This window comes from Mycobacterium ostraviense (genome assembly GCF_002705925.1).
GTDB lineage: Bacteria > Actinomycetota > Actinomycetes > Mycobacteriales > Mycobacteriaceae > Mycobacterium > Mycobacterium ostraviense.
On the sequence record NZ_NKRE01000001.1, the window covers coordinates 3,984,783 to 4,042,453 of the forward strand.

General features: G+C 65.7%; 48 protein-coding genes, 1 tRNA gene and 5 pseudogenes (1 of these 54 only partly in view). 23 read left to right on the forward strand and 31 right to left on the reverse strand.

The features are described from left to right. The 6 genes and pseudogenes from CDN38_RS18690 to CDN38_RS18715 all read left to right on the forward strand — a co-directional run. Positions 1-2,911 (forward strand): annotated as a pseudogene (locus CDN38_RS18690) (PPE family protein); the annotation flags it as partial. A 104-nt stretch (positions 2,912-3,015) separates the two neighbouring features. Next, on the forward strand, positions 3,016-3,195 hold the full coding sequence (locus CDN38_RS18695; protein WP_036409222.1) for an antitoxin: 180 nt from the start codon (positions 3,016-3,018) through the stop codon (positions 3,193-3,195). 4 nt (positions 3,196-3,199) lie between these two features. Next, positions 3,200-3,637: a type II toxin-antitoxin system Rv0910 family toxin gene (locus tag CDN38_RS18700; protein WP_075510782.1), complete on the forward strand. Its 438-nt coding sequence runs from the start codon at positions 3,200-3,202 to the stop codon at positions 3,635-3,637. A gap of 107 nt (positions 3,638-3,744) precedes the next feature. After that, positions 3,745-4,524, forward strand: a complete 780-nt coding sequence (locus CDN38_RS18705; protein WP_075510787.1) for a VOC family protein — start codon at positions 3,745-3,747, stop codon at positions 4,522-4,524. A 36-nt stretch (positions 4,525-4,560) separates the two neighbouring features. Continuing rightward, positions 4,561-4,980, forward strand: coding sequence for a hypothetical protein (locus tag CDN38_RS18710; RefSeq protein ID WP_075510781.1), 420 nt, complete (start codon positions 4,561-4,563; stop codon positions 4,978-4,980). 41 nt (positions 4,981-5,021) lie between these two features. After that, the gene (locus CDN38_RS18715) at positions 5,022-5,759 is read left to right on the forward strand and encodes a trimeric intracellular cation channel family protein (protein WP_075510780.1); all 738 of its coding nucleotides are present in this window, start codon (positions 5,022-5,024) and stop codon (positions 5,757-5,759) included. 5 nt (positions 5,760-5,764) lie between these two features. Here the strand turns inward: CDN38_RS18715 and CDN38_RS18720 are convergent, their stop codons facing one another. The 16 genes and pseudogenes from CDN38_RS18720 to CDN38_RS18795 form a co-directional block, all read right to left on the reverse strand. Beyond that, positions 5,765-6,247, reverse strand: coding sequence for a VOC family protein (locus tag CDN38_RS18720; protein ID WP_075510779.1), 483 nt, complete (start codon positions 6,245-6,247; stop codon positions 5,765-5,767). Between the two features lie 79 nt (positions 6,248-6,326). After that, on the reverse strand, positions 6,327-7,841 hold the full coding sequence (locus tag CDN38_RS18725) for a carotenoid oxygenase family protein (protein ID WP_075510778.1): 1,515 nt from the start codon (positions 7,839-7,841) through the stop codon (positions 6,327-6,329). A gap of 2 nt (positions 7,842-7,843) precedes the next feature. Further along, positions 7,844-9,073, reverse strand: coding sequence for an acetyl-CoA acetyltransferase (locus CDN38_RS18730; protein ID WP_075510777.1), 1,230 nt, complete (start codon positions 9,071-9,073; stop codon positions 7,844-7,846). A 273-nt stretch (positions 9,074-9,346) separates the two neighbouring features. Continuing rightward, a complete protein-coding gene (locus CDN38_RS18735; protein WP_082277129.1) occupies positions 9,347-10,597 on the reverse strand; it encodes a PPE family protein in 1,251 nt (416 codons plus the stop codon). 24 nt (positions 10,598-10,621) lie between these two features. After that, positions 10,622-10,921 (reverse strand): PE family protein, encoded by a 300-nt coding sequence (locus CDN38_RS18740; RefSeq protein WP_075510775.1) that lies wholly within the window; start codon positions 10,919-10,921, stop codon positions 10,622-10,624. 187 nt (positions 10,922-11,108) lie between these two features. Continuing rightward, positions 11,109-12,532, reverse strand: a pseudogene (locus CDN38_RS18745) (MFS transporter). A 482-nt stretch (positions 12,533-13,014) separates the two neighbouring features. Continuing rightward, a tRNA-Arg gene (locus CDN38_RS18750) sits at positions 13,015-13,090 on the reverse strand. 567 nt (positions 13,091-13,657) lie between these two features. Continuing rightward, positions 13,658-14,095: a type II toxin-antitoxin system VapC family toxin gene (locus CDN38_RS18755; protein ID WP_075510774.1), complete on the reverse strand. Its 438-nt coding sequence runs from the start codon at positions 14,093-14,095 to the stop codon at positions 13,658-13,660. Positions 14,096-14,103: 8 nt separating this feature from the next. Next, positions 14,104-14,337, reverse strand: a complete 234-nt coding sequence (locus CDN38_RS18760; protein WP_075510773.1) for an antitoxin — start codon at positions 14,335-14,337, stop codon at positions 14,104-14,106. A 386-nt stretch (positions 14,338-14,723) separates the two neighbouring features. Next, positions 14,724-15,119, reverse strand: a complete 396-nt coding sequence (locus CDN38_RS18765) for a type II toxin-antitoxin system VapC family toxin (protein WP_075510772.1) — start codon at positions 15,117-15,119, stop codon at positions 14,724-14,726. A 1-nt stretch (position 15,120) separates the two neighbouring features. Next, positions 15,121-15,369: a type II toxin-antitoxin system Phd/YefM family antitoxin gene (locus CDN38_RS18770; protein ID WP_075510771.1), complete on the reverse strand. Its 249-nt coding sequence runs from the start codon at positions 15,367-15,369 to the stop codon at positions 15,121-15,123. Positions 15,370-15,455: 86 nt separating this feature from the next. Next, a complete protein-coding gene (locus CDN38_RS18775) occupies positions 15,456-16,280 on the reverse strand; it encodes an LLM class F420-dependent oxidoreductase (RefSeq protein ID WP_082277128.1) in 825 nt (274 codons plus the stop codon). 26 nt (positions 16,281-16,306) lie between these two features. After that, entirely contained in the window at positions 16,307-17,368 is a 1,062-nt protein-coding gene (locus tag CDN38_RS18780) for a poly-gamma-glutamate hydrolase family protein (protein WP_075510770.1), read from the reverse strand. 129 nt (positions 17,369-17,497) lie between these two features. After that, on the reverse strand, positions 17,498-18,748 hold the full coding sequence (locus CDN38_RS18785; protein WP_099319109.1) for an Nramp family divalent metal transporter: 1,251 nt from the start codon (positions 18,746-18,748) through the stop codon (positions 17,498-17,500). Positions 18,749-18,804: 56 nt separating this feature from the next. Further along, a complete protein-coding gene (locus CDN38_RS18790) occupies positions 18,805-19,884 on the reverse strand; it encodes an NAD(P)H-dependent amine dehydrogenase family protein (protein WP_075510769.1) in 1,080 nt (359 codons plus the stop codon). Between the two features lie 10 nt (positions 19,885-19,894). Continuing rightward, entirely contained in the window at positions 19,895-20,686 is a 792-nt protein-coding gene (locus CDN38_RS18795) for an SDR family oxidoreductase (RefSeq protein ID WP_075510768.1), read from the reverse strand. Positions 20,687-20,987: 301 nt separating this feature from the next. Between CDN38_RS18795 and pstS (CDN38_RS18805) the strand changes: the two genes are divergently transcribed. The 3 genes and pseudogenes from pstS (CDN38_RS18805) (at position 20,988) to pstA (ending at position 23,999) form a co-directional block, all read left to right on the forward strand. Then, on the forward strand, positions 20,988-22,103 hold the full coding sequence (gene pstS / locus CDN38_RS18805) for a phosphate ABC transporter substrate-binding protein PstS (RefSeq protein ID WP_075510766.1): 1,116 nt from the start codon (positions 20,988-20,990) through the stop codon (positions 22,101-22,103). 12 nt (positions 22,104-22,115) lie between these two features. After that, complete coding sequence (gene pstC / locus CDN38_RS18810) at positions 22,116-23,090, forward strand: phosphate ABC transporter permease subunit PstC (protein ID WP_075510765.1); 975 nt, start codon at positions 22,116-22,118, stop codon at positions 23,088-23,090. Then, positions 23,087-23,999 (forward strand): annotated as a pseudogene (pstA, locus tag CDN38_RS18815) (phosphate ABC transporter permease PstA). The gene pstC and the pseudogene pstA overlap by 4 nt, the downstream one beginning before the upstream one ends. 58 nt (positions 24,000-24,057) lie before the next feature. Here the strand turns inward: pstA and CDN38_RS18820 are convergent. The 3 genes from CDN38_RS18820 to ku form a co-directional block, all read right to left on the reverse strand. Further along, on the reverse strand, positions 24,058-26,151 hold the full coding sequence (locus CDN38_RS18820; RefSeq protein ID WP_075510763.1) for a serine/threonine-protein kinase PknD: 2,094 nt from the start codon (positions 26,149-26,151) through the stop codon (positions 24,058-24,060). Between the two features lie 268 nt (positions 26,152-26,419). Next, positions 26,420-27,547, reverse strand: coding sequence for a phosphate ABC transporter substrate-binding protein PstS (pstS, locus tag CDN38_RS18825; RefSeq protein WP_075510762.1), 1,128 nt, complete (start codon positions 27,545-27,547; stop codon positions 26,420-26,422). 53 nt (positions 27,548-27,600) lie between these two features. Next, entirely contained in the window at positions 27,601-28,491 is an 891-nt protein-coding gene (ku, locus tag CDN38_RS18830) for a non-homologous end joining protein Ku (RefSeq protein ID WP_075510761.1), read from the reverse strand. A gap of 342 nt (positions 28,492-28,833) precedes the next feature. Here ku and CDN38_RS18835 point away from each other — a divergent pair, with 342 nt between their 5' ends. Beyond that, positions 28,834-31,125, forward strand: coding sequence for an ATP-dependent DNA ligase (locus CDN38_RS18835; protein WP_075510760.1), 2,292 nt, complete (start codon positions 28,834-28,836; stop codon positions 31,123-31,125). Continuing rightward, the gene (locus CDN38_RS18840; protein WP_075510759.1) at positions 31,122-33,053 is read left to right on the forward strand and encodes a fumarylacetoacetate hydrolase family protein; all 1,932 of its coding nucleotides are present in this window, start codon (positions 31,122-31,124) and stop codon (positions 33,051-33,053) included. The genes CDN38_RS18835 and CDN38_RS18840 overlap by 4 nt, the downstream gene beginning before the upstream one ends. On the opposite strand, the gene CDN38_RS31915 is transcribed toward CDN38_RS18840, so the two are convergent. Then, complete coding sequence (locus tag CDN38_RS31915) at positions 32,950-33,378, reverse strand: DUF222 domain-containing protein (protein WP_082277127.1); 429 nt, start codon at positions 33,376-33,378, stop codon at positions 32,950-32,952. The genes CDN38_RS18840 and CDN38_RS31915 overlap by 104 nt on opposite strands. 665 nt (positions 33,379-34,043) lie before the next feature. Between CDN38_RS31915 and CDN38_RS18850 the strand changes: the two genes are divergently transcribed. Next, complete coding sequence (locus tag CDN38_RS18850) at positions 34,044-34,850, forward strand: enoyl-CoA hydratase/isomerase family protein (protein WP_075510757.1); 807 nt, start codon at positions 34,044-34,046, stop codon at positions 34,848-34,850. A gap of 3 nt (positions 34,851-34,853) precedes the next feature. Here CDN38_RS18850 and CDN38_RS18855 read toward each other — a convergent pair whose 3' ends face one another. The 4 genes from CDN38_RS18855 to CDN38_RS18870 form a co-directional block, all read right to left on the reverse strand. Next, positions 34,854-35,723, reverse strand: a complete 870-nt coding sequence (locus tag CDN38_RS18855) for an LLM class flavin-dependent oxidoreductase (RefSeq protein WP_075510756.1) — start codon at positions 35,721-35,723, stop codon at positions 34,854-34,856. A 194-nt stretch (positions 35,724-35,917) separates the two neighbouring features. Then, a complete protein-coding gene (locus CDN38_RS18860; protein ID WP_075510755.1) occupies positions 35,918-36,679 on the reverse strand; it encodes an STAS domain-containing protein in 762 nt (253 codons plus the stop codon). Positions 36,680-37,180: 501 nt separating this feature from the next. Continuing rightward, positions 37,181-38,167 carry a DUF4873 domain-containing protein gene (locus tag CDN38_RS18865; RefSeq protein ID WP_233027209.1) on the reverse strand — a complete coding sequence of 329 codons (987 nt, stop codon included), beginning with the start codon at positions 38,165-38,167 and terminating at the stop codon, positions 37,181-37,183. 251 nt (positions 38,168-38,418) lie between these two features. Next, entirely contained in the window at positions 38,419-39,339 is a 921-nt protein-coding gene (locus tag CDN38_RS18870; protein WP_075510754.1) for an AurF N-oxygenase family protein, read from the reverse strand. Between the two features lie 134 nt (positions 39,340-39,473). Between CDN38_RS18870 and cobF the strand changes: the two genes are divergently transcribed. From cobF to CDN38_RS18890, 5 genes and pseudogenes are all read left to right on the forward strand, one after another. Next, a complete protein-coding gene (gene cobF / locus CDN38_RS18875) occupies positions 39,474-40,217 on the forward strand; it encodes a precorrin-6A synthase (deacetylating) (protein WP_075510753.1) in 744 nt (247 codons plus the stop codon). 138 nt (positions 40,218-40,355) lie between these two features. Further along, entirely contained in the window at positions 40,356-42,071 is a 1,716-nt protein-coding gene (locus CDN38_RS18880; protein ID WP_099319110.1) for a PE family protein, read from the forward strand. 57 nt (positions 42,072-42,128) lie between these two features. Beyond that, a pseudogene (locus CDN38_RS31040) lies at positions 42,129-42,371 on the forward strand (DNA-formamidopyrimidine glycosylase family protein); the annotation flags it as partial. A gap of 132 nt (positions 42,372-42,503) precedes the next feature. Then, positions 42,504-42,992, forward strand: a complete 489-nt coding sequence (locus tag CDN38_RS31045; protein ID WP_408633032.1) for a zinc finger domain-containing protein — start codon at positions 42,504-42,506, stop codon at positions 42,990-42,992. Between the two features lie 16 nt (positions 42,993-43,008). After that, complete coding sequence (locus CDN38_RS18890) at positions 43,009-43,758, forward strand: SDR family oxidoreductase (RefSeq protein WP_075510750.1); 750 nt, start codon at positions 43,009-43,011, stop codon at positions 43,756-43,758. Positions 43,759-43,803: 45 nt separating this feature from the next. On the opposite strand, the gene pgi is transcribed toward CDN38_RS18890, so the two are convergent. The 3 genes from pgi to CDN38_RS18905 are packed head-to-tail and all read right to left on the reverse strand — an operon-like array spanning position 43,804 to position 46,854. Further along, a complete protein-coding gene (pgi, locus tag CDN38_RS18895) occupies positions 43,804-45,468 on the reverse strand; it encodes a glucose-6-phosphate isomerase (protein WP_075510749.1) in 1,665 nt (554 codons plus the stop codon). A gap of 45 nt (positions 45,469-45,513) precedes the next feature. Beyond that, positions 45,514-46,485: an esterase family protein gene (locus tag CDN38_RS18900; protein ID WP_075510748.1), complete on the reverse strand. Its 972-nt coding sequence runs from the start codon at positions 46,483-46,485 to the stop codon at positions 45,514-45,516. A gap of 57 nt (positions 46,486-46,542) precedes the next feature. After that, on the reverse strand, positions 46,543-46,854 hold the full coding sequence (locus tag CDN38_RS18905) for a chorismate mutase (RefSeq protein WP_051508234.1): 312 nt from the start codon (positions 46,852-46,854) through the stop codon (positions 46,543-46,545). Positions 46,855-47,133: 279 nt separating this feature from the next. Between CDN38_RS18905 and CDN38_RS31050 the strand changes: the two are divergent. Further along, a pseudogene (locus CDN38_RS31050) lies at positions 47,134-48,172 on the forward strand (PPE domain-containing protein); the annotation flags it as partial. Between the two features lie 279 nt (positions 48,173-48,451). Here the strand turns inward: CDN38_RS31050 and CDN38_RS29600 are convergent. After that, complete coding sequence (locus CDN38_RS29600; RefSeq protein WP_180276270.1) at positions 48,452-48,619, reverse strand: hypothetical protein; 168 nt, start codon at positions 48,617-48,619, stop codon at positions 48,452-48,454. Between the two features lie 70 nt (positions 48,620-48,689). Between CDN38_RS29600 and pcrA the strand changes: the two genes are divergently transcribed. After that, the gene (gene pcrA, locus CDN38_RS18915; protein WP_075510745.1) at positions 48,690-51,017 is read left to right on the forward strand and encodes a DNA helicase PcrA; all 2,328 of its coding nucleotides are present in this window, start codon (positions 48,690-48,692) and stop codon (positions 51,015-51,017) included. Between the two features lie 76 nt (positions 51,018-51,093). Here the strand turns inward: pcrA and CDN38_RS29605 are convergent, their stop codons facing one another. Together CDN38_RS29605 and CDN38_RS18925 are read right to left on the reverse strand one after the other, a co-directional pair. Then, positions 51,094-51,678, reverse strand: coding sequence for a hypothetical protein (locus CDN38_RS29605; RefSeq protein ID WP_180276350.1), 585 nt, complete (start codon positions 51,676-51,678; stop codon positions 51,094-51,096). Positions 51,679-51,681: 3 nt separating this feature from the next. Further along, complete coding sequence (locus CDN38_RS18925; protein ID WP_099319111.1) at positions 51,682-52,749, reverse strand: M23 family metallopeptidase; 1,068 nt, start codon at positions 52,747-52,749, stop codon at positions 51,682-51,684. 253 nt (positions 52,750-53,002) lie between these two features. Between CDN38_RS18925 and sucC the strand changes: the two genes are divergently transcribed. Both sucC and sucD read left to right on the forward strand, forming a co-directional pair. Beyond that, a complete protein-coding gene (gene sucC / locus CDN38_RS18930) occupies positions 53,003-54,166 on the forward strand; it encodes an ADP-forming succinate--CoA ligase subunit beta (protein ID WP_075510744.1) in 1,164 nt (387 codons plus the stop codon). Positions 54,167-54,189: 23 nt separating this feature from the next. Beyond that, complete coding sequence (gene sucD, locus CDN38_RS18935) at positions 54,190-55,092, forward strand: succinate--CoA ligase subunit alpha (protein WP_075510743.1); 903 nt, start codon at positions 54,190-54,192, stop codon at positions 55,090-55,092. 63 nt (positions 55,093-55,155) lie between these two features. On the opposite strand, the gene CDN38_RS18940 is transcribed toward sucD, so the two are convergent. Further along, complete coding sequence (locus CDN38_RS18940; protein WP_075510783.1) at positions 55,156-56,004, reverse strand: LLM class F420-dependent oxidoreductase; 849 nt, start codon at positions 56,002-56,004, stop codon at positions 55,156-55,158. A gap of 209 nt (positions 56,005-56,213) precedes the next feature. Between CDN38_RS18940 and CDN38_RS18950 the strand changes: the two genes are divergently transcribed. Further along, positions 56,214-57,128: a DUF5336 domain-containing protein gene (locus CDN38_RS18950; RefSeq protein WP_075510742.1), complete on the forward strand. Its 915-nt coding sequence runs from the start codon at positions 56,214-56,216 to the stop codon at positions 57,126-57,128. A gap of 38 nt (positions 57,129-57,166) precedes the next feature. Beyond that, positions 57,167-57,671, forward strand: the 5' end (the start) of a protein-coding gene (locus tag CDN38_RS18955) for a cell division protein PerM (RefSeq protein WP_075510741.1). It continues 836 nt past the right edge of the window; 505 of the gene's 1,341 nt are visible here — the first part of the coding sequence; its start codon is at positions 57,167-57,169; its stop codon lies off the right edge, out of view.

Below are 57,671 nucleotides of genomic sequence, written 5' to 3' on the forward strand. Positions count from 1 at the left end.
CGCCGACCGGGTGAGTGTTTTTAATGCGGGGTTGGCGGATGTGGGGGTGGGTAATGTTGGTTTTGGGAGTGTGGGTGATGGGAATGTGGGTGGGGGCAATGTTGGTGGTAGTAATGTGGGGTTCGGGAATCTGGGTGGTTGGAATTTGGGGTCGGGGAATCTGGGGAGTTTCAATCTGGGTTCGGGGAATATCGGGTTGTATAACTTCGGGCCGGGGAATCTGGGGTCGTACAATGTCGGGTTCGGGAATGCCGGGGATTACAACTTCGGTTTCGGGAATTCCGGGGTCGGCAATATCGGGTTCGGGAACACCGGCAGCAACAATATCGGGATCGGGTTGAGCGGTGCTGGTCAGGTCGGGTTCGGGGGGTGGAATTCCGGCGCCGGGAATGTGGGGTTGTTCAACTCGGGCGCCGGGAATGTGGGGTTGTTCAACTCCGGGACCGGGAACTGGGGGGTGGGCAACTCCGGTGAGTTGAATACGGGGTTGTTCAACCCGGGTCGGTTGAACACCGGGGTGTTCAATACCGGGTTGCTCAACACCGGGGTGGGCAATGCGGGTTCCTACAACTCGGGCAGTTTCAACGTGGGGGCCTCCAACACGGGCTCGTGGAATGCCGGGGATACCAACACCGGTTGGTTTAACCCCGGTGATCTGAACACCGGGATCGCCAACACCGGTGATGTCAACACCGGCGGGTTCAACCAGGGCAACCTCAACAACGGCTTCTTCTGGCGCGGTGACGGGCAAGGCCACGCCGGCTTCGACTACACCCTGACCATCCCCGCGATCTCACTGGACCTGAGCGTCAACGTCCCCATCAACATCCCGGTCACCGGCCACCTCGGCGACATCGTCGTGGGCAGCTTCACGATTCCGACATTGAATCTAAACGGTGATAACTTGACCGGCACTATTGGGCCGATTGTGGTGGATCCGATCACGATTACGGGTCCGTCATTGAATTTGGTGGTGGGGGGTCCGGGTCAGTCGTTGCAGTTGGGGATTTCGGGTCCGGGGGTGGGTCCGGTGGTGATTCCGGTGTTGCAGGTGTCGGCGGGTCCGGGGGTGGGCAATTCGACGGGTGCTCCGTCGTCGGGGTTCTTCAATAGTGGTGCGGGTGGTGCGTCGGGGTTTGGGAATGTTGGTGGGGGTTCGGGGTGGTGGAATGTTGGTGGGTCTTCGGGTGCGGGGAATGTGGGGGTGTTGGGTTCGGGGGTGTTGAACCTTGGTGATGGGGTGTCGGGGTGGTTTAACACGATTCCGAGTATGGGTTCGGGTGTGGGCAATGTGGGGGATCAGCTGGCGGGGTTGTTCTCCTCGGGTCCGGGTCGGCCGAGTGTGTTCAATGTTGGTTTTGGTGATCAGGGTGGGTGGAACCTGGGTCATGCCAATGTGGGTGATTACAACTTGGGTGGCGGCAATGTGGGTGGCGCCAATGTGGGTGGGGCCAATGTGGGGGATGCCAATGTGGGGGTGGGCAATGTTGGTGATCAGAATGTGGGTGGCGGCAATGTCGGGAATGCAAATGTGGGGAGCGGCAATGTCGGTGATTTCAACCGGGGTTGGGGTAATAGCGGCAGTTTCAACGTCGGTTTCGGTAACACCGGTTTCGGGAATTTCGGGTTGGCGAACCAGGGGAACAATAATATCGGGATCGGGCTGAGCGGGGATAATCAGATCGGGTTCGGGGCCTTCAACAGCGGTGCCGGTAATGTGGGGCTGTTCAACTCCGGAACCAACAATATCGGGTTCTTCAACTCCGGCACCGGTAACTTCGGTGTCGGTAACTCGGGCAGCTTTAACACCGGGATCGCCAACACCGGTAGCACCAACACCGGGGTGTTCAACGCCGGGCTGGGCAATACCGGCTGGGCCAACCCGGGCAGCTTCAACTCCGGTGGCTTTAACGCCGGTGCGTTTAACACCGGCTCGTTTAACCCCGGCGACACCAACACCGGCTGGTTCAACATCGGTGACACCAACACCGGAGCGTTCAACACCGGCGACCTCAACACCGGCGCGTTCATCTCCGGTGACGGCAACAACGGATTCTTCTGGCGCGGCACCGGCCAGGGCCTTATCGGCGCCGACTACACCATCACCATCCCCCACACCGGCGCGTTCATCTCCGGTGACGGCAACAACGGATTCTTCTGGCGCGGCACCGGCCAGGGCCTTATCGGCGCCGACTACACCATCACCATCCCCCAGATCCCGCTTACCCTCGGCGGCGGCGGCACCCTCAAACTCCCCATCACCGGCGACATCACCGGCCTCACCATCAACCCCTTCTCCCTGCACGGTCAAAACAGCCCCGGCATCCCGGTGAATCTGGCGCTGACCGTCGACGGGGATTCCGGGGGAACCACTATCCGCATCAACATCCCCGACACCGATATCGGCTTCGACATACCTATCGACGGTCTCCCAATTACATTGACCATCCCCTTGAACTCCGAGCTGAGCCCGATCATGATTCCGGAAATCAATCTCGGCCAAATCCCGCTCGACCTCACATTGGGCAGCGACACCACACAGCTCAGCACGGCCCTGGGCGCCGGTATCGGCCCCATTGCCGTCACCCTCTTCCATGTGTCGCCCGTTCCGGGCTTCGCAAACTCCACGAGCGTCCCGTCATCGGGCTTCTTCAACTCCGGTGCCGGTGGCTCGTCAGGCTTCGGCAATACCGGCGATACCCTCTCGGGCTTCTGGAACGTCGGTTCGCAGATCTCGGGGTTCGAGAACTACGGCGGCAGCCTCCTATCGGGCATCACCAACCTGGGCGGCGCGTTGTCCGGCATCGACAACACCAGCAGTCTCGGCCTGGCGCTGGCCGGCATCGTCTCGGGTGTCGGCAACGTCGGCAGCCAGCTCTCGGGCCTCTTCCTCAGCGGCTCGGTGCCGTAACTGCCAGCGGCCAGTCGGCGAAGGCTGGTTAGCGGGCCGTTGGCGCCGGCAAGTAGGGTTCGTCCGAGATGTTAAGGGTCCCCCGGCGAAGGGATGGTTTGCGCATGGGAATCATGGACAAGGCGAAAGACCTGCTGTCACAAAACGCCGACAAGGTCGAGACGGCGATCGACAAAGCCGGCAAATTCGTCGACGACAAGACGCAGGGCAAGTACTCCGACACCATCCACAAGGTGCAGGAGCAGGCCAGGAAAGTAGTCGACACGGGCGACCAGCAGAGCTGAGGCCATGGCGAAACTCTCCGGATCCATCGATGTCCCGTTGCCGCCGGAGGAGGCGTGGCTGCACGCCTCGAATCTGTCCCGCTACCGCGAGTGGCTGACGATCCACCGGGTCTGGCGCAGCAAGTTGCCCGAAACGCTGGAGAGGGGCGCGGTCGTCGAGTCGATCGTCGAGGTCAAGGGGATGCCCAACCGGATCAGATGGACGATCGTGCGCTACAAGCCGCCGGAAGGCATGACGCTCAACGGCGCCGGAGTCGGCGGTGTCAAAGTCAAGCTCATGGCCAAGGTCGCGCCCAAAGAGGAGGGCTCCGTCGTGAGCTTCGATGTCCACCTCGGCGGGCCCGCCCTGTTCGGGCCGATCGGCATGATCGTCGCCGCCGCGCTCAGAAGCGACATCAGCGAATCCCTGCAGAACTTCGTCGAGGTTTTCGCACAGGCCTGATGTCGACCGGCACCGGCGCCCGTCGCGGACCAGCTGACCTATCAGCCGATGAGTTTCCGGGCCGACCGCGGTCCATAACTGTGAAACCACACGGCAAGGAGGACATCATGCCCATCCGTCACGGCGCGCCACTGGGCGCCCCCAGCTGGATCGACTTGACCACATCAGACCTCGACCGCGCTCGAGACTTCTACGGCACGGTATTCGGGTGGACTTTCGAATCCGCCGGCCCCGAGTACGGCGGATACGTCAATGCCGCCAAGGATGGCCATCCCGTCGCCGGACTGATGGCCAACAACCCGCAATGGCTGTCGCCGGACACCTGGACCATCTATTTCCACACCGCCGACGTCAACGCGACTGCTGCCAAGGTCAGAGCCGCGGGCGGCTGCTGCCTGGATCCGATGGAGGTACCTGCCAAAGGATTCATGAGCCTGGCAAGCGATCCGACGGGCGCGATGTTCGGCTTGTGGCAGCCGCTGGAGCATCGCGGCTTCGAGGTGATCGGCGAAGCGGGCTCACCCGTCTGGCATCAACTGACCACTCACGACCACCGTGCGGCCATCGACTTCTACCGCGACGTCCTCGGGTGGCGGACCGAAGACATTTCTGACACCGACGAATTCCGCTACACCACAGCGAGTTTCGGTGACGAGGAATTGCTCGGCGTCATGGACGGCGCCGGTTGCCTCCCCGACGGCGTGCCGTCGAACTGGACCACCTTCTTCGGCGCCCACGACGTCGACACGACACTGCAGCTGATCACCGACAACGGCGGCGCGGTCCTGCGGGCGGCCGAGGACACCCCGTATGGGCGGCTTGCCGCGGCCACCGACCCGACGGGCGTCGCCTTCAACCTGTCGTCGCTGCCGACAAGCGTGGCGTGACTCGATGCGAGTTGGCGCCCTATTACGCTCGCATGCATGATTCGCCGGCTGCGCCCGGGTTGGCTGGTGGCGCTTTTCGCCGTGATCGTGTCGGTCAGCACGTGGCTGCCGTGGTTGACGACGACGGTCGGCGGCGGGGGCTGGGCAAACGCTGTCGGCGGCACCCACGGCAACCTGGAACTGCCGCCTGGGTTCGGCGCGGGCCAGCTGATCGTGTTGCTGTCGTCGACGTTGGTGGTGGCCGGGGCGATGGTGGGACGCGGTTTGTCGGCCAAGCTGTCTTCGGTTGCCGCGCTGCTGGTTTCGCTGCTCATCGTGGCGCTGACCATCTGGTACTACAAGATCAACGTCAACCCGCCGGTGTCGGCCGAGTACGGCCTGTACCTGGGTGCGAGCGCAGCCGCCTGCGCGGTGGTGTGCTCCCTGTGGGCGGTGGCCGCCGCGACCCTGCAATAGACTTCACCATTCGTGGCGGACTGTGTTGATAGCGATGCCCCGTGAGTCCGACGCTGGGCGAGGTATTCCGGGTCATCGACCTCGCCGGTGTCTTCGGCAACGCGGTGCTCGGTGGCATTGTCGCCACCGAGGAACGTTTGGACCCCATTGGGTTTGCGGCGTTGGCCATTCTGTCTGGCCTGGGCGGCGGGCTGATCCGGGACACCCTGTTGCAGCACGGACCCCCGGTCGCGCTGACCGACTACCTGTATCTGGTGACGGCTATCGCCGGGGGCATCGTGGCCTTTCTAGTGCCGGTATACGGCCGCACCTGGAACCTGACGTTGCCGGTCATCGACGCGATCGCGCTGGGAACGTGGGCGGTCGCGGGAGCGCAGAAGACACTCGGCATAGGCCTGGGCTGGGCAGCGGCACTGCTGATGGGCACCATCACCGCAGTGGGAGGCGGGACACTGCGTGATATTGCGGTCCGCCGGACGCCGCAGATCTTCGGCGGTAACACGCTTTACGCGACCTGCGCGGTCATCGCCAGCGGTGTGGTGGTGCTCTTCGCCCACTACGGCCAGGCCACCGTGGGGGCGGTGGTGGCCACCGTCGTCGGTGCTGTTCTGTGCCTTGTCGCCCGCTGGCGGGGGTGGCAGTTGACGGAAGGGCCGGCGTGGCACTACGCCCTGCGAAGGCAGCCAGGTAAGCGATTGCCCCGGATTACGTTGCGGGTCAACAGCGACGACTCACCTCTTCCGCTGGTCGGCGAAAAACGCAAGCCGCGCAAGCGCTGACGGCCTCAGCTCGACGGGAACTCGTGGGCGCCTGAGGCCGAGCTGTCGGCGGGCTCGTTGACTCCGTACACGAAGGGCGCGAACACGACCTCCCGCCCGTCCGGGTCGCGGAAGGTGACCGCTCCCGTCGCTTCCCAGTACGGGTGCTGCTCGACGGGCTCGACCTGGGCCTTCCGGAGCCGTGCTACTGCCTCCTGCTGCGCCGTATTGTCCGGGAAGTACAGACAGAGCTGTTCGTGGTGGTCCACGCTGACCTCGTCGACCGCCTCGACGATCTCGAGGGTGAGGTTCCAGCTGGGCAGACCGAAGATCGCACCGTTGCTCCCGTAGCTTTCCCCGAATGTCTCGTAGAGCGGGAGCCCGACCAGATCGCGGTAAAAACGCACTGTCTCTTCGAAATTCGAGGAGCGACGGGCGAAGCGGATAGAGCCGATCGATGCCAACTCCTTGGGCCAGTGAGTCGTCCGGCGGCGCTTGTTGTTGTTCACTGCTCCTCCGTTTCACCGAGCCTGTAAATTCGCAGGCCGCTACTCGTAGTCTTCCTGCCGTATTACAGGCTCGCGAGCATCACAGCCCGACAGCGCCCGCCGGCGACTCCGCGTGATGCCAGCGTCGCAACTCGGCGCCGGGTACCCACGTCGAATGGGTGCCGCTGGAAATACGTTCGGGCAGCTGCAGTTTGCACACCGGGCCGTCACCGACTCGGGCCGCGTCGAAGACCAGGCAGTAGGAGGCGTCGTCGTTCATGTCGGTGGTCAGCGTGACCAGGTAGCCGTCGTCCTCGGCGATGCCGCCGACCCGCGGCGCCATCTGGGTTTCGCTCCCGTAGACGCCCTCACCGAATGAGTAGCCCTCCTGGTTTCCGGTGAGCAGGTCGTGTTTGACCAATCCGTCGAACAGGAACCAGCCCGGTTTGCCGGTCGCGGCATAGGCGTAGCGGTACTGGCGCGCGGCGTAGCCGTCGTTGATGGTCCCGAACTCGGTGATGGACTCCGACAGCTGTTCTTCTTTCACCGCGCCGGTGACCAGATTGAGCCGCCACCGGTGCAGCCGCGTTTGCAGACGATCCAGGGCCAGGAAGCGAAACAGCTTCTGCCACATCGTTCCACCGGCATCCAGCGGCTGGGGGTCGCCCTCGTAGAAGCCGTCGAGCACGATCTCGTCGCCGTCTTCGTAGGCGTTGGTGAAGTGCAGCACGAACGTCGGATCCGCCTCGAACCAGCGGATGTCGCCGCTAAACCCGCGGCGCGGGATCACCGCGAAGCGCGACGGCATGTCCGGGTAGAAGCGCGGCAGGTGCACGTTGTGCTCGAGCAGCCGGGGATCCCAGAAAAGCGGGAAATCGTTGAGAATGGCGTAGTTTTCGGTGAACGCCATGTCGTGCGGCAGCCGCGGGCCGGGCAGCGGGATGTCGACGTAGTGTGTCAGCTCGTTGTTCAGGTCGACGACGCCGTAGTGCATGTACGGGTCTTGCTTGCTGTAGTTGAAGAACAACAGCTCGCCGGTCTTGCTGTCGACCTTGGGATGAGCCGATACGCCCCAGCCGAACGGAAAGTGCCCGTTCCAGGTTTCCTTGCCCAGGGTGTTGCCCGAGTAGGGGTCCAGCCGGTAGAGGTCGCCGCACTGGTAGAAGCTGGTGAGCGCGATGCCGCGGTGGACGATGACGTCGGTGCTCGACGCGTCCTTCATCAGGGTGCGAGCCCCCCAGCCGGTGTCCCGCTTGGCGAATTGCACCGGCTCGGCCAGTCCCGGCCACAGCGGTCCGCCCGCCTCGTTTTCCGCCAGGAAGCCCTCGGTCTGGACAAAGCGGTTGCGGTAGAAGGCTTTTCCGCTTCGGAAGCCGACGACGTGCACCATGGCGTCGCCGTCGAACGGGTGGTAGGTCTTGAACGCCGGATGCAGCGGGTTTTCGGTGTTGCGCAGGTAGATGCCGTCCAGGTCGCTGGGGATCTCGCCCTCGACGGCCGTCAGCGCGTCGGCGTCCCGCTCGGTGGTCTGCGGCCGCCACGGACCGGTGCGGTAGGGGTGGTCGTCGTCCTCGGGCAGGGTGGACAGGTATTTGCCGACGATCTCGACATTCATCATCAAACGCCTTTACTGACAACGAAACTGACGGTGGTAGCGGTGCTGCCGCCGAAATTCAGGGTGCCGAATCTCCGCGCGCCCTCGACCTGATAGTCACCGGCCGTGCCGCTGACCTGCTTGGCCGCGTCTAGCAGCATCCGCACGCCGGAGGCCCCGACCGGGTGTCCACCGCCGATCAGCCCACCGCTGGGGTTGATCGGCAGCCGCCCGCCGATCTCGATCTCCCCGTTTTCGATGGCCTTCCACGATTCGCCCGGTCCGGTCAGGCCGATGTGGTCGATGGCCAGGTACTCGCTGGGGGTGAAGCAGTCGTGCACCTCGAACCCGTCGACGTCGTCGAGGCTCACCTGTGCACGACGCAACGCGTCGAGCACGGCCGACCGCACATGCGGCAGCACGTAGGGGTCGTGAGCGGCGCGCTCGAGTTTCTGGCGCAAACCCAGCCCGACGGTGCGATGCCCCCAGCCGTCGATCCGGCCGATCGGGCGTGCGTCGGGATGGGCTCGCAGATAGGCGTCGTTGACCAGCACCAGTCCCGCGCCGCCGTCGGTCATTTGGCTGCAGTCCAGGCGCCGCAGCCGTCCTTCGGTGATCGGGTTGGTGGTGTCGTCGTCGGTGATCGGGTCGGGGATCGTCCAGCCCCGAGTCTGGGCGTTGGGGTTGCGGCGGGCGTTGGCGTAGTTGAGCGCGGCGATGGCCCGCAGGTGGGTGTCGTCCAGGCCGTAGCGCCGGTCATATTCGTCGGCGACTTCGGCGAACATCGACGGCCACAGGTAACGCGCCTCGGCGCCCTCGTGGCCGGTCCACGCCGCCGCGCCCAGGTATTGCGCCGCGGTGTCACCGGGCACGGTCTTTTCCAATTCGAGGCCGACGACGAGCGCGCTGTCGTAGGCGCCGGAGCGTAGGTCAGCCATCGCCGCCAGCGTGGCCACGCTGCCGGACGCGCAGGCCGCCTCATGCCGGGAGGCCGGGGTGTCCCAGAGGCCGTCGCACATGGTCGCCGGCATCGCGCCCAGATGGCCCTGAGCGGCGAACATCTCGCCGAAGGCGTTAGCGACGTGGACAACGCCGGTCGCGGCAATGTCGGCGGCGTCGACCCGGGCCTCCGTCAGCGTGCCGGCGACGACCTCTGCCGTCAGGTCGGCAAAGTCGCGGCGCTCCTTGCTGAGGTTGCGAGCGAAATCGCTTTGGTAGCCGCCGAGAATCCACACGCCTGCAGTGCCGTCCATATGCGGCACGGTACCCCAGGTTGGCGCGCGCCTTCGGTGATATCCGTGAGCCGCGCCACCCCGCCCGGAAGGTGGGCGGCCCCATCGGCTCTCGGGCTGAACCGACGGGACCTGGGAAGGCGTAAAGGCCGGCCAATACACCCCCCTCTTGTGGGACATTGCCATCGGCGGCGATTGACAAACCTCTCCGTCGAAACGGGTCTCAAGACTCGACAAATCGTGCTGAGCTGCTGCAATTCCCAGACCGTGGGTGTGGCAGTACCGCTGGCTCAGTTACCGCGGACGATTGCCCGGTGTACCTCCGGCGGGCGGCGGCTGCTGGATCACCACGACGGTGGGCTTGCGCTTGGGTTCCCCGTCCTCCGCGGCAGCTTCATTGGGGACACGTGGCCCCGTCCCGCCGGCGCCGCGTCCGGCCAAACTCGCCAGCGCCATGCCGCTCAACAAGCCTGCTGGAGCTCCTCCCATGTCCGTCGGGGCGGCACTGAGGCCGGCGCTGGGTAGCGACTCGACTGCCAGCTTGATTTCGGGGGCGGCCATGGTCCAGCCGTGCGGCACCGACAACCCCCCAACCAGGGCTGCCTGGCCCAGACCCGCGGTTGCGCTGCTGCTCGGCGACGACACCAACACCTCTATGTTCCGCCTTTCCGGGCTCTGCAAATCGAGGGTTGTGCCATGAGTCGGTCCCAACCCGCCGTGAGAATCGCCGGTCCGAGAGTTGTAGTACCAGGGTCTGGCGGTGTTGACCGCCGAAAGCGACAGGCTGCTGGTCCCGACGGCCGCGATGTAGAGGGCCAGCCCATCCAGTTCCCCGATCGGGGTGGGGATCGGGATGCTGGCGGCGGGGGCTGGTAGCTCTGACGTGAGCTTGGCAGAAGCTGTGGTCGGCGGGAGTGCTTGCAGCGTGTCCGTACCGATGGACGCAACCTGACCCGGCGGCGCGTCGGTGGCCTGTGCGGCCTGTGCGGCCTGGGCCGCCGCTGCCGTCGGGTCGGCGGCGTGCGCCGGTTGGCTGAACGGCGTCAGCGTCGACGCGGTCTCGGAGGCTTCGGCGTACTGGTACATGACGGCGGCGTCCTGCGCCCACATCTCGGCATACTCGGCCTGCAGGGTCTCGATCGCCGGGGTATTTTGACCGAACGTGTTCATCGTGACCAGCGACGCCAATCGGCCGCGATTGGCGGCGATCACCGGCGGCGGCACCGCGGAGGCCCGCGCCGTCTCGTATGCCGCCGCCGCTGCCGAGGCTTGAGCGGCGGTTTGCCGGGCCTGCTCCGCCGCGGCGATCAACCATTCCGCATAGGGCGCGGCCGCAGCTGCCATCGACGCCGACGCGGGGCCCAGCCACGACTCGAGCGTCAGCGCCGAGACCACCGAGGCATAGGAAACCGCTGCGGAGTTCAGCACTGCGGTGAGGCTTTCCCACGCGGTGGCGGCGGTCAGCATGGGCCCAGACCCTGGACCCATGTACAACAACGCGGAAGTCACCTCCGGCGGAAGAGCGCCGAAGTCCGTCGCTAGCACCCTTGTTGGCCAGTCTCAGCCGGGCTAGCCGGCCGCAATGGCATTGGCGGCCTCGGTCGCCTCGTATGAGTGGGCACTGGCGGCCAGTGCGGCAACGAAGGCCTGGTGAATCGCTGCGGCCCGGGCGCTGACTACCTGGTACAGCTGCGCCTGTGCGCTGAACCGCGCCGCCGTCAGCGCCGACACCTGGTCGGCAGCGGCTGGCGCCACGCTTGTCGTGTGGGCCGACGCTGCGATGTTTTGAGCGCTGACTGCCGAACCGATCTCCTGCAAATTCCCGGCCGCCGCCGATAGTGTCTCCGGCTGGGTGACCACAAACGTCATCACATTCTCCTAACTCGCAGAAGGCGCCGGACTGCCTGTCCGATAGGTGAATTAGACGGGCAGGCGCCCCGAAAACCCCGCAGGAAGGCACTCCTTAGCTGCAGGGTACTTCGTTACCTGCTCGCTGAACCCCGGTTTGGCGCAGATCGATACCGGATGGATAAGGAGGCTTTGCGCTATTCGGAAGTCATTCGGTGTCGGCGACGAGGGCGACCGGCTCCGGTCCCTCACGAGGCTCGTCCAGGTGCACCCGTTCACGTTCGGCAAACAGCCGCTGGGCGTCGGCGCGATCACGTCGGCCAGGTCAACGCCGTTGGTCTCGCGGGCGACGAGGACGGCGACGGCGCTCACCGAGGCTGCCGCCACCAGGTACCAGGCAATGGGCGTCGCGGACTTGTAGGTTTCGAGCAAGCGGACAGCAATGATCGGCGCCAGTGAACCGGCCACGATGGAGGTGACCTGATAACCGAGTGAGACTCCGGAATAGCGCATCCGGGTTGGGAACATCTCTGCCATGGCCGCGGGCTGGGTTGCATACATGAGGCCATGGAAGACCAATCCGATCACGACGGCTGACAAGATGATTGCGTTGCGGCCGCTGTCCATCATCGGGAAAGCGAAGAAACCCCACGTGGCGGCGGTGACGGTACCGACGAAATAGATTGGGCGCCTGCCGAATCGGTCACTGAGATGTCCGGCCAGCGGGATGACGACGAAGTGTGCGGCATGGGCGGCCAGCAGCCACCACAGGATGGCCACGGTGTTGGCGTGCACGTGCACCTTGAGATAGGTGATGGAGAAAGTGACCACCAGGTAGTACATGGCGTTCTCCCCGAAGCGCATCCCCATCGCGGTGAAAACGTCACGCGGATAACGCTTTAACACCTCGGTGAGGCCGAACGACGTCGCGTTGGCGCGCTGGCTTTGCTGTTGCGCCTCGAGGAAGACCGGCGCGTCGGTGACTTTGGTGCGGATGTAGTAGCCGATCAGGACGACAACCGCCGACAACCAGAACGCCACGCGCCAGCCCCAACTGAGGAACGCTGCATCCCACAATGTGGACGTGAGGACCAGCAGCACCACGGTGGCCAGCATGTTGCCGCCGGGGACTCCGGCCTGCGGCCAGCTCGCCCAGAAGCCACGGCTGTCATTGGGGCTGTGCTCGGCGACGAGCAGAACCGCACCGCCCCATTCGCCGCCGACGGCGAAACCCTGGATGAATCGCAGCGTCACCAGCAATGCGGGAGCCCAGTAGCCGATCTGGCTGAAGGTCGGCAAGCAGCCCATGAGGAACGTGGCGGCGCCCACCAGCGGCAGGCTCAGCTGCAGCAGCTTTTTGTGGCCGAAACGGTCCCCCAATTGGCCGAAGACGATGCCACCCAGCGGGCGGGCGGCGAAGCCCATGGCATAGGTCAGGAAGGCGGCGAGGATGGCGTACAGGTCATTGCCGCCCGGGGCGAAGAACACCTTGCTGAACACCAGCGTCGCGGCGGTGCCGTAGAGGAAGAATTCATACCATTCGACGACCGTGCCGGCCATGGACGCCGCAACCACCCTGCGCAGGTACGTTGGCCGGAAATCGTCGGGCGGCAAACGATCACCCACAGTCACCCGGTTGTCCTCCTCGTCGACCGCCCGCAGAGCGTACCCGGTCACGCGTGGTGGCGCTGAGCATCGATGCGATGTCGATCGGCAGCTATTGTCATGCGCCTCCGCAGTCACAGCCAGTGCGGGGTATGCCGACGTGCCCGTCTAGGCGCCACAACCGGGCGAGGTGAGCCGGCGGCGGGTTACGGAGCGGGCAGGGCGGGCGGCAACGGGGGTGCTGAAGCCGGCGACCGGAGCGTGGTCAGCCTGGGCGGCGGCGGCGTCGTCGGCGTCGTGACGTCGACGGTGACCGTGTCCGTGCCCTCGGTCGCGGTGATGGTGCCCCCGGCAGGATTCGAACCTGACTGAGCTTTCGGCTCTGTTGTTGTCATTATCTGCGGTTTCTGTGCTCTGACCTGCGTATTAAGCACTTGCACCAATTTCGTTCGGAGCACGAAAACCTAGTTGCACGAATCTTGCACGGACTTGTATCTGCGCTGGTCAGATGGTGCCCCCGGCAGGATTCGAACCTGCGACACCGGCTTTAGGAGAGCCGTGCTCTATCCCCTGAGCTACGAGGGCGAGGGACGTCTTTGAATACCTGACTCAAACCTAGCCGCTGGATGCGGCGGATGGTTTTCGACGGTGTTCTGGGCGTCCTAGTGCCGTTCCCGGCGGTCTGGTTGGTCGTCGGGCTGCGGCGGGTGTGAGTGTAGCGGGCACAGCGATAACCACGCGACGCTTGGGCGTGCGTGGTCGGCCTGGGTAAACCTCGTTGGGCCGTGCCGCTAGGCGGCTCGCTCTCCAGGGTGTTGTCGTCGGTGCAGGCAGGCCGCAATTGCGTTGCGGCCCAGGGCGAATCCGAGCATCACGGTCAGCTGGCGGATCGCTGTGTAGGCGATCATGCGCCGCGGCCGCCGTAGAGGGTGTTGTTCAGGTTTTCGGCATCTTCGCGCCAGCCGTAGCAGCGGTCATCGACGCTGCTGCCGGCATCGGTATTGACGTGGTGGCGCAAATGCTCAGTTCGGTTGTGGCCGCGGCTGCGGTCCGCCTCCGTAGTGTCGCTGCGCTCGCTGTGGACGGTTCCGCGCGACGGGGTCAGTCGGTTCGCTATTGGACGTTAGGCGTTCGGCTGAGCATTCCGCGTGGTCAGCGGTCCGACGTTATCGGATCCCACACGCGCGAGAAGCCGAAGTCGTTGAAGTCGTTGATATTTCGAGTAGCGAACTCGTCGACACCGTGGTGGCGCAATGTCAGCGCCAGCCGGGCATCGAATAGGCGCCGCCGAGCAATTCCGGGCGTGGCCGCCAACGCCCACACCTCGTTCATCACCGGGGCGTTCTCGATCAGCGCCCACCGCCGGTTACGACGGAACGTCTGACAGACCTCCGCCGCCTCGGGAGCATCGAGTGGTTGCGTCACCACCGTAGGATTCCGCAGCAATTGATACAGCTCCATAAGCACGAGCTCACAGACTGCGACGTTGGTCCGACCAGCGCACTCGACGAGGAAGGCAGCGGCAGCGTCATGTTCGGCGCAATCCTGATTTTGGGCATACAGCAGGACATTCGTGTCGATCGAGAGCACGGGGCGACTCACGTCTCGTTGGCGAGTTCGCGCCACGTTTCTTCGGGCACACGAAACGGACCGAGTCGGCGCGGCGTGGGCGGCTGCCAGGTGTCGGACGCCACGTCGCGCCTCGGATAAATCTGCACCATGTGCTCAAGCCCTCGACGAACGACCTCGGCAAGCGTCATTTCGTGCTCGTGCGCGACCCGCTTGGCGTCGCGGTAAAGCTCATCTGGGAGCTGGACCTGCGTTCGAATCATACATCGAATTTACATCTGTATCTAAAACACATCAACATGGCCGTATTTGATCACGCGTTCCCAAATCCGTAGGGTCGCGTTCCCAAGCGCTCATGCGCACCAACGTTGACCAGCCCACGGAGAGTTTTAGACACGTCCCGAGGGCGAAGCGCCGAGGGCCGCGAGGGCGCTGCTGGCCGTCGGTGTTGGGGCGGTGTCAGTGTATCGGGGCGCGGGAGCACCCGTGCATGCCAGAGGCGCGTGGTCCTTGGGTGGAGCGAGTCTCGTCGTGGTCGACGGGTAAGGCGGCCGGCTCGAGATTGTGGTCGGCGCAACGCAATAGTGGACGATACGGGGTTAATCGGCGTAGCGCAGTCGGTCCTTGCGGTCGTTGCCGGGTACCGGTGTCAGACCGCGACGACACGGATCAGTGTCTCGAGACCAGAGAAATCCTCGGCGTTTCGACTGTAGAGATCAAGGCGATTGGCGTGTGCCGTCGCGGCAATCAATAGATCCGCGAACCTACTTCGCGGGTTTCGCCCTTCGCGCACCACGGCGGCCACGACGAGCCCGTAACTGCGCACGGCGGCCCCGTCGAACGGGATCGGCTCCAGCCTCGATTCCACCTCCTGCAATCGGGCCTGGCGCTTGGCCGCCTCGATCGGCGTCGTGGCCAGCAGCGGACCTGCGGCCAGCTCGGCGGCCGTAATAGCTGAAATCGCCATTTCGTCGGGCAGTGCGGCGATGACCGCCGGGTCGTGCCAGTCGATGACGACCGACGTATCCACGAGGCCGGACGTCACCTCAGAGGCCTTGGTTGATCAACCGGTCGAGGTCGGCGCGGAACTGACGATGATCGATACGCACCGCTGCGCCGGCCAGTGCCGCGACTTCACCGCGACTGATGAAGGTGCGGCGAACAACCCGTATCGGGCGAAGTTCGGCCACCGGCTCGCCATTGCGCGTCACGACGAATGTCTCACCTGCCGCTACCGCATCGATCACCTTCGCATTGTCATTACGGAGATCGCGCTGCGCGATTGTCGTGGCCATAGCGCGAGAGTAGCAGTGTGTAGCAAAACATGCTACGCCTCGCTACGCGTTGAGCGGGCGCCGGGCTACGCTCACCGGAAAGCGACTCAGCGCAGTTCCGCGATCACCTTCGCGAAGTTGTCCATGTGATTGTCCTGCACGGTGAACGACTTCACCCCATAGCTATCGCGGTATCCGGACAACGTGTCGGCGATCTCCCGGGGCGACCCACTGAGCACCGAGTGCAGCGCCAGTATCTCCTCGTCGGACAACTCCGGCGCGTACCGGCGCGTCACCGCCAAGTTCGGGATGCGCTCACCCTCGGCCGGCACCGCCGTGATCGCCAGGTTCAGCTCGAGCGCCTCGAACCGTTCGCCCGCGGCTTTGCGGACGAACTCGACCCGTTCGGCCAGCGGATCTTCGGCGTGGTGAACCCGGGCGCCGGTCAGTCCGACGATGTCAGCGTGCCGGGCGGCCAGCGTCATCACCCGGTCGCCGTTTCCGGCGATCAGGATCGGCACCCCAGGGTGATGTTCTTTCAGATAGCTCGTCGTGTGTTCGAGGTGGTCCACCCGGGCTCCGGCGCTGGGGTAGGGCAACTCGGCGGCGTCGAACTCCTCACGGACGTAACCGGTGCCCAGGCCTACCTCGAGGCGGTGGTCACTGAGCAGGTCCAGCGCCTCGACCTCGCGGCCGAGTAGGGCCGGCTTGTAGAACGCGGCATTGAGCACGTACATGCTCAGCCGGATCCTCGTGGTGACCATGGCCGCCGCGGTCAGCGTCGGAAACGGTGCCGCCGCACCGAGGTGATCGGGCACGCAAAGGACGTCGAACCCCAGATCTTCGGCCCGCCTCACCTTCTGCTGCAGCGCCATCCGCGATTTGATGAAGCGAACGCTGAGTCCGAAGCGAAAGTCCTTGGCCACCAACAACCTCCGTTCACCCGCCGCAACGACACTTACCAGGCACGCGCCGCGGCCACCAGTCCCGCCGCCAGAGCGGCAGTGACCGGGGACAGACCGTCGGGCCCCGGCAGGGGACTGCGCGGGCTGAGCCCCCGCACGCGCGCCGACAGCTCCAGTTGGGTTCCGCCGCCGCGTACCCGGTTGACCGGATTGCCCGGATGCAGGCCGCGCAGCTCCAGCGGAATGGCCTCCAGATCGGTGACGACCTGGTAGCCGGGCAAGTCGAGGTGTCGGGCAAGGTGGGCGGCGAGCACGCGGTTGCCGCCCCCGGCCAGCAGCTGTGTTCCCCGCCCGATGCGGCCGTAACCGTGCAGCGAGACCGCGACGTCGACGTGGTCGAGGAACTCCGCGAGCCGCGCCGACTCCGCGGGGTCGAACCGGGCCGAGGACAGGTGATGCGGATATCGGTCGGGATGCCGAACGAGGTACAGCGATGCGTCGGCGGCCTCGGCGGCGCGTTCGGCGATCACGTCGGTCATCTTTTCCAGGTCGCCGCCGTGGATGGCAAGAAATCCGAACCGCGACCGCAGCCTGCTGACCTCGCGTACTCCGGGTTCGCGCAACAGTACCGAAAGTGATTGCGGCCCAGGCTCAGACATGACTGGCGGGTTGGCCCCGGGCCAGCGCGCGGGGTCCCAGCGGTGCAGAAAGTCGATCCAGCGCTGCGGTAGCCCATGGTGGACGGCGCCGTCGATGATCCGGGGTAGATAGCCGGGCCGTGGCGCGCCCGGGGTTACCCGGTGGTCGATGTACACCCAGGCCGTCGTCGCCCCGGTGCCGGTATGCACGTTGCGTCGGTGGCGCCGGTAGCGGACCGGCACTCCCTCGGCGCTGTCCAGGGCGGCCAGGTCGTGGTCGGAGACCTGCCAGAGCACCCCGTGCACCTGACTTCCGGTGAACGGCTCGACGGTGGCTACCCCCCGCTGGTTGATCAACCAGTCGTGGTCCGACAGCACCGCGGGCCGCGGATCACTCGCGTCGGGGCAGCGTGCCGCCATCTGCCGGACGCACAGGTTGGAGCCGTATGCGAAGTAGTGCTGCCGACCGGTGACCATTCAGCCGGCCACCGTCGGACAGATCAGCATGAGATTGTGACGCGGATGTCGGGTAGCACAGCTGACCTCCGGCGAGCCCCAGAAATGACGACACCAGCCATCTTGCCGTACCGGGCAACCGGCGGGCCGTCATCCCGCCACCGTCAGGCAGATCAACACCGCATTCAGCAGGCTGATCATGACCGCCACCATCCAGCCGACGACGGTGGTGGCGCGGTGGTTGGTATCGCTGCCCATCACCCGCGGGTCGCTGGTCAGCCGGACCAGCGGGAGCACCGCGAACGGTATGCCGAACGACAGCACCACCTGCGAGAGCACCAATGTGCGGGTCGGATCGAACCCGATCGCCAAGATCGCCACCGCGGGGCACAACGTGACCAACCGGCGTACCACCATCGGAACAGACCAATGCAGCAATCCCTGCATGATCGTCGCCCCGGCGTAGGCGCCCACCGACGCCGACGCCAGACCCGATGCCAGCAATCCGATCGCAAAGAGCGCCGCGATCGTCGCACCCAACGTGTCGTGCACGGCGTCGTAGGCGCCCTCGATCGACGCGGTATCTCCGCGACCGCGCATGTTGAGCGCGGCGACCAGCAGCATGGCGGCGTTCACCCCGCCGGCCATCACCATCGCCAGGCCGACGTCCCAGCGGGTGACCCGCAGCAGCCGCCGCCGGAACGGCCCCGGTTCGGGATGCCCGTGCCGGTCGCGGGCCAGACCCGAATGCAGATACACCGCGTGCGGCATGACTGTGGCACCCAGGATGGCGGCGGCCAGTAGCACGCTCTCGGTTCCGTGGAACCGAGGGATCAGGCCGGCCAAGACGGCATCGGATGGTGGTGTGGCAACGAAGAAACTGGCCGTGAAGCCGACGGCGATGATCATCAGCAAACCGGTGATGACGCGTTCGAACAACCGCTGGCCGTGGCGGTCCTGCACCGTCAACAGCAGCAGTGAGATGACCCCGGTGATAATCCCGCCGATCGGCAGCGGCACGTCGAACAGGATGCGCAACGCGACAGCCCCACCGATGACCTCGGCCACATCGGTTGCCATCGCCACGATCTCGGCCTGCGCCCAGTAGGCCAGCCGGGCCGGACGCCCCATCCGCTTGCCGATCGCTTCGGGCAGGGAGTCGCCCGTCACCAGGCCCAGCTTCGCCGACAGGTACTGGACCAGGCCGGCCATTATGTTGGCGGCGACGATCACCCACAGGAGTAGGTAGCCGAACTGGGTGCCGGAGCTGACGTTGGCGGCGACGTTTCCGGGGTCGACGTAGGCGATTGCCGCGACGAAGGCGGGTCCGAGCAGATACCAGCTGGTCTTCAGCGATGTCTGGGTGTCCTGCGCCAACTCACCGACCTTTGATCCAGGCATCGAATAAAAAGTGAGGTTAGCCGAAACCTGTCCGGCGGGGCCACCGCGCGGTCCGACTAGTCGCCGGCGGCGTAGAGGCCCTTACCGGTGATCAAGGGCAGGTCGAGAGTCGTGCGGATACCCGGTTCGGCGGCCACCACTGCCGGGATCGCGTTGACCAGCCGCATCGCCGTGGCGACGAGTCCGGCATGGTTGTGGTCGCCGTGGCGGCTGCTCAGACAGATGTCCATGGCGTACGAGGGTTCGCCGGTGATCTCGATGCGATACGAGCCGCCCGGCTGTGCGGGCTGCGGCCAGTCCGGGCACAGGTCTTCGCGCAACCGGGTGACGTGTTCGAGCACCACGGCGGGCGCGCCGTCGACCAGGCCCAGCACCTCGAACCGCAACGCGGCGGCACTGCCTTCGGGAATATGACCCGAGGCGATGTCGAACGCCTCCGGAGCCGGTTTCCGGACGTACATCTCCTCGACGACGTCAACGGAAAGGCCAAGGCCGGCGGCAAGTTGGCGCACCACCGAACCCCACGCCAAACTCAGCACACCGGGCTGCAGGAGCATCGGAACCTCGTCGATCGGCTTGCCGAATCCCATAACGTCGAACATCACGACGGCACTGTCATAGGTGGCGTAGTCGACGATCTCCATGCACCGGATTTGCTCGATGCTCTGACAGGTGCCGGCCAGTGCCAGCGGCAGTAGGTCGTTGGCGAAGCCCGGGTCGATGCCGCTGACATAGAGGCTCGTATTACCTTCGCGCGCAGCATCTTCCAGTGGCTTCACCAGCTCGTCGGGGATTACCTGCCACGGATACTGCAGGAAAACCGGTCCACTGCCGACGACGTTCACTCCGGCCGCCAGGACCCGTCGATAGTCGTCCAGCGCCTCGGAGAGCCGGTTGTCGGCCATCGCGTTGTAGACGGCGCATTGCGGTCCGGTGGCCAATACCGCGTCCAGATCGGTGCTGGCCTTGACTCCGGTGGCTTGCGGGATTCCGGCCAGCTCGGCCGCGTCCTTTCCCGCCTTGGCATCCGACGACACCCACACCCCGGTGAGCTGGTAGGCCGGGTTGGTGATGAGCGCTCGCAGCGAATGGATGCCGACGTTGCCGGTGCCGAGCTGGACGACGGGTATGGCCATGTCGGGCTCCTTACAGATCGGGGATGGGAAGGTCGAGGTTGGGGTGGGTGAGGCCGCCGTCGACCTCCAAGGTCTTGCCGGTCAAGAAGCTGCCCGCCGGTGACGCCAAATACACTGCCGCAGCGGCGATGTCGACGGGATCACCGAGCCGGCGCAGCGGTGTGGCCCGCTCCATCGGCGCACGCAGCTCGTCGTTGGATGCCACCACGTCCAGCGCGGAGGTGAGGATCGACCCCGGAGCGATCGCATTGACCCGGATGCGTGGACATAGATCCAAGGCGGCCAGCCGGGTGTAGTGGGACAGGGCCGCCTTCGCGGTGCCGTAGGCGGCGAAACCACGTCCGGCGAGCCGGCCCATGGTCGAGGTGATGTTGATGATGCTGCCGCCGCCGCAGTGCTCGAGCATCAACGGCGCGGCGGCGACGGTCAACGCATGGGCGGTGGCGACGTTGAAGGTGAACGCGTCCTTGAGGTCCCTGGTCGAGGTGGTCAGCAGAGTATTGGGCATGGTGCCGCCGACATTGTTGACGACGATGTCCAGCTTGCCGAACGCCTCGACCGTCTGAGCCGCCAGCGCTGCGGTGACTTCGGGATGGGACAGGTCGGCGGCAACGACGTGGGCGCGCCGCCCGATGGCACGCACCTGGTCGGCCACCGCGTCCAGCTGGGATCGCGTTCGCGAGGCGATGACCACGTCGGCGCCGGCCTCGGCGAACGCCAACGCGATGGCCGCACCCAGGCCGCGGCCACCGCCGGTGACGACGGCGACTTTGCCGTCGAGACGGAACCTGTCGAGGATCACAGTGGCCTCGTTTCAGTTGTCGGCCGAGACGGCGGCGATCATCCTCGCCCGTCTCGGCTGCAGGTATTTCTGGAACGGGTTCTACTTTCTCACAGCGGCGCAAAGATGTAACGGATCCGGATACCCCGATCGGCTCGGTCGGCCCGTGCTTCACGAACGCCATGTGTCGGCACGGCGGCTGGCAGATGAACTGGTTCAAGTCGGCCGATTGTTACGGTAGCCTCGTGGCTGCGAGGAAAGCGGCTGGTTTGCGGGCCGTGCGTAAGTGCGGTCCGGCGAATGTCTACCGTTAGGAATTGAATTGAAACTCAACGGATTTGGCGCCACGCTGAGTATCCTGGCTTCGGGCGCTCTGCTCTTGTCGGCGTGCGGCAGCGACAACAACGCGAGTGGCGGCGGCGCTACGGCAGGCCAATCGTCGGGCAACGTGAGTTGCGGCGGGAAGAAGACCCTCAAGGCCAGCGGATCCACGGCCCAGGCCAACGCGATGACGCGCTTTGTCAAGGCATTCGAGCAGACCTGCCCAGGTCAGACGCTCAACTACACGGGCAATGGCTCGGGCGCCGGAATCAGCGAATTCAACGGTAACCAAACCGATTTCGGTGGTTCGGATTCACCGCTGAGCAAGGACGAAGCCGCGGCGGCGCAACAGCGCTGCGGCGGCTCGCCGGCGTGGAATCTGCCGGTGGTGTTCGGTCCGATCGCGGTCACCTACAACATCACCGGCCTCAGTTCGCTGAACCTGGACGGTCCCACCCTGGCAAAGATCTTCAACGGCACCATCACCACCTGGAACGATCCGGTGATCCAGGCCCTCAACTCGGGCACCAACCTGCCCGCCACCCCCATTCACGTGGTGTTCCGTAGCGACGAGTCCGGCACCACCGACAACTTCCAGCGCTACCTTGACGCCGCCTCCAACGGCGCGTGGGGCAAGGGCGCCGGAAAGGCATTCGCCGGCGGTGTCGGCGAGGGCGCCAAGGGCAACGACGGCACGTCGGCCGCGGTGAAGGGCACCGAAGGGTCGATCACCTACAACGAGTGGTCGTTCGCTCAGGCGCAGCGCCTGAACATGGCCAAGATCGTCACCACGGCCGGTCCGGAGGCGGTGGCGATCAGCAGCGAGTCGGTCGGAAAGACGATCGCGGGAGCCACTATCAAGGGACAGGGCAACGACCTGGTGCTGGACACGGTGTCGTTCTACCGGCCGACGCAGCCCGGTTCCTACCCGATCGTGCTGGCGACCTACGAAATCGTCTGCTCCAAATACCCTGACTCCCAAGTTGGTACGGCGGTGAAAGCGTTCCTGCAGTCGACCATCGGCGCCGGTCAGAATGGGCTGGCCGACAACGGCTATATCCCCATTCCGGACGGGTTCAAGTCGAGGTTGTCGACCGCGGTGAACGCCATCGCCTGATCTGGGGTCGACGTGGTCCGAGGCCCGCTGGCCAAGCCTGCGCTGGTTGAGGTCGACGCGCGCGCGTCACGGCGGGCGGATCGGCTGTTCAAGCTGGCGGCATCGGCCGCCGGTTTGACGATCGTGGTGGCGATCCTGCTGATCGCGGTATTCCTGTTGCTTCGTGCCGTCCCGTCGTTGCGCGCCAACCACGTGAATTTCTTCACCAGCGCCGAATTCAACACGGCCGACGACGAGAAGTTGGCGTTCGGCATCCGCGACCTGTTCATGGTCACGGTGCTCAGTTCGATAACCGCGCTGGTGCTGGCCGTACCGGTGGCGGTCGGGATCGCGGTCTTCCTCACCCAATATGCCCCTCGAAGGTTGTCGCGTCCGTTCGGCGCGATAGTGGATCTGCTGGCCGCGGTGCCGTCGATCGTTTTCGGGTTGTGGGGAATCTTCGTGCTGGCGCCGAAGCTGGAGCCGGTCGCAGATGTTCTCAACCGCAATTTGGGGTGGCTGTTCTTGTTCAGGAACGGAAACGTGTCGCTGGCCGGTGGGGGCACCATCTTCACCGCGGGGATCGTGTTGGCGGTGATGATCCTGCCGATCGTCACCTCGGTATCCCGGGAAGTGTTCCGGCAGACGCCACTCATCCATATCGAAGCGGCCCAGGCATTGGGCGCGACGAAATGGGAGGTGGTGCGGATGACCGTGCTGCCGTTCGGCCGCAGCGGCGTGATCGCCGCGTCGATGCTGGGGTTGGGGCGTGCGCTGGGCGAAACGGTGGCGGTGCTGATCATCTTGCGCTCGGCGGCCCGGCCCGGAAGCTGGTCGCTGTTCGACGGCGGTTACACGTTTGCCTCCAAGATCGCCTCCGCGGCGTCGGAGTTCAGCGAACCGCTGCCGACCGGCGCCTACATCTCGGCCGGGTTTGCGCTGTTCGTCCTGACCTTCGTGGTCAACGCCGCCGCGCGTGCCGTGGCCGGCGGAAAGGTCAACGGATGAGCATCGACGCCCTCGACCGGCCGGTCAAAGCGGTGGTGTTCCGGCCGCTGAGCCTGGCGCGGCGGATCAAGAACAGCCTGGCGACCGTGGTGTTCTTCAGCTCGTTCGCCATCGCGCTGGTGCCACTGGTGTGGTTGTTGTGGGTGGTGATCGAGCGCGGCTGGTACGCCATCGTCCGGCTGGACTGGTGGACTCATTCGTTGCGCGGCGTGCTGCCGGAGGAGTTCGCCGGGGGCGTGTACCACGCGCTGTACGGGACCCTGGTGCAGGCCGGGGTGGCGGCCGTGCTGGCCGTGCCGCTGGGCCTGATGACCGCGATCTACCTGGTCGAATACGGCACCGGCCGGATGGCGCGGGTGACCACGTTCATGGTCGACGTCCTTGCCGGAGTGCCCTCGATCGTGGCGGCGCTATTCATCTTCAGCCTGTGGATCGCCACCCTGGGATTCCAGCAGAGCGCGTTCGCGGTGTCGTTGGCGCTGGTCCTGTTGATGCTGCCGGTGGTGGTGCGCTCCACCGAGGAGATGCTCAGGTTGGTGCCCGACGAGCTGCGCGAAGCCAGTTATGCGTTGGGCGTTCCGAAATGGAAGACGATCGTGCGCATCGTCGTTCCGATCGCGATGCCGGGCATTGTGTCGGGTGTGCTGCTGGCGCTGGCGCGCATCATCGGCGAAACCGCCCCGGTGCTGGTGCTGGTCGGCTACAGCCGCTCGATCAACCTCGACATCTTCAACGGCAACATGGCTTCGCTGCCGTTGCTGATCTATACCGAACTCACGAACCCCGAACACGCCGGCTTCTTGCGCGTGTGGGGTGCCGCGCTGACGCTGATCATCGTGGTGGCCGTGATCAACGTGGTCGCGGCGGGGATTCGCTTCGTGTCCAGCCGGGCGTCGACGATTGCCTTGATCCGGGCGGGGATTCGCTTCACGGTAACTCGATAGCGGCAACCGGCGCGCCAGCCTGCCTATGAACCCTGGGCGAGTTTCAGCACCCTGCCGTTGCCGCGGTCGGCGACGTAGACGTTGCGCTTTTTGTCGACCGCAACCGACAAGGGGGTGTTCAGGCCGGTGAACGGCAGCTCGGTGGAAGCGGTTGCCCCGGCCGGCAGCTTCAGCACCGCGTTGTTGTCGTGTTCGGTGACGTAGACGTTGCCGGCACCGTCCACGGTGATACCCCACGGCGCGGTCAGGCCGGTGAACGGCAGTACGGATTGATTGCTGGTGCCGGCTTCCAGCTTTACCACCCGATTGTTGTCGGTGTCGGTGACGTACACATTCCCCTCGCTGTCGAGGGCCACCCCGTCGGGGTTCTTCAGGCCGTTGAACGGCAGCACCGTCTGGCTGGTCGAGCCGGCCGCCAATTTCACCACCCTGTTGTTGCCCCGGTCGGCGACGTACACGCCGCCCTGGGCATCCACTGCGATGCCCTCGGGATAGTTGAGCCCGCTGAAGGGCAATTCGACTTGGCGATTCGACCCGGCCGCCAAGGACACCACCCGGTTGTTGAAATCACTGACGTAGATGGTGCCGGAGCCGTCGACGGCCAGGCCCTGCGGCTCGTAAAGCCCGTTGAAGGGTTTCACGGTCGGCGTGCTGGAGTCCGCCGGCAACGTCACCACCCGGCCGTACATGGTCTGGTTGGTGACGTAAACGGTGCCCTGGTCGTCGACCGCGACCCCGCCCGGGGAGAAGCGGAAGTTGAGCCCGTTGAAGGGCAGCACCACCTGACCCTGCGGCGGTGTCGAGCCTTTCGGTCTGGTGGCCACGAACGCGCTGATGCCAGCCACCACCAGGATGACGGCTGCGACGACGGCCGCGACGATCCACGTCGTGCGCTTGTTGCGTGGCCGGCTCGTGGGCTGAGATTGCGACGGCTGGCTGAGCGACGGCATGCCCGCCGGCGCGGGAGTGGGACCGGGAACCTGGCCGATGGGGGAGAGCCCCGGCTGGCTGGGCCAACCGGGGCCGGTGACGACGGGGGCCGCCTGGGTCCGTTGGTCGGAGCCGGGTGGTTTCGACCGCCATCCCTGAAGGCTGGGCACCGGCCGGGCGGCGGTCTCGTCTTGGGCCGGGTACGGCGGTCGAGGAGCCGGCGGCTGGGGCTGGGGTTGAGGCCCCGCGCCGGTGTAGTTGGTCCAGGCGCCGCCGAAACCGGTATTGGCGATCAGCGTCGCGTTGTCGCCCCGCTCCAGGATGGTGGCTTCCTGGCGCTGCTCGGGCATGGTGAGCGCATCGTGCGCGGCGATCGCCAGGTCCCCCGCGCTCATGTAGCGCTCCTGGGGATTCTTCGCCATGCCCTTGGCGATCACCTCGTCCAGGGCCGGCGGAACTCTGCCGGGTCGTAGCACGCTGGGCCGTGGCGGCGGCTCCATGAGATGTGCGGCGATCAATCGTTCGACGCTGTCGGTCCGATAGGGCGGCGCTCCCGTCAGGCATTCGCCCAAAACGCAGGCCAGCGCATAGATGTCGGCGCGGTAGGTGATGTCGTCGGCGGTGAATCGTTCCGGGGCCATGTAGTTGTAGGTCCCTACGGCCATGCCGCTCTGGGTCAGCCCTGGGTCGTGGGCGGCACGTGCGATGCCGAAATCAACCAGATAAGCGAAATCGTTGGTAGCGACGAGGATGTTCTCGGGCTTGACGTCGCGGTGGGTAACCCCGCTGGTGTGCGCCGCGTCCAGGGCGGCGGCGACCTGCCGCACGATGGCCACTGCCCGTGCCAGGGCGAGCGGACCGTACTGGGTGAGCAACGTACGCAGCGATACTCCGTCGATGAGCCGCATCTCGACATAGAACTGGCCGTCGATCTCGCCGTAGTCGTGGATCGGCACGATGTGCGGTTCCGTCAGCCGTCCCGCAGTGTCGGCCTCGCGTTGCATCCGCGCGCGAAACACCGGGTTCTCGGAGTACTGCGTCGAAATCAGCTTCAGCGCCACGATCCGGTGCTTGCGGGTGTCCTCTGCTTCGTAAACCTCGCCCATGCCGCCGCGACCGATCAACCGCACCAACTGGTAAGGCCCGAAGCGCGACCCAACCCGCGAACCCGGCTCGGTCTCGCTCACCGTCGACGCTCCCTTCGTCCGGCCCGCCGATCCACCGGACATGGTTGGTTAACACACGGTAAATCCTCAAAGACCGGGCACACAACAGAATCGGGTTTACTCTCAGTGATTTCTGACCCGCGGCTCAGGATAAATTCCGGGTTGCGTTAGCACCGCTGCCAGCGCTGGCGACCGAGACCGTTGCGACACTTGGCGATTCGTGCCGTGATCGGCATAATTCCGCCAGGCTGGACCGGCTGCGCAAGAGCCCCCGCGGGGTGACGGCCGATCATGCGATGGCGTTGACCACCGGGATCAATTTTGATTGGAACGAACTCGGCAGCGGAATATACCCATACTCGTCCAAACCGATCTGGCCGTCGCCAATTGTGGCCTGCATAAACGCTTTTACGGCGGCACCGGTGGGCGCGTCGGGATATTTCGAGCAGACGATCTCGTACGTCACCAGCACTATCGGGTAGGCGCCGGCCTTGGTGGGCCGATAGAACGAGGATGTGTCCACCACCAAGTCGTTGCCCTGACCCTTGAACGTGGCCCCGGCGATGGTCTTGCCGACGGTCTCGGCGGTGATCGTCACCGGCTCCGGGCCGGCCGAGGTGATGATCTGAGCCATGTTCAGTTGATGACCGACCGCGTAGGACCACTCGTTGTAGGTGATCGAGCCGTCGGTTCGCTTCAGCGCCTGCGACGTGCCGTCGTTGCCCGCGGCGCCTTCGCCGACACCTCCGTCGAATGTTTGGCCGACGCCTTTGCCCCAGGCGCCGTTGGATGCGGCGTCAAGGTATCTCTGGAAGTTGTCCGTGGTGCCGGACTGGTCGCTGCGGAAGACGACGTGGATGGGTGTCGATGGCAGGCTGGTGCCCGAGTTGAGGGCGGTGATCGCCGGGTCGTCCCACTTGCTGATGGCGCCGTTGAAGATCTTCGCCAGGGTGGGGCCGTCCAATTTGAGCGTGCTGACGCCGTTGATGTTGTAGGTGACCGCGATCGGGCCGAACACCACCGGCAGGTCCCACGCTTCGGACCCGCAGCGCGCCGCGGCTTTGTCGGGCTCGCCTTTCGCCGGATCCATCGGGGAGTCGGACCCCGCCAGATCGGTCTGGTTGCCCAGGAAGAGCTTCATGCCGGCGCCCGAGCCATTCGCGTTGTAGTCCAGCGTGTGGCCGGGGCAGGCATGAATGTAGGCATACACGAACTGTTCGATCGCGTTCTTTTGTGCCGTCGAACCCGCCGCCAGGAGCTTCTTCTTGCCGCCGCAGTTCACCGGGACGCTGGGGGTGCTGGATCCGGTCGACGACGACGTGTTTCCGGAGTGGCCGCCGCAGGCCGCCAAGACCAGACTGCTGACCAGCAGCAGGCTCAGCGCGGCTCGAGTTCGTCCGGATCCGGTGAACCTCACGGCATACTCCTCTCGGCAGCACGACGAGCATATGTGAATTGCGGCTGCACGGGTCAGGACTTGGACGCTTGTTTAGCGGGGGCCTTCTTCCGTGCCGGCGCCTTCTTGGCCGGTGTCTTTTTGGCCGCCTTCGCTGCCGGTGGCTTTTTGTCGCCCGAGCGCGCCTTGACGCTGGCTTCCAGTTTGGCGAGCAGATCGGAGATGTCTTCGGTCTCATCCAGTTCGGTCGGTTGCTCTTCGGCGGTAAATGCTTCCCCACCTTCGATTTTGGCGTCTATCAGTTCCCGCAGCTGCTCCTGGTAGGTATCGCGATAGCGGTCCGGGTTGAAGTCTTCGGCCATCGACTCCACCACTTGGCCGGCCATCTTGAGCTCCGCCGGTTTGATCTCGACCTTCTTGTCCAGTATCGGGAAGTCGGGATCGCGAATCTCGTCCGGCCACAACAATGTATGTACGACCATCACCTCGCGCTTGCCGAAATCCTTGACCCGCAACGCCGCCAGCCGGGTCTTGTTGCGCAGGGTGAAATGCACGATCGCCATCCGGTCGGACTCCGCAAGCGTCTTAGCCAGCAGCACATAGGATTTGGACGATTTGGTGTCGGGCTCCAGGAAGTAGCTACGGTCATACAGCATGGGATCCACTTCGCTGGCCGGGACGAATTCGAGGACCTCGATCTCGCGGCTGCGTTCCTCGGGCAACGTGGCGATGTCGTCGTCGGTGATGATCACCATCTGGCCGTCGTCGTATTCGTAGGCCCTCGCAATGTCGCCGTATTCGACCACTTCGCCGCACACCTCGCACACCCGCTTGTAGCGGATGCGTCCGTTGTCCTTGGCGTGGACCTGGTGAAACTTGATGTCATGGTCTTCGGTGGCGCTGTATACCTTGACCGGCACGTTCACCAGGCCGAAAGCGATCGAACCCTTCCAGATGGAGCGCATGGAGTCAGTATGCCCACAACGCGGGGCGGTTAACAGCGACGCCACGGCGGCTTAGCGCACGGGTCGATGCCCGCCGGCAGGCGTGGCACCGGCAATTTCGCAGACGCCCACGCGCGCATTCGCACCGATCTGCTGAAAAGCTAAGCCGGCGAGTCTAGTTCGTGGACGCTGATATGGCGCAGCCGGGCACGCCGGTCGGCGCCCGGCCGTGGCCACCGCGGCCCGGCCTTGCCGATCCGACGCGACGTCCGCCGACGTGCTCGACGGCAACCGGACCGCCTATCGACCAGGGCTTCGCCGATCACCAGACCGCGCGCCATGTCGACAGGTTACGTTGAGGGTATGGGTTCGGCGACGGAGCAGCGGGTGACGCTGACCAACGCGGACAAGGTGCTCTATCCGGCGACCGGCACCACCAAGCGCGACGTCTTCGACTACTACACCCGCATCGCCGAGGTGATGGTGCCGCATATCGCCGGGCGTCCGGCGACCCGCAAACGCTGGCCCAACGGCGTCGACCAGCCGTCGTTCTTCGAAAAGCAGCTGGCATCCTCGGCGCCGGACTGGCTGCCGCGGGCAAGCGTCGTGCACCGGTCCGGAACCACGACCTATCCGATCATCGACAGCGCGACGGGGCTGGCCTGGATAGCCCAGCAGGCGGCGCTCGAGGTGCACGTGCCGCAGTGGCGGTTCGTCGCCGAATGGACACGACGCGGCGCGCAGGAGTTAAAACCCGGCCCGGCTACCCGATTGGTGTTCGACTTGGACCCGGGCGAGGGCGTGACGATGGCCCAGCTGGCCGAGGTCGCACATGCGGTCCGGGACCTGATCACCGATATCGGGCTGACCACCTTCCCGCTGACCAGCGGCAGCAAGGGCCTGCATCTCTACGCACCGCTGGATCAGCCGGTGAGCAGCAGAGGCGCCACGGTGCTGGCCAAACGCGTTGCGCAACAGCTGGAGAAGACGATGCCCATGTTGGTCACCGCGACCATGACCAAGAGCCTGCGGGCGGGCAAGGTGTTTCTGGACTGGAGCCAGAACAACGGGTCCAAGACCACCATCGCGCCGTACTCGCTGCGCGGCCGCGACCAGCCGACGGTCGCGGCACCCCGCACCTGGGACGAACTCGACGATCCCGGGCTGCGCCAGCTGCGCTATGACGAGGTACTGCCCCGGGTGGCCCGCGACGGTGATCTGCTCGCCCCGTTGGATGCCGACCTGCCCGGCGTGGACCGGCTGACCAAGTACCGCAGCATGCGCGACGCGTCGAAGACCCCGGAGCCGGTTCCTCGGTCTAAACCTGGTGTCGGCCAAGGTAATACCTTTGTCATCCAGGAGCACCACGCCCGCCGGCTGCACTACGACTTCCGGCTGGAACGCGACGGTGTGCTGGTGTCGTGGGCGGTGCCGAAGAACCTGCCGGATACCACCTCGGTGAATCATCTCGCGGTGCGCACCGAAGATCATCCGCTGGAATATGCGACATTTCAGGGCACCATCCCGAAGGGGGAGTACGGCGCCGGCACGGTGATCATCTGGGACTCCGGCACTTACGACGTCGAGAAGTTCCGCGACTCCGCCGAAAACGGGTCCGAAAAAGGGGAAGTGATCGTCAACCTGCACGGCAATCGGATCTCCGGGCGATACGCGCTGATTCAAACCACCGGTGACCAGTGGCTGGCGCACCGCATGAAAGACCAGCAGGTGTTCGACTTCGACAGCCTCGCTCCGATGCTGACCACCCATGGTTCGGTGGCGCGTCTGAAGGGGGGTCAGTGGGCCTTCGAGGGCAAGTGGGACGGCTACCGGTTGCTGGTGGAAGCCGACCACGGTTCCGTTCGGCTGCGCTCCCGCAGTGGCCGCGACGTCACCGGGGAATTCCCGCAATTGCGCTCGCTGGCAGCCGATCTCGCTGATCACCACGTGGTGCTCGACGGGGAGGTAGTCGCGCTCGACTCCGCCGGCGTGCCCAGCTTCAACGAAATGCAGAACCGGGTCCGAGCCACCCGCATCGAGTTCTGGGCGTTCGACCTGCTCTACCTCGACGGCCGCGCACTGCTGCGAGCCAAATACCAGGACCGCCGCAAGCTGCTGGAAACGCTGGGTGCCGCAAGTGAACTCATCGTTCCCGAGCTGCTGCCCGGCGATGGAGCCGAGGCCATGGAGTACTCCCGTAAGCGCGGTTGTGAGGGGGTGATCGCCAAGCGGCGTGATTCCGGTTATCAGCCGGGCCGGCGTTCGGCGGCATGGATCAAGGACAAGCACTGGAACACCCAGGACGTCGTCATCGGCGGCTGGCGGGCCGGGGAGGGCGGCCGCAGCAGCGGCATCGGCTCGCTGCTGATGGGCATTCCCGGTCCTTCCGGGCTGCATTTCGCCGGGCGAGTCGGAACGGGTTTCACCCAACGCGACCTGGACAACCTGAAAAGGACGCTGGCGCCGTTGCACACCGACGAAAATCCTTTCGGCCCTTCGCTTCCGGCGCGTGAGGCCAAGGGTGTCACGTTCGTCAAGCCGACGCTGGTCGGCGAGGTGCGCTACAGCGAATGGACCCCCGACGATCGGCTGCGGCAAACGAGTTGGCGCGGACTGCGTCCGGACAAGGACCCAAGTGAGGTGGTGCGGGAATGAAGTGGGTGACCTACCGCAGCGAGGACGGCGAACGGCCCGGCGTGCTGTCCGGTGACAAGATCTACGCGCTGCCACCGGGAGTAGCGCTGCTCGACCTGCTCGGCGGTGGCGCCGAGGGGCTGCGCGACGCCGGCGAGGCCGCGTTGCGGGCACCGGCTGCGGTCGTCGGTCTCGCCGACGTGTCGCTGGCGGCGCCCATCCCGCGCCCGCCGTCGATCCGGGACTCGCTGTGCTTCCTGGACCATATGCGCAACTGCCAGGAGGCCATGGGCGGGGGCCGAGTGCTCGTCGACACCTGGTATCGCATCCCTGCGTTTTACTTCGCGTGTCCGGCAACGGTTTTGGGTCCCTACGACGACGCGCCGACGGCACCCGGAAGTGCCTGGCAGGACTTCGAATTGGAAATCGCCGCGGTGATCGGAACCGGCGGCAGGGACCTGACGGTCGAGCAGGCCGAACAGGCGATCGTCGGCTACACGATTTTCAACGACTGGTCGGCACGCGACCTGCAGATGCTGGAGGGCCAGCTGCGGATCGGACAGGCCAAGGGCAAAGACAGCGGCATCACCCTGGGCCCGTATCTGGTCACCCCGGACGAGCTGGAGCCCTACCGCCGCGACGGCAGGCTGAGTCTGCAGGTCACCGCGTTGGTCAACGACACCGTGATCGGCTCGGGCTCGACCGCGGCGATGGATTGGACGTTCGGTGAGATAATCTCCTACGCCTCCCGCGGGGTGATGCTGCGACCCGGTGACGTGTTCGGCTCCGGCACGGTGCCCACATGCACGCTGGTGGAGTACCTGGGCAACCTCGAGTCGTTCCCGGGCTGGCTGCACCACGGCGACGTGGTGACCCTGCGCGTCGACGGACTCGGTGAGACGCGCCAGACCGTGCGGGTGAGCTCGGCGCCGCATCCATTGATGCCCCGGCCCAACCCCGACGCGGCGCCGCCGCGGACCCGGGTCAACCCGGCGCCGCCGCGGGTTCCCTACACGCGGGGCCTGCACGAGGTCGCCGACCGGGTGTGGGCGTGGACGCTGCCGGACGGTGGGTACGGCTGGAGCAACGCCGGCCTGGTCGCCGGCGACGGCGCATCGTTGTTGGTGGACACGCTGTTCGATCTGGCCCTGACCCGCGAGATGCTGGACGCGATGAAGCCGATCACCGATCGTGCACCCATCACCGACGCGTTGATCACCCACTCCAACGGCGACCACACCCACGGCAACCAACTGTTGGATCGCTCAGTCCGGATCATCGCCGCCAAAGGCACGGCCGAGGAGATCGCGCATGGCATGCACCCGGACATGCTGGCCCGGCTGCAAACCGCCGACCTGGGCCCGGTCGCCACCGGGTATGCGCGAGACCGCTTCGGGCACTTCGACTTCAGCGGCATCACGGTACGCAACGCCGACCAGACCTTCGACCGTCAGTGGACCATCGATGTCGGCGGCAGGCGGGTGGAACTGCTGAACCTCGGACCCGCCCACACCGCCGCCGACTCGGTGGTGCACGTGCCTGACGCGGATGTGCTTTTCGCCGGGGACCTGCTGTTCATCGGCTGTACGCCGATCGTCTGGGCTGGCCCGATCGCTAACTGGATCGCGGCTTGTGACGCCATGATCGCGGTGGAGCCGTCCGTCGTGGTGCCGGGTCATGGCCCGGTTACCGACTGCGACGGGATCCGTGCCGTCCGTGGCTATCTGGTGCATGTCGCCGAACAAGCCGAAGCCGCCTACCGCAAGGGGTTGTCGTTCGTCGAGGCGGTCGACACCATCGACCTCGGCGAGTACGCGACCTGGCTGGACTCCGAACGGATCGTCGTCAATATCTATCAGCGTTACCGCGAACTCGACCCGGCCCGTGCCCGGCAGGAATTGCCGCAGCTGCTGACCATGCAAGCCGAATGGTTGGCCAATCGAGGTTAGCGTTGTGCGCGGCCAGAACTCGGCCGCCACGATAACGCGGCGCCCGACTTAAATTAATGCGCCGGGTGGCCTCGGCACGGCTGATCAACATCCACTCAGCGATCGCATGCGACAGTTTGCCGCCCAGTTCTTCGGGGCTGGCTTGGCGGGCCAGGTGGTTGATCAGCTGATGCTCGGGCACCGGGAGGCGTCGGCGCACTGTTTCGCAGCGCCCCAGCAGCGCCAACCACTGCGCGGTGCTCAACGCGTCGAAGTTCAGGCCCGCCACCACATCCAGCGCGGCATCCAACCGGTCAAAGGCCGCCGTGATCGCCTGCCAATCCATAGCGCCTAACCTATCGGCGGCCTCTGACAAAAACCCGGGCAGAAAGTGCCTGCCCAACAACCGAATTCACATTTCACTCATGGCGAACATCGCACTGGAGTTGCCGCGCCCACCAGTCACAAGACAGACCCGATACCCGAAGTGCCCACCTATGCGCGACAACCCCCACAGCGCACCTGGATTTGTCGCGGACAGGCGGGCACAACGCCTACCCCAACGCCCGGTGACTCAAGTGACTTTCCGCACTTTGCATATCCGGACACCCCTGGAGAGACTCAAGTGACTCAAGTGACTGGCGCGACCCCGGCTCGACATCGGAAAGCCCCTCTGTCGCAAGGGAACTGTGGCTAACGCTGCGATGTCGGCCAAGTTGGCGGGCAACGAGGTTGGCTAGGTCACCGAGGTCGCCGATCTGGCCGACCGGCACCACTCCCCAAGCCGCACTCGGATGCTGTTTCACCGCAGATCATCTTGCCCGACACACAGCTCCGCTACGGCCAGCGATAAGCCATCCGCGGCATGACAGACACCGATCCGTCAACAACGCCTGGCTTGCCCTGGTACCCAGCACCGCGACCTGCTTTGGGCAAGGCCTGCCGCCTGGACGCGGACCGTTAAGGCCGGGCCCATACGCCGCCGCTACCACATCGGGCTACCGTGCGGGTATGGCCGCAGTCGAATTGCAGACGCTCGAAGATGGCATCGCGCTGGTCACGTTGAATCGGCCGGGGCTGTTGAACGCCATTGACGGCTCGCTGATCGACGCGATGGATGACGTGCTGGACGTGCTCAACCGGGCCGAATTCCGGGTGGCGATCCTCACCGGAGCCGGACGGGGATTCTGCGCAGGTGCGGACCTGAGCGGCACCGGCGAGCCGTGGGTCAAGGCCAAGCCGGCCAGCCCGGCATTCAAGACCAACTACGACTCCCAGGTGCGGCTGGCCGATCTGTACGTGAGGCTCTACGAGCTGCCCATCCCGGTGATCGCCGCAGTCAATGGTGCCGCCGTCGGGGGCGGGCTGGCGTTCGCGCTGCACTGCGATATCCGGATCGCTTCCGGGCAGGCCCGGTTCGGCTCGGCGTTCATCAAGGCCGGCTTCTCGTCGATGGACATGGGCACCAGCTACCTGCTGCCGAAAATCGTCGGCGCTGGAGTGGCGCGGGAACTCATGCTGACCGGACGCATCATCGACGCGGCCGAGGCTTATCGCATCAATCTGGTCCATGAGGTGGTAGCGCCGGACGACCTGATGACGGCGACGCTGGCCAAGGCTCGCGAGATCGCCGAGAACAACGCTTTTGGCGTGTGGCAGACCAAGATCGGCCTCAACACCGCGCTGGACGCGCCCAGCTTGCGGCATGCCATAGAGGTCGAGAACCGCACCCAGATGCTCACCGGCTTCACCGGCAATCCGGCCGAAGCCGCCAAGGCGCATCGGGAGAAACGGGCTCCGAAATGGGACCCGCTGTGAGACCTAGACTTTCGCGATCACTTTCTCCGCGTACCGTTCCAGGTGGCGGATCTTTTTCTCCAGTGGCTCGGTGTCGGGTCCCTTGATGTAGGGCCACCGAAAGCCCACGATGACGTCGGTGACGCCGTTGTCCTCGAGCCGCTTGATACCGTCCACGGTGTAGGCGTCCATCGAGATCACGTGAATCTCGAACGGGCCGGTCTTCCCCTGCTCGTCACGAAACTGCTTGACCCGGGCGATAAGTCGGTCGAGTTCCGCGGCGCTGGTACCGCCGCCGTGCATCCAGCCGTCCAGGCGGGCCGCGCGCCGCAGGGCGGCGTCGGCGTGGCCGCCCACCAGGATAGGGATCGGCTGGGTGGGAGCCGGCGTCATCTTCGTCTTCGGGATGTCGTAGAACTCGCCGTGGAATTCGAAGTAGTCTCCGGTGGTGAGGCCTTTGACGATTTCGATGCATTCGTCAATTCGCTTGCCGCGCTTGGCAAATAGGATGCCCATCAGATCGTAGTCCTCGGGCCACGGGCTGGTGCCCACGCCGAGTCCCACCCGGTTGCCGATCAGGGCGGCCAGGGAACCCACTTGTTTGGCCACCAGCGCCGGCGGCCGGACGGGTAGCTTGAGCACGAAGAAGTTGAACCGCAGCGTCTTGGTCACCGCGCCCAACGCGGCCGTCAGGACGAAGGTTTCGATGATCTCCTTGTCCTCCAGGAATTCCCGGTTGCCGTCCGGGGTATAGGGGTACTTCGAGTCGGACTCGTACGGGTAGGCCAGGCTGTCGGCGATCGTCATGCTGTTGTAGCCGGCCGCTTCGGCCGCCTGAGCCAGCGGAATGTAGAACGTCGGGTCGGTCAGTGCCTCCGCGTAGCTGAACCGCACGTCATCCGTACCTTTTGTGAGCGGGCGTCATGCCCGAATACTAGAACCTGTTCTCATTCCGCCGGGCGGGTGGCTGGGTGTGTGGCGCTGGCGGTGCCGTCCGGGCGGGCGGAACGCGCGATGCCCGCCCGGCAGCCGCACGCGAAACCGCCGACGCATCGGCGCCGTTCGTCGGCGGGGGGATCGTCACCCGGCTACAGCTGGTTTTCCGGGCCGATGATCGCCCAGACCGTCTTGCCGGACGACGTGGGAGTGCTGCCCCACGCGCGGCACAGCGCATCGACAATGGCCAGACCGGACACGTCGATCCCCTTCGGGGGAGATTTCAGCCGTACGGCGGGGGCGGTGCTGCCGTCCGAGACCGCGATCGTCGCTGTCGTGCCGTCGCTGTAAACCCGCACCACCGGTTCGCTCCCGGTGTGTTTCAGCACGTTCTCCACAAACACATTGACGACCACCAATGCGACGGGGACCAGCCCGGGCTTCGACCAGGAGGTGAGCCATTCGCGGACCAGTTGCCGCGATTGGCGAAGGCTGTTCAATTGCGCGGGCAGTTGTGCCTGGGCATGCCGGACGTTGCGGCGCGCAAGCCGGCCGACTGCCTTCATCGCACCTTTTTCGGTGGGATAGACCGGCATGAATTGAGCGACTCCGCAGCGGGTGATCGTGTCCCGGCCGGCGCGATTGGCGCACACGAGCACGATCGGAACATTCGGCCGGGTGTCGGCCTGCCAGCGTGCGCCGATCAAGGCCGACCACGCCGCGTCGTCGGGAACCTGCAGCCCGGTCACGTTGACGATCACCGCGGTCGGCTCGTCGAGCGTCGCCTTCATGATGCTGTCGCGCAGTGCCGCCGAGTTGGCCGCGCCGAGCACTCCCTCGACTGCCAGCATGACTACCGACTGCTCGAGTCGTGTCGCAACGGCCAGCGAGGTCGACTTCGCGACCGCGCTCACCGCGGCTGACCTTCCCGGGCCGTCCCATCCAACCGCGGCCTGCGCTGCGCGGCGACACAACGGCGGGACGTCATGAACCGGCCTCCCAGGTCCGTCCGGTGTCCGGTTCCATGTCCTGCTCCTCGAACTGGCCCCTGCGAGTGCTTGAGGATGCCGCCCGCGTTAGCGGCAGAGACTTCCATCTTCGGCCAAGTATCCCGATTCGTGCAGGGCCGGTGGCGCCACCGGCCCGAGGGGTGACTCGTCGTGGCGGTCGCTCGTCGGCGCATCGGCGGGCGCGGGCCGGGTAAACCCCCGTACCCCGCCGCTTCCAAGAGCCGAACGCTACCTCGCCGACCATGCCGCTCTCGTCCGTGTCGTCGTCTGCCGCAGCACCAGCCACCCGGGGCGGATACCCGCAATAGGTGCGCGGTCAATCTCTAGTCTGGCAGGCACTCAGCCTATCGGGATTTGCCGAGTCGAGCGGCACGAATCGGCGCAACGGTGGCGGAGAAGCCGCCGCTACCGGCCGCTTGACGGGTAGGGTGGTGCCCCCACTCCGGCCACGGAGTGCGTGCCCCATGGTGTTTGTTCCACGATGCGGGCCGGAGCGCTGCGGTCACCGACTGTCAACGTCGCGGTCTTTGATTGGGCTAGCGAGTCGTGCGGCAGCGGATCGAGGACGGTCCCCTGCCAGTGGTAATTGCCGTCGATCGGATCGAGATGACCGGCGAGGCGGACACGCACCGGCAGACGGATTCCGGCCAGCTCCAATGTCGCCGCCCCGTCGTAGGTGTTGTCGTCGGGCGCGTCGGCGGACAGGTCGAACGCCCTGGACACCCGCTGCGCCTGGACGGGTTTCAATTGGGCGCGCTCGTTGAATACCTGCTGAGTGCTGCGCAGCACTTCGATACGGGTGCTGGCGGTGCGGTTCATCAGGTCCAGGCACTCGACGACGTAGTGGAGCTGCGCGGCGAAATTGGCGGCATCGGGTCCGGAGATGAAGAAGTAGTTGGGAAAGCCGTGCACGGCAATACCGAGAAATGGCTCCATACCGTCGTGCCAGGCCTGCCGGATGGTCATCCCGCGTGCCCCAACCAGCGTCTGCTCCGGCAGCTGATCGGGAATGGCGAACCCGGTGCCGTAGATGACAGCGTCGGCGCCGTACTCGACACCGTCATTAGTGCGGACGCCCGACGGCGTCAGCGCCGCGATCGCCGAGGGGGCCACCATGACCGATCGCCGCGGCTGTCCGCGGCGCAGTTGGCGACGCAGCCATCGCCGGGCCCGGGTGGTCTGCAGTGGCAGGTCGGAGACCACGCGGCGCGGTGCATGGGCGATGACGGTGACCGAGTCCGCCGATTCCACGAGCCGGTCGAGGTGCTGGGCGAGAGCGGTGTCGATGCCGACCGCGGCGATGCGCATGCCGGCGGCATCGAAGGTCGGGTCCCAGGCCGCCGCATGAAACGATTCGCCGTCAAAGTCGTTGCGCCCGGGCAGATCCGGTATCCATGGGACATATGGCGGCCGGTGGGCGGCGATGACGACGCGACCTCGGACAACCTCGCCGCCGCCGGTGCGCACCGTCCAGGTGTCGGTGTCGTCGTCGAACACCGAACCGAGCACTTCCTCGGCGGGGCTGGTGGCGCTGTCGAGGACCACGATGTCGCTGACACCGGCGGCCGCCAACGCGGCCCTGGCATCCCGGCCGCGGGCACTCCCGCCGATGACGACCACGTGGTGCAGGGCGGGTGCTTGAATCACAGAAACTTGCTGCGCTTCCAGGCGCGGCGCGCGATCGGGCCCATCAGCCCCACCTCGGTCAAAAATGCTGCCAGCGGCGCGAATCCGGCTATCTGCATCTGGTGGCGGTGCGGGCTGTTGCGCGCGGTCATGCGGGCCCGCTTCGGGTCGAGGCCGGTGCGCGCGTACGGGATCGGATTGCTGAACAGGTACCGGAAGAAGTACCCGCCGAGGCCGTTGATGTTCGCCATGAACCATCGGTTGAGCCGCGGCATTTCGGCCACCCGTTTGCGGGCGCCGTCACGCGCGAACTGGATGTGGCGGGCCTCTTCGGTGACGTGAATCCGCATGAGCCGCTGGATAATTGGCTGCAGTTCCGGATCGTCCATCATCTGTCGTTGCAGCGAGTCGAAGATCTCCTCGCCGATCAGGGCGGCCACCCACAGCATCGAACCTCGCTGGAAGGCCAGCGGAAGCGCGTTGATGACCATCCGGTGCAGCCGCCGCGGACGCACCGGCTTGGCGCCGATCCGCTCGATGGCCTTGCCGAACATGACCATGTGGCGGGTCTCGTCGCCGAGCTCGGTCAGCTTGTAATGCGTCGACCGGCTGGTCGGGTCCTCGTGCAGGATGGTGCGCAACAGCGACTGATTGAGCATGTTCTCGAACCAGATCCCGGCCGAGAGCGTGTTGACCAGTTCCTGGCGGGACAGCTCGATTTGTTGCTCGCGCGTCATTTCGTCCCACATCGGAGAGCCGTAGAGCGAGACGAGTTTGGGTGGCAGGTAGAACTTGTCCGGATCCAGCGGGGCATCCCAATCGATGTCGACGACCGGCTCGTAGGACTTCTTGACCGAACCCTTGAGCAAGCGCTCCGAGAACTCCTCACGACTGGGTCCACTTGACTTGGGCCCACTTGGTTTCACCGCAGTGGTCATCGTTGGTGTCCCTTCATGTCCCTTCGGGGGCTGGTTCAGACGTTAGGGAGATCACACTCGATAGTCAATACCCAGGGTACTAGGTACCGGAGGTCTCGGGTAGGCATTTCGAGATCTGAATTACGTTGTGCTGCATGGGTCGGCACATCCACGTCATCGGCATCGGCGCCGGAGACCCCGACTACCTGACTGTGCAGGCGATCAACGCGCTCAACGACACGCAGGTGTTCTTCGCGATGGACAAGGGCGAGACCAAAAGCGACCTGGTGGCGCTGCGACGCACGATTTGCGAGCGGTTCATCCGGGAGCCGGGATACCGATTCGTCGAGCTGCCCGACCCCCAGCGCTCGACCGAAACCCACTACCGCACAGCGGTCTTTGACTGGCATGCGGCGCGCGCACGCATCTGGGCGGCGGCCATCGCCGCCGAACTGGGTCCCGACGGTGTGGGCGCCTTTCTGGCGTGGGGCGATCCGTCGCTGTACGACAGCACGCTGCGCATTCTGGATGCGGTCTCCGCCCAAGTGGACATCAGCTACGACGTCATCCCGGGTATCACCGCGGTCCAGGCGCTGACCGCCCGGCACCGCATCCCGCTCAACGACGTCGGCGCTCCCGTGCTCATCACCACCGGAAGGCAGCTGCGTGCGCGCGGATTCACCGGCTCGGCGGTAGTCATGCTCGACGCCGACTGTTCGTTTCAGAGCTGCCCGCCGCAAACCCGTATCTGGTGGGGCGCCTATCTGGGTACTGCCGACGAATTGCTGGTGGCGGGCACAGTCGGCGAGGTCGGGACGCGTATCGCGGACCTGCGCGCCGAGGCCCGGGCGCGGCATGGCTGGATCATGGATACCTATCTATTACGAGCGCCAGATTAAATTAAGCCCCGCATGAGCTTCTTGACGGTTTGGCAAGAAGCGTGCGAGTGGGCCCCTGGTTCGCGATAGCATCGGTTACCGCCGCATTGTGTCGCACGTCACTTCGCGGGGCCTTTGCAGTGACGGGGAGGTTCGTACATGTCGTGGGTGATCGCAGCGCCCGAGTATGTGGCTGCAGCGGCCAACGATCTGGCAGGTATCGGTTCGACGCTTAGCCAGGCGAACATGGCGGCAGTGGTCCCGATATCGGGTGTGTTACCCGCGGGCGCCGATGAGGTGTCGTTTGCGGTCTCGGCATTGTTCGATGCCCACGCTCAGGCATATCAGGCGCTGAGCGCCCAGGCGGCGCTGTTTCACCAGCAGTTCGTGCAACTCATGACCGGCGGGGCCGGACAGTACGCCGCTGCGGAGGCGGCCAACGTGCTGCCGATGCAGGTCGCGGCTGACGCGATCAACGGTCCCGTGCAGGCGCTCACCGGGCGTCCGCTGATCGGCAACGGCACCAACGGCGCCCCGGGCACCGGGCAAAACGGCGGGCCCGGCGGCTGGCTGCTGGGCAACGGCGGCAACGGCGGCTCCGGTGCGGTGGGCCAAAACGGCGGCAACGGCGGATCGGCCGGGCTGTGGGGCAACGGCGGCAACGGCGCACCCGGCGGTGCGGGCGCCGCCGTCCCGGCCACCGGTGGAGCCGGCATGCCGGGTGGCAACGGCGGCAACGGCGGCAACGGCGGGTGGCTGTACGGGCTCGGCGGACAAGGCGGCACGGGTGGCAACGGCACCAGTGCCGTCGCCGTCCCCAGCGGCGCGGGCCTTAACGGCGGCGCGGGCGGCAACGGAGGCCCCGGCGGCAACGGCGGGCTGCTCTTCGGACAGGGCGGCGTCGGCGGCCTCGGCGGCAACGGCGGCGACGCCACCGGCGCCACCAATGCCTCCTCTACGGCCGGCAGCGGCGGGCAGGCCGGAAACGGCGGCAACGGCGGGCGCAGCGGCTGGATCTACGGCGACGGTGGTGCCGGCGGCAACAGCGGCAACGGCGGATCCTTCGTGCCCGGCAGCGGCATCCTCGCCGGCGCAAGCGGCGGCAGCTTCGCCGCAACCGGCGGCAACGGCGGCAACTCCGGGTTGTTCGGCAACGGCGGCCCCGGCGGCAACGGCGGATTGGGGGGCGCCGGCCAGGCGGCAACCGGCGACTTTACCTTCGGCGGCCAGGGCGGCGGCGGCGGCTTCGGCGGCAGCGGGGGCAACGGCGGCTTCCTCTACGGCAACGGTGGTACCGGCGGCGTCGGCGGAAACGGCGCCGACGGCGGCGGCAACAGCGGCACCACCCTCTCCTTCAACGGCTTCGGCGGCTACGGCGGCTTCGGTGGCCAGGGCGGCCAGAGCGGGCTGATCGGTAGCGGCGGCAACGGCGGTGCCGGTGGCAACGGCGGCAACGGTGGCAGCGGTGGCGACCGCGGAGGTAACGCCGGCCCCGGCGCGCTTGGCGGTTTCGGTGGCGACGCCCAGCTGTGGGGCAACGGCGGCGCCGGCGCCAACGGCGGCAACACTGGTAATCCCGGCAGCCTGAACGGCGGCGGCACCGGCTCGGTGTACCAGACCAGCGTCGGCGGCAACGGCGGCCAGGGCGGCTTCTTCGCCGGCAACGGCGGCAACGGCGGCAACGCTGGCAGCATCCCCGCGGGCTTCACGGCCCCCGTGGGCAACGGCATCGGCGGCAACGGCGGTGGTGCCCAGTTGGTCGGCAACGGCGGCAACGGCGGTGCCGGAGCCGGAGCCAGCCAAGGCGGCACCGGCGGCACCGGTGGCCGCGGCGGCGAACTCTTCGGCCAGCCCGGCACCGACGGCCCCCCGTAGCCGTCCAGCTCAGCGGGCCGATGGACACCTGCCTGACGCCATCGGCAGACTGAACTGGTGCCCGAACTTCCCGAAATCGAAGCACTGGTCGACCATCTGCGCCGGCACGCGGTCGGATTGCCGATCGGCCGCGTCGACGTCGTGGCGCTGTCGGTGCTGAAAACCTTCGATCCGCCGGTCAGCGCCCTACCCGGCCGCACCGTCACCGCGGCCGACCGGTGGGGAAAATACCTGGGCCTGCGGGCGGACCCGCTGTGGTTGATCGCTCACCTGTCGCGGGCGGGCTGGCTGCGATGGTCGGACAAGCTGGCCGCGGCGCCGCTGCGGCCCGGAAAGGGGCCGATCGCGCTGCGCGTGCATCTCGGTACCCCCGGCGATGCACCGGGTTTCGACCTCACCGAGGCCGGCACCCAGAAGCGTCTGGCAGTCTGGCTGGTCGACGATCCGAAGCAGGTTCCGGGTATCGCGGCGCTCGGACCGGATGCGCTCCAACTCAGCACCGAAGACCTGGCCGGGCTATTGGCCGGCAACACCGGACGCATCAAGACCGTCATCACCGACCAGAAGGTGATCGCCGGCATCGGCAACGCCTACAGCGACGAAATCTTGCACGTCGCCAAGATCTCGCCGTTCGCCACCGCCGGCAAACTGTCGGCCGAACAACTGACCACCCTGCACAACGCGATGGTGTCGGTGCTGTCCGACGCGGTGCACCGCTCCGTCGGCCAGGGCGCCGCAATACTCAAGGGCGAGAAGCGCTCCGGGCTGCGGGTACACGCCCGCACCGGGCTGCCCTGCCCGGTGTGCGGTGACACCGTGCGGGACGTGTCGTTCGCGGACAAGTCTTTCCAGTACTGTCCGACGTGCCAGACCGGCGGCAAGGTGCTGGCCGACCGGCGCATGTCGCGGCTACTGAAGTAGTCGATATGCTGCCCGGATGACCCGTCGGAAAATCCTCATCACCGGTGCCAGCTCCGGCCTCGGCGCCGGAATGGCCCGGGCATTCGCCGCCAAGGGCTGCGACCTGGCGCTGTGCGCCCGTCGCACCGACCGGCTCGACGAGCTGAAAGCCGAACTGTCACAACGGTATCCAAATGTCAAGATCGCGGTGGCGGCCCTGGACGTCAACGACCACGAGCAGGTGCCCGAGGTGTTCGCCGAGCTCAGCGACGAGCTTGGCGGTATTGACCGCGTCATCGTCAACGCCGGTATCGGCAAGGGTGCCAGGCTGGGGTCGGGCAAGTTGTGGGCCAACAAGGCAACCATCGAAACCAATCTCGTGGCCGCCCTGGTGCAGATCGAAACGGCGCTGGAGATGTTCGCTAACAGCGGTTCGGGGCATCTGGTGCTCATTTCCTCGGTGCTGGGCAACACGGGCGTGCCGGGCGTCAAAGCCGCCTATGCCGCCAGCAAGGCCGGGTTGAGTTCATTGGGCGAATCGCTGCGCGCCGAGTACGCCAGGGGTCCCATCAAGATCTCGGTGATCGAGCCGGGCTACATCGAGTCGGAGATGACGGCCAAGTCGAACAGCACAATGTTCATGGTGGACAACGAAACCGGCGTCAAGGCGCTCGTCGACGCCATCGAACGCGAACCCGGGCGGGCCGCAGTGCCGTGGTGGCCGTGGGCGCCGCTGGTGCAGTTGATGCGGGTGCTGCCGCCGCCGCTGACCAAGCTGTTCGCCTGAACCGTCGAAAGTGAATCTGACGACGGCTCTTCGGGGGCGGCATTGTCAGCCGGCGCGTCCTCGTTCGGTGCGGTAGCGACGGACCAGCGCGTCGGTCGAGCTGTCCGACTGCGGCGCGGGCGCGGCGTCACCGGTGATCACCGGAAGCAGCGCCTTGGCCTGAGTCTTACCCAGCTCCACCCCCCACTGGTCGAACGAGTCGATCCCCCACACCACACCCTCGGTGAACACTTGGTGCTCATACAAAGCGATCAGCTGTCCCAGCACCGACGGCGTCAGCCGGTTGGCCAGAATCGAGGTGGACGGCCGGTTGCCGGGCATCACCTTGTGCGGCACCACGTCGGCGGGGGTCCCCTCGGCCGCGATCTCCTCGGCGGTCTTACCGAACGCCAGCACCTGGGTCTGGGCGAAGAAATTGCTCATCAACAGGTCGTGCATGCTGCCGGTGCCCTCGACGGTCGGCAGGTCGTCGAGCGGTTGGCTGAAGCCGATGAAATCCGCCGGCACCAACCGGGTTCCCTGATGCAGCAATTGATAGAAGGCATGCTGGCCGTTGGTTCCCGGTTCGCCCCAAAAGATTTCGCCGGTGTCGGTGGTCACCGGGGTGCCGTCGGCACGAGTCGACTTGCCGTTGGACTCCATGGTCAGCTGCTGCAGGTAGGCCGCGAAGCGGGCCAGGTCATTGGAATACGGCAACACCGCCCGCGACTGCGCGCCCATGAAGTTGGAGTACCACAGACCGATAAGACCAAGCAGCGCAGGCGCATTGGACTCCAGCGGCGCGGTCCGGAAGTGTTCGTCGACGATGTGGAACCCGGAGAGGAAGTCGGCGAAGGCTTCGCGGCCGATGGCGGCCATCACCGAGAGCCCGATCGCCGAATCGACCGAATACCGCCCACCGACCCAATCCCAAAAGCCGAACATGTTGTCGGTGTTGATGCCGAAGTCGTCGACCAGGCGCTTGTTGGTGGAGACGGCGACGAAATGCCTGGACACCGCGGCGTCGCCGAGCGCGTCGGTGAGCCAGCGGCGTGCGGCGGTCGCGTTGGTCAGCGTCTCCAGCGTCGAGAACGTCTTCGACGCGACAACGAAGAGTGTTGTGGCAGGGTCTAAATCGGCCAGTTTGGCGATGAGGTCGGCCGGGTCGACGTTGGAGACGAAACGTGCCGAAATCCCGGCGTCGGCGTAGTGGCGCAGTGCCTGGTACACCATCACCGGGCCCAGGTCCGAACCGCCGATGCCGATGTTGACCACGGTGCTGATCCGCTTGCCGGTGGCTCCGGTCCACTCGCCGCTGCGCAGCCGGTCGGTGAAGTCGCCCATCGCATCCAGCACGGCATGCACGTCCTGCACCACGTTGCGGCCGTCGACCACCAGCTCGGCGTCGCGGGGCAGCCGCAGCGCCGTGTGCAGCACGGCGCGATCCTCGGAGGTGTTGATGTGCGCACCCGAGAACATCTGGTTGCGGCGCTCTTCCAGTTTCGCCGCGCGAGCCAGCTCGATCAGCAGCCGTAGCGTCTCGCGGGTGATGCGGTGCTTGCTGTAGTCGATATAGAGGTCGCCGACGGCGATCGTGAGATCGCGGCCGCGATCGGGATCGTCGGCGAACAACTGCCGAAGGTGCGTTTCTCCGATCTGATCGTGGTGCTTGCGCAGGGCGTCCCACGCCGGGGTGGCGGTGATGTCGCGGATTGATGGCTCGGCGGTCATGATTTGACCCTAATGCTCCGGGACCGGGGGCAGCCGGAGCGATATCTAAGTCGTGCCCAGCACCTGCTGGAGATCGGGCAGCATGGCCTGCAATTGTGCGCCCCAATATAACCAGGTATGGGTGCCGTTAGCCGGGAAATTGAACACGCCGTTGTGCCCGCCCTTGGCTTTGTACCTGGCCTGGAAAATCTTGTTGCTGATCCGCGTGGCGGATTCCAGCAGGCTGGCATCGAGCTTGCCGGCGGCCTCCAAGTCCGATTGGCCGCCGTTGCCGGTATACACCCAGATTCGGGTGTTGTTGGCGACGAGCGTCCCCGCATTGGCCGTCGGGTCGTTGGCCGCCCAGGCCGGGTCGGTGGGCGGGCCCCACATCGCCTCGGAGCGAAAACCGCCGGCGCCCAGTTGCGCGGCACTGACCAATGACGGCCATTGCCCGGCGGACAGGGTGAGAAAGCCCGACATCGATGCCGCGTAGCTGAAGTTCTGCGGATGTTTGGCGGCCAGGATGAGCGCCGCCGATCCCGACATCGATGCACCGACCACCGCGTTTCCCGAGGTGCTGACCGTCTTGTTGGTCGCCAGCCACTGCGGAAGCTCGTCGGTCAGGAAGGTTTCCCACTTGTACGTCCAGACCCCACCGTTGCCGGCCGCGGGCTGATACCAGTTGGAGTAGAAGCTGGCCATGCCGCCGACGGGCATGACGAGCGACAGCCCGGATTGGTCGAACCATTCGAACACCGGCAGGTGCATGTCCCAGCCGTTGTAGTCGTCCCGGGCGAGCATGCCGTCGAGCAAATACACCGCATGGGGGCCGCCGCCCTGAAATTCCACCTTGATCTGGCGGTGCATCGACGGTGAGGGCACCATCAGATACTCGATCGGCAGGCCGCGCCGCGACCACGCGGACGAGGTGGCCGAGCCGACAGCCAGCACTGCCAGCAGGGCGACTACAGCCGTCGCCGAAACGACCACCGCACGGCGCAGTCGCAGAAGCCCAGCTGACTTTGCTGTAACCATTTCGGCGGAATGTACCGCAGAAACCAAGATATCAGCGATAAGCAGCGGAAATGTGACCTATTGGTGACCGAGACGACCCCGGCCCAGCCGCAAGAGCAGCATTGCCAGGTGCTTACCGTCGGGTCCGAGTTCGCTGTAGCGCTCGATGACCTGCATCTCGCGGTTGTGGACCAGCCGGGTGCCTCCGGAGGCCATCCGGACTCTGCCGATCGCCTGCGACACTTCGGCGCGCCGTTTGACCGCGGCCAGGATTTCGCGGTCCAACCGGTCGATCTCCTCGCGCAGTTCCTCGATGCTCGGCAGCTGTTGGGTATCGGTGTTCATCTCCGCTGACTCCGCGTTCTCGTGATGTGGGGATTCTGGTCTCATCCGGTATCGGGCCTCACACAAGAGACGAGCCCCGAATCGCCGAAGCGGACCACGGGGCTCTGCGAAAGCAGCTAGACCACGGGCACCGCTGGCGGGTACCCGTAGAAAAATCGGCGCTGCCTGTTGAGCACCAACCGAGTGTGCCACCAAGGGCCGCGGCTACGCAAAAGCCCGGCGAGCCGTTGGCCGGAAATCGTGGCGGGCGGGTTGCGGCAGATGGACCCTGTCCGGTCCCGCGGGTTCGCCGCGTGCGGCGAAGCGTCGACCGCGATGGTGCCAGCGGCCGCACCGTACGCACAGTTGGCTGAGCGCGGCGGCAACCCAGGCCGTAGCGGCGGCCGGGCAGGCCCGAACGGTCGCTGGCGTGTTCGAGGCGGCGCGGGCCGCGACGGTCGTGCCGGCGGCGGTGGCGGCCAACCGGAATGCGTTGGTGCAGATGGTGCTGTCGAACTGGTTCGGGCTGAACGCGCCGGCGATCGCACACATCGAAGGCCTGTACGAACAGATGTGGGCCCGGGATGTTGCCGCGATGGCGGGTTATCACGGGGGAGCTTCGGCAGCGGCCGCCGGGTTGGCCCCGTGGCAGGAGCTGCCGTAGAACATCCCGGGCCTGAGCGCGCTGTCGTCGGTCGGCAACATCGGTGCCGGGAACTTCTGCTTGGGAAACATCGGCAGCGGAAACATGGGCAGCGGCTATACCGGTAATGCAAACTTCGGCGGCGGGAACAATGGCGACCTCAACTTCGGCGACGGAAACCTAAGCGGAATCCTCAACTTCGGCAACGGAAGCGGGAATTTCGGTACGCCAACTTCGGCTTAGGACATAGCGGTCCCGAAGTCATGCCCACGGCAGGAAACTCGAATGTCGGTTTGGCAATACCGGCAACTCCAACATCGGTATAGGCAACTTTGGCAATTTCAACATCGGGCTGGGCAATAGTGGCTTCAACATCGGCTTGGGCAACTCGGGGAACAACATTTCGGCATCGGTTTGACCGGCGACAATCAATTCGGCATCAACTTCAACGGCCTGAACTCCGGTAGCGGCAACATCGGCTTATTCAATTCCGGCGACAACAATGTCGGCTTCTTCAATTCGGGCGTGCCCGGTGTTGTGTTCGTGTTCCCAGAGTTCGCTAACCGGTATTTATGTCACCTGAATTGCCGATACCCAGTTTCCGGCTCGGGATCGAGCGCCACGGTGGGCTTCTTCAACTCGGGTGCGAGCAGCGTGGGCTTCTACAACTCCGGCTCCGGCAACACCGGATTTGGAAATTCGGGCAACACCAACACCGGATTTGGAACTCGGGGAGCATCAACACGGGTGCCGGCAATGCCGGCGATGTGAATACCGGCAACGGGAGCGCAACCGACACCGGGGCCACAAACTCCGGCTTCGGGAACACCGGCATCGGAACCTCGGGCTTCAACAACCATGGGAACAGTACTTCGGGATGGGAAAACACCGGTAATTCGAGTGAGGGCTACGGAAACGTCGGTAACTTCCAGACAGGCTTCCAAACACAAACAGCCGCAATACCGGCTTCTTCAACTCGGGCGTCAACTCCGTCGGATTCTCGAATACCAGCGGAATCGGCTATGCGAACGGCGGCGTTACCGGCAACGTGGGCTTCATGAACGTCGGCACCGACAATTCGGGCTTCGGCCAGTCCGGGACTTTGAACTCGGGCTGGGGCAACTCGGGCACAAACAGCTCGGGCACAATCACACCGGCACCGACCAGTCCGGGTTCGAGTAACAGCACCGCCCCAGACGCTCAGCTCGACAACCTGGTCCGACGAGTCGTCGGTGGGCGGCGGTAAGTTTGGACCGACATGAGTGTGCACGCGACCGACGCGAAGTCCGAAACAGATCAGCTGCTCGACGGCCTCAACCCGCAACAGCGCCAGGCGGTGCTGCATGAGGGCTCGCCGCTGCTGATCGTCGCGGGCGCGGGTTCGGGTAAGACGGCGGTGTTGACCCGGCGGATCGCATACCTCATCGCCGCGCGTGGTGTCGCGGTCGGTCAGATCCTGGCCATCACCTTCACCAACAAGGCCGCCGCCGAGATGCGGGAACGGGTAGTGCGCCTGGTCAGTGCCCGGGCCCGGTACATGTGGGTGTCCACGTTTCACTCGACCTGCGTGCGGATCCTGCGCAACAACGCGTCGCTGATCGACGGCCTCAACTCCAACTTCTCCATCTATGACGCCGACGATTCGCGTCGGCTGCTGCAGATGATCGGCCGCGACATGGGCCTGGACATCAAACGGTATTCGCCGCGGCTGTTGGCGAACGCGATCTCGAACCTGAAGAACGAGCTGATTGACCCCCACCGGGCGCTGGCCGACCTGACGGGCGACTCAGATGACTTGGCACGTACCGTCGCATCCGTCTACGCCGAATACCAGCGACGGCTACGGGCGGCCAATGCGCTGGATTTCGACGACCTCATCGGCGAGACCGTCGCGGTGTTGCAGACCTTCCCGGACATCGCCCAGTACTACCGGCGACGGTTCCGGCACGTCCTGATCGACGAGTACCAGGACACCAACCACGCGCAATACGTCTTGGTGCGCGAACTGGTCGGCCACGGCACGCAAGAAGGCCCCGATAACCAGGTGCCGCCCGCGGAGCTGTGCGTCGTCGGCGACGCCGACCAGTCAATCTATGCCTTCCGCGGCGCGACCATCCGCAACATCGAAGACTTCGAGCGCGACTACCCCGACGCGGCAACGATTCTGCTGGAACAGAATTACCGCTCCACACAAAACATCTTGTCGGCGGCCAACTCCGTGATCGCCCGCAACGCCGGGCGCCGGGAGAAGCGACTGTGGACCGACGCCGGGGAAGGGGAGTTGATCGTCGGCTACGTCGCCGACAACGAACACGACGAGGCCAGGTTCGTCGCCGAAGAGATCGACGCACTCGCCGAGCGCGGCGAGATCACCTACAACGACGTCGCCGTCTTCTACCGCACCAACAACTCGTCGCGCTCGTTGGAAGAGGTGTTCATCCGCGCCGGAATCCCGTACAAGGTCGTCGGGGGCGTGCGCTTTTACGAGCGCAAGGAGATTCGCGACATCATCGCCTACCTGCGCGTGCTGGATAATCCCGGCGACGCGGTCAGCATGCGGCGCATTCTCAATACGCCGCGCCGCGGCATCGGCGATCGCGCCGAGGCGTGCGTGGCGGTCTATTCCGAGAGCACCGGCGCCAGCTTCGCCGACGCGCTACAAGCCGCGGCCGAGGGCAAGGTCGCGATGCTCAACACCCGCGCGGAGAAGGCGATCGCGGGCTTTGTGCAGATGCTCGACGAGCTGCGGGACCGCCTCGACTCGTCTCAAGGGGACCTCGGTGAGTTGGTCGAGGCGGTGCTGGAACGCACCGGATACCGTCGGGAGCTGGAATCGTCCACCGACCCCCAGGAGCTGGCGCGGCTGGACAACCTCAACGAACTCGTCAGCGTCGCACACGAATTCAGTGCCGACCAGGCGAATACCGCTGCGCTAGAACCGGACAACGAAGACGTGCCGGACACCGGTGTGTTGGCGGCGTTTCTGGAACGGGTATCGCTGATCGCCGACTCTGACGAGATCCCCGAGCACGGTGCCGGTGTCGTCACGTTGATGACGTTGCATACCGCCAAGGGGCTGGAGTTCCCGGTGGTGTTCGTGACCGGCTGGGAGGACGGGATGTTCCCGCACATGCGGGCGCTGGACGACCCGACCGAACTCTCCGAGGAGCGGCGGCTGGCCTACGTCGGCATCACGCGGGCCCGGCAACGGCTTTATGTCAGCCGGGCCATGGTGCGGTCGTCCTGGGGACAGCCGATGCTGAATCCGGAATCGCGCTTCCTGCGCGAGATCCCGCAGGAGCTCATCGATTGGCGGCGCACCGCGCCGAAGCCGTCGTTCAGTGCGCCGGTGAGTGGAGCCGGCCGGTTCGGCCCCCTGCGGGCGGCGCCCACCCGTTCTGCCGGGGCGAGCAAGCGCCCGCTGCTGGTCTTGCAGCCCGGCGACCGCGTTTCGCACGATAAGTACGGCTTGGGCCGGGTCGAGGAAGTCTCCGGCGTAGGGGAGTCCGCGATGTCGCTGATCGACTTCGGCAGTTCGGGGCGGGTCAAGCTGATGCACAACCACGCCCCGGTGACCAAGCTGTAGCGCTCTTGCGCCGACCGTGAACTCACCGCGAAAAAATCGTGAGATCCTCGCAGTGGCAACACGTTCGGCGACGACGCTACTCCACGAGCCAGCGTTTTGTCGCCGGATGCAGGGCCAACACCACGCTGGCGATCGGCAGTAGCGGCAGGGTGTGCACGATCCACCCGACCCGCGCACCGGCGATGAACACGCCACCGTAGGTCAACACCGCGACCACCGCGCCCGCCGCGATCAGATAGCGCCCCAGAGACCGGCGGAGCAACAACATGATCACGCCGGTGACAGTGGCTGCAGCGAAGACCAGAGCCAGAAAGCCCACCGCGATGCAGAACAGTCGGTCGGTCCGCCACCATCCGGCAATCAGGTCGGTGGCCACCACCGAGGTGGCCCATCCGCTGACGATGCTGACCGCCGCGGCCGCGACGGCCGTCCAGGGGCTCGACTCGTGGCCGATCGCGGCCGGTAGCGGCGGAAAGTGGTCCACCCGGCCGGTTGCGTCCAACGCTGTTGGGTGGCGCGAGATCTGGGTGGCCGCGGAATCGGATATCGCGGGCAGTGGTCCGGTCGGCGCCCGGCGGATGATGCGGGTGCGCGGTTCCTCGAGAGATCCAGTGGGCTCGGACGGGTTCTCAGGCGCGGGGGGACGGCTCGCTGCGGTCACCGGTCAGCCGGCGTAGTTGCCTACAAGGATTCCGCGCTTGGCCAGCCACGGCACGGGGTCGATCCGCTCGGTGCCGCCCAGGAGCACTTCGAAATGGAGGTGCGGGCCGGTGGAAAAGCCCCGGTTGCCGATGGTGGCGATCTGGTCGCCCGCCATCACCCGCTGTCCGACGCTGACCAGCGTGGTGTTGACGTGACCGTAGAGGGTCACGGTGCCGTCGGCGTGGCGCAGCTTGACCCACATGCCGTAGCCGGCGGTAGGGCCGGCGTCGATGACGACGCCGTCCGACACCGCGTAGATCGGCGTCCCGATGGAGTTGGCCAGATCGATACCAGCGTGCAGCACACCCCAGCGATACCCGAAATTCGACGTGAATATGCCTTTCGCGGGCAAGACATACAGCGGCTGCTGCAGTCGTGCCTCACGCTGGGCCCGTTCCTGCGCGAACGCCACCCCATGGGCGAGTTCGGCGTTGTGCACTGCCGCATTCGCCGCCGGCTGCGCGGCAATGACCTGCACACCGCGGGGGGCGCCACCCGACCCACCGGTGAGCGCCGACGCATTGGCGCTCAACACGGTGTCGGCCGTGGTTGCGTCGGATTGATGAGTCGCCGTATGCGCCGCGGCAGCAGCCGCACCGGCGGCCATGGCCGAGATCAGCAGGCGTCCCTTGGCCGCGCTGGTCGGCTGCTTGCGGTGCTGCCCGCCTCGCCGGGGCACCGGGGTCACAGTCGCGACGTGCGAGCGCGGGGCAGGTGCTTGGGTCCCGGACTCGATGCTCAAAGCGGCCAGGACCTCAGTGGGACCGGCCAGCCAAGCGGGCGTCAGGTCGTCGGTCTCATGCAGGTCGTCGAGTTCGGGGGCCTGCAGCAACTGCACAGCAGTGCCGAACTCGGGGTCGCCGAAATCCAGCTCGTCGAGGTCGGCGAGTTCCAGCTCGTCGAACCCGTCGAATCCATCCAACGGGATGATCTCGGTGATTTCGTTACGGTGATGCTGCTGAAGCCAACGATCGCGGGATGCATAAGGCCCGCCTGCAGCGGCAGGGCGGGCGAATCGGTGCTGGGACAACGCTGAAATGTCCTCGTATCGTGACCATAACGTTATCTGGGACCCTGAGACGGTATCTGCTCACCATCCGGGCTGGCAACCTCAGGACAATAACCCATGCGCAAATGTGATCTGTATCACGTTTGGATGCCGACGGTATATGGTGATGCGCGCCACAGCACGGGGATGCGATCGTGGCGGACGTTTGGCGTCTCGCTACAGTTCCAACCGTCCCTACAGGCCCAGCAGATAGCCCAGCGAAGACAGTGAGCACATGGACCTTTTCGAGTATCAAGCCAAGGAACTGTTCGCCAAGCACAACGTGCCCAGCACGCCCGGCCGAGTGACCGACAGCGCCGAGGGCGCCAAGGCGATCGCCACCGAGATCGGTCGTCCGGTGATGGTCAAAGCACAGGTCAAAATCGGTGGGCGGGGCAAGGCCGGCGGCGTCAAATACGCCGCCACCCCAGACGACGCATACCAACACGCCCAGAACATCCTCGGCCTGGACATCAAGGGCCATATCGTCAAGAAACTGCTGGTCGCCGAGGCCAGTGACATCGCCGAGGAGTACTACATCTCCTTCCTGCTGGACCGCGCCAACCGAACCTACCTGGCCATGTGCTCGGTCGAGGGCGGCATGGACATCGAAGAAGTAGCCGCCACCAAGCCGGAGCGGCTGGCCAAGGTTCCGGTGGACGCGGTCCAGGGTGTCGACTTGGCCTTCGCACGTTCCATCGCCGAGCAGGGTCACCTGCCGACCGAGGTGCTCGACGCCGCCGCGGTCACCATTTCCAAGCTGTGGGAGCTGTTCGTCGCCGAGGACGCCACCCTGGTTGAGGTCAACCCACTGGTGCGCACCCCCGACGACCAGATCCTGGCGCTGGACGCCAAGATCACTCTGGACGCCAACGCCGATTTCCGTCATCCCGATCACGCCGAGTTCGAGGACCGCGCGGCCACCGATCCGCTGGAGCTGAAGGCCAAAGAGCACGACCTCAACTACGTGAAGCTCGAAGGACAGGTCGGCATCATCGGCAACGGCGCCGGCTTGGTGATGTCGACCCTCGATGTCGTCGCCTATGCCGGTGAGAAGCACGGCGGCGTCAAGCCGGCCAACTTCCTCGACATCGGTGGCGGCGCGTCGGCCGAGGTCATGGCCGCCGGACTGGACGTGGTGCTGGGCGACGAGGACGTCAAGAGCGTGTTCGTCAACGTCTTCGGCGGCATCACCTCCTGCGACGCCGTAGCCACCGGGATCGTCAAGGCGCTGGAGATCCTGGGCGACGAGGCCAACAAGCCGCTGGTGGTCCGCCTGGACGGCAACAACGTCGACGAAGGCCGGCGCATCCTGGCCGAAGCCAACCACCCCCTGGTGACGCTGGTACCGACGATGGACGAGGCCGCCGACAAAGCCGCCGAGCTGGCGAGCGCCTGAAAGCCTGAAAGGAAGCACGACCCATGGCTATCTTCCTGACCAAAGAGAACAAGATCATCGTCCAAGGCATCACCGGCTCTGAGGCCACCGTCCACACCGCTCGCATGCTCAGGGCGGGCACCCACATCGTCGGCGGCGTGAACGCCCGCAAGGCCGGCACCACCGTCACGCACGAGGACAAGGGCGGCAGGCTGATCAAGCTGCCGGTGTTCGGCAGTGTCGCCGAGGCGATGGCGAAGACCGGCGCCGACGTCTCGATCATCTTCGTGCCGCCGCGATTCGCCAAGGACGCCATCATCGAGGCGATCGATGCCGAAATCCCGTTGCTGGTGGTGATCACCGAGGGCATACCGGTGCAGGACACCGCATACGCGTGGGCCTACAACGTGGGCAAGGGCGGCAAGACCCGCATCATCGGCCCGAACTGTCCGGGCATCATCACACCGGGCCAGGCGCTGGTGGGCATCACCCCTGCCAATATCACCGGACCCGGTCCGATAGGCCTGGTGTCCAAGTCCGGCACATTGACCTACCAGATGATGTTCGAGTTGCGGGACCTCGGTTTTTCCACTGCCATCGGGATCGGCGGGGACCCGGTGATCGGCACGACGCATATCGATGCGATCGAGGCTTTCGAAAAGGATCCCGACACCAAGCTGATCGTGATGATCGGCGAGATCGGCGGCGACGCCGAAGAGCGCGCGGCCGACTTCATCAAGGCCAATGTGTCCAAGCCGGTCGTCGGCTACGTCGCGGGATTCACCGCGCCGGAAGGCAAAACCATGGGCCACGCGGGCGCGATCGTGTCCGGCTCGTCGGGCACCGCGGCAGCCAAGAAAGAGGCACTCGAGGCGGCCGGCGTCAAGGTCGGCAAGACGCCGTCGGCAACCGCGGCCCTAGCCCGGGAAATCCTGAAGACTCTTTAGGGCGAGCAGACGCTGAATCGCGCGTTTCCGGCCGGAAACGTGCGATTCAGCGCCTGCTCGCGCCTAGGCCGCGGCGGCCAGCTTGCCGGCCAGCCGCTCCACATACGCGGCGACTTCGCTTGCGGAGCGGTCCGGCAGGCCGAAGAGCACCTCGGTCACCCCCAACTCGGCCCAGTGCGCCAGCTTCTCGGGCACCGGCTTGAGGTCCAGGGCCACGATCTGGGGAGCCCCGTCGCGGCCAGCCGCCGCCCAGGTGTCCTGCAGCAACGTCACCGGCTCGTCGATGTCGACGTCACGCGGCGTGGTGATCCAGCCGTCGGCGCTACGCGCAATCCACCTGAAGTTCTTTTCGGTACCGGCGGCACCCACCAGGATCGGAATGTGTGGCTGCACGGGCTTGGGCCACGCCCAGCTGGGTCCGAACTTGACGAATTCGCCGTCGTAGGCGGCTTCCTCCTGGGTCCACAACGCCCGCATCGCTTCAAGGTATTCGCGCAACATGGTGCGCCGGCGCCCCGGCGGCACGCCATGGTCGGCGAGTTCGTCGGTGTTCCAGCCGAATCCGACGCCGACGCTGACCCGGCCCCCGGATAGGTGGTCCAGAGTGGCAATGCTTTTGGCCAGCGTGATCGGGTCATGCTCGACCGGCAGCGCAACCGCGGTTGACAGCCTGACTCGGGAGGTGACCGCTGAAGCCGCGCCCAAACTCACCCACGGGTCCAGCGTGCGCATATAGCGGTCGTCCGGCAGCGACGCGTCACCCGTCGTGGGATGGGCGGCTTCCCGTTTGACCGGGATATGCGTGTGTTCGGGCACGTAGAAAGTGCGAAAGCCATGGTCGTCGGCCAGTTTCGCGGCTGCCGCCGGGGAGATGCCACGGTCGCTGGTGAAAAGGACAAGCCCGTAATCCATGAACAGAATTAGAACGTGTTCTACCTCCACCGGGCAAGCGGCTCATCTGCCGATCGGCAGCGATGCCGGGGCCGGTATCGCGGGCGGTAAGGTCGCCACGGCGCGAGTACCCGGCCGTGCGCTAGCGTGGGTCATCGAATTGTGTCGCAGGGAGCAATCGTCGCATTGCAGCAGGCGTAGCGACGGCACCGGAGGTAACAGGAGGAGCCATGACCTACTCACCAGGTAGTCCCGGATATCCGCCCGCGCAACCGGCCGGCTCCTATGGAGGCGCCACGCCGTCATTCGCCAAGACTGACGACAGTGTCAGCAAGCTTCCGATGTACCTGAGCATGGCGGTTGCCGCACTCGGGCTGCTGGCGTATCTCGCCAGCTTCGGGCCCATGTTCACGGTCAGCTCAGAACTCGGCGGGGCCGGCAGCGAGGTTTCCGGCGATACCGGGTTGGCTGTCGGCCTGGCTCTGCTGGCCGCACTGCTTGCCGGGGTGAGTCTGCTGCCCAAGGCCAAGAGCTACGTGGCCATCGTCGCGGTGGTCGCGTTGTTGGGCGTGTTGCTGATGATCGCGGCGACGTTCAACAAGCCCAGCGCCTATTCGACCGGCTGGGCGCTGTGGGTTGTGTTGGTGTTCATCGTGTTTCAGTCGGTTGCCGCGGTCGGGGCGCTGCTGTTGGACGCGGGTGTCATCTCGGCGCCGGCACCGCGGCCCAAATTCGATGCCTACGGGCAGTATGGCCAGTACGGCCAATATGGACAGTACGGCGGTCAGCCCGGCGGATATTACGGTCAACCGGGCGCGCAGCAGCAGGCAGCGCCCAGCCCTGCGCAACCGTCCGGATACGGATCGCAATACGGCGGTTATTCGCCCGCCGCCGGCTCCAACCCGTCGACCGGCGGATTCGGCGCCCAGCAACCCGCCCCGTCGCCGCCCCAGCCGATGCACCAGGGTCCGTCCACCCCACCCACCGGCTTTCCGAGCTTCGGCCCGCCGCCGCCGGTCAGTGCCGGAACGGGATCCCAGGCCGGGTCGGCTCCGGTCAACTACTCCAACCCCGCCGGGGGACCGCCGTCGTATGGGCAGGGGCCCGGCCAGCAGTCGTCGTCACCCGGTTCGGCGCCGGTCTAATCGGGCGCTCTCGCGCTGAGTAGGCACGTGCGCGAAGAGTGAATAGGGTGTCGGCAAAAAACAAGGACAACCGAGCAGCGGGTGCTCGCCAGGCACGCGACCTCGTCAAGGTTGCGTTCGCGCCCGCGGTGGTGGCGCTGGTCATCATCGCCGCGGTTACGCTGCTGCAGTTACTGATCGCCAACAGCGACATGACCGGGGCGTTGGGCGCGATCGCCAGTATGTGGCTGGGCGTCCACCAGGTGCCGATCTCGATCGGCGGTCGCGAACTCGGCGTAATGCCGCTGCTGCCGGTGCTGCTGATGGTGTGGGGCACCGCGCGTACGACGGCCTTGGCCACCTCGCGCTACTCCTCTTGGCTCGTCGTGCGATGGGTTGTCGCGTCGGCATTGGGGGGGCCGCTGCTGATCGCGGCGATCGCCCTGGCGGTCATCCACGACGCGTCGTCGGTCATCACCGAGCTGCAGACACCCAACGCGCTGCGGGCGTTCACCGGCGTGCTGGTAGTCCATGCCATCGGCGCGGCGATCGGGGTGTGGTCCC

Coding starts and splice junctions, on each gene's coding strand:
- CDN38_RS31915 (WP_082277127.1), bottom strand. CDS start 33,378: ATGGATTGGCAGGCGATCACGGCGGCCTTTGACCGGTTGGATGCCGCG.
- CDN38_RS18890 (WP_075510750.1), top strand. CDS start 43,009: ATGACCCGTCGGAAAATCCTCATCACCGGTGCCAGCTCCGGCCTCGGC.
- CDN38_RS18695 (WP_036409222.1), top strand. CDS start 3,016: ATGGGAATCATGGACAAGGCGAAAGACCTGCTGTCACAAAACGCCGAC.
- CDN38_RS18880 (WP_099319110.1), top strand. CDS start 40,356: ATGTCGTGGGTGATCGCAGCGCCCGAGTATGTGGCTGCAGCGGCCAAC.
- CDN38_RS18840 (WP_075510759.1), top strand. CDS start 31,122: ATGAAGTGGGTGACCTACCGCAGCGAGGACGGCGAACGGCCCGGCGTG.
- CDN38_RS18790 (WP_075510769.1), bottom strand. CDS start 19,884: ATGGCCATACCCGTCGTCCAGCTCGGCACCGGCAACGTCGGCATCCAT.
- CDN38_RS18770 (WP_075510771.1), bottom strand. CDS start 15,369: ATGGCCACGACAATCGCGCAGCGCGATCTCCGTAATGACAATGCGAAG.
- CDN38_RS18905 (WP_051508234.1), bottom strand. CDS start 46,854: ATGAGACCAGAATCCCCACATCACGAGAACGCGGAGTCAGCGGAGATG.
- CDN38_RS18950 (WP_075510742.1), top strand. CDS start 56,214: ATGACCTACTCACCAGGTAGTCCCGGATATCCGCCCGCGCAACCGGCC.
- CDN38_RS18760 (WP_075510773.1), bottom strand. CDS start 14,337: ATGATTCGAACGCAGGTCCAGCTCCCAGATGAGCTTTACCGCGACGCC.
- CDN38_RS18740 (WP_075510775.1), bottom strand. CDS start 10,921: ATGACGTTTGTGGTCACCCAGCCGGAGACACTATCGGCGGCGGCCGGG.
- CDN38_RS18900 (WP_075510748.1), bottom strand. CDS start 46,485: ATGGTTACAGCAAAGTCAGCTGGGCTTCTGCGACTGCGCCGTGCGGTG.
- cobF (WP_075510753.1), top strand. CDS start 39,474: ATGGGTCGGCACATCCACGTCATCGGCATCGGCGCCGGAGACCCCGAC.
- CDN38_RS18940 (WP_075510783.1), bottom strand. CDS start 56,004: ATGGATTACGGGCTTGTCCTTTTCACCAGCGACCGTGGCATCTCCCCG.
- CDN38_RS18730 (WP_075510777.1), bottom strand. CDS start 9,073: ATGGACGGCACTGCAGGCGTGTGGATTCTCGGCGGCTACCAAAGCGAT.
- pgi (WP_075510749.1), bottom strand. CDS start 45,468: ATGACCGCCGAGCCATCAATCCGCGACATCACCGCCACCCCGGCGTGG.
- CDN38_RS18785 (WP_099319109.1), bottom strand. CDS start 18,748: ATGCCTGGATCAAAGGTCGGTGAGTTGGCGCAGGACACCCAGACATCG.
- CDN38_RS18700 (WP_075510782.1), top strand. CDS start 3,200: ATGGCGAAACTCTCCGGATCCATCGATGTCCCGTTGCCGCCGGAGGAG.
- sucD (WP_075510743.1), top strand. CDS start 54,190: ATGGCTATCTTCCTGACCAAAGAGAACAAGATCATCGTCCAAGGCATC.
- CDN38_RS18835 (WP_075510760.1), top strand. CDS start 28,834: ATGGGTTCGGCGACGGAGCAGCGGGTGACGCTGACCAACGCGGACAAG.
- CDN38_RS18725 (WP_075510778.1), bottom strand. CDS start 7,841: ATGAATGTCGAGATCGTCGGCAAATACCTGTCCACCCTGCCCGAGGAC.
- ku (WP_075510761.1), bottom strand. CDS start 28,491: ATGCGCTCCATCTGGAAGGGTTCGATCGCTTTCGGCCTGGTGAACGTG.
- pcrA (WP_075510745.1), top strand. CDS start 48,690: ATGAGTGTGCACGCGACCGACGCGAAGTCCGAAACAGATCAGCTGCTC.
- CDN38_RS18870 (WP_075510754.1), bottom strand. CDS start 39,339: ATGACCACTGCGGTGAAACCAAGTGGGCCCAAGTCAAGTGGACCCAGT.
- CDN38_RS18850 (WP_075510757.1), top strand. CDS start 34,044: ATGGCCGCAGTCGAATTGCAGACGCTCGAAGATGGCATCGCGCTGGTC.
- CDN38_RS18705 (WP_075510787.1), top strand. CDS start 3,745: ATGCCCATCCGTCACGGCGCGCCACTGGGCGCCCCCAGCTGGATCGAC.
- CDN38_RS18780 (WP_075510770.1), bottom strand. CDS start 17,368: ATGGTCACCGGTCGGCAGCACTACTTCGCATACGGCTCCAACCTGTGC.
- CDN38_RS18710 (WP_075510781.1), top strand. CDS start 4,561: ATGATTCGCCGGCTGCGCCCGGGTTGGCTGGTGGCGCTTTTCGCCGTG.
- sucC (WP_075510744.1), top strand. CDS start 53,003: ATGGACCTTTTCGAGTATCAAGCCAAGGAACTGTTCGCCAAGCACAAC.